Source organism: Bradyrhizobium sp. MI1.3 (genome assembly GCF_055811695.1).
This window is the reverse complement of sequence record NZ_JBVVPQ010000029.1, coordinates 14,530-68,158: the sequence shown is the minus strand read 5'-3', so window position 1 is coordinate 68,158 and position 53,629 is coordinate 14,530. Positions and strand designations below refer to the sequence as shown.

Genomic DNA, 53,629 nt, shown 5'->3' with positions numbered 1-53,629 from the left:
GCACGTCTACCGCGTCGTCGATGCGATCGACGAGGTCGCCAAGGAAACGGGCAAGAGCGTCTCGCAGATCGCGCTGAACTGGCTGCTACAGCGTCCGACCGTCTCGACGCTGATTATCGGCGCGCGCAACGAGACGCAGCTGCGCGAAAATCTCGGCGCGGTCGGCTGGTCGTTGACCAAGGACCAGATCGCCAAGCTCGATACGGCGAGCAAGGTGACGCTGCCCTATCCTTACTGGCACCAGCGCACGGCCTTCACCGACCGCAACCCGCCGCCGGTGTAGCGACCGCGCGCGGCGCAGTCCGGCTTGAGCTGCATCAATCCGGCCCGCGCCGACAGTGGCATCGTGCGCTCCCGCGAGGCCGCCCGATGCGCCGATTTGCCATGAAGGCCCTGTTCACCGCTCTCAATCTCAACCGCGCCGAGCGGAGCGGGATCGATTGGGACCGCATCATCCTGATCGCCTCGACCGCCGTGACGGTTGGGCTCGTCGCGCTCTATGTGTTCGGGAAGTCGACCTCGCGCTGGTGAGCCCGCGAAGGCCGTTCCGACCCATGCCCGCGGTGCCGGGAGACCCGCGCCGGGCGCAGGAACCGCCCGTATCCTGCCGGGTTGCGATGCATCTCGCAATTTCCTAGTCCGGAGACGAACCACGGCTCGAATCAAGCCCGCCGCCATCATGTCGCCAGCCCCCATGGAGCACGCCGACGGCCTGCCGCAGCCGCAGCGTGGCCAGGCGGTCCTGACGATTGCGCTCGGCATCATCATGGCAGTGGTCGACAGCGCCATCGCCAACGTCGCGCTGCCGACGATCGCGGCCGACCTCGATGCAAGCCCGGCGTTCTCGATCTGGATCGTCAACGGCTACCAGCTCGCGATCACGATCTCGCTGCTGCCGCTGGCTTCGCTCGGCGAGATCGTCGGCTATCGCCGCGTCTATCTGGTCGGGCTGGTGCTGTTCACGCTTGCCTCCGCATTCTGCGCGCTGGCGCACACGCTGCCGCTCCTCACGATTGCACGCATCGTGCAGGGGTTCGGCGCGGCCGGCATCATGAGCGTCAACGCGGCGCTGGTGCGCTTCACCTACCCCCGCAGCCAGCTCGGCCGCGGCATCGGGCTCAACGCCCTCGTCGTCGCCTTCTCGGCTGCGGTCGGCCCGACGCTCGCGGCCGGCATCCTGGCGTTCGGCAGCTGGCCCTGGCTCTTCGCCATCAACGTCCCGCTCGGCGTGGTGACACTGGTGCTGGGCTTGCGCAGCCTGCCGCACACCAGGCCTGCGAGCCATTCCTTCGACTGGCAGAGCGCGGGGCTGTCCGCGATCACTTTCGGCGTCGGCATCGCGGCCGTCGATAGCGTCGGTCATGGCGAAGCGGCGATCACCTGCCTCGTGCAGTTCGCCATCGCGCTCGTCGCCGGCGCACTGCTGATCTACCGCGAGACCCACATGGCCTCGCCGCTGCTGCCGATCGACCTGTTGCGCATCCCGGTGTTCGCGCTGTCGATTGCAACCTCGATCGCCTCGTTCTGCGGGCAGATGCTGGCCTTCGTCGCGATCCCCTTCTACCTCCAAAGCCGCTTCGGCTATTCGGCGGTGCATATGGGTCTCCTGATCACGCCGTGGCCGATCGCGGTCGCGTTCGCAGCACCCCTCGCCGGTCGCCTGGTCGAGCATTACCCGGCAGGCCTGCTCGGCGGCATCGGCCTCACGCTGTTCGCCTGCGGCCTCGCTGCGCTCGCCTTGCTGCCGGCGGCGCCCACGCCGCTTGATGTGATCTGGCGGATGGCGCTGGCCGGCGCCGGCTTCGGCCTGTTCCAGACCCCCAACAACCGCACCATGATCGCAGCCGCCCCGCGCGAGCGTGCCGGCGGCGCCAGCGGCATGCTGGGGACGGCGCGGCTGCTTGGGCAGACCACCGGCGCAGCGCTGGTCGCGCTGTTCCTCGGCCGCTATCCGATCGAGGGAACCAGGATCGCGTTGCTGACCGGCGTCGGCTTCGCGCTCTGCGGCGCGGCGCTGAGCATGTTGCGGCTGTCGCCCGCGGGCGCGCGCGGCGCCGAGCATGTTCGTGTGCAGGACGACCAGCGCCTGCGCGGTGACTAGCCGAGCCCACGCGCACGCTACCACCCTTCCTATACACAACCGGTGCGTAGCTTAACTATCTGAACCAATGACGTATTGCCCTCCCGCTGTGGTTGCGCTTCAATGGCGTCGGGGAATAAGGGGCACTTCATGCGATCATTTGGAATTGTGGCGCTCAGCGTCATGCTGGGCGGCTGCGCGTCTGTCACGCGCGGCACGACCGAAAATATCAGCATCTCATCAACACCGTCAGGCGTGGAAGCAATTGTCAGCGGAATGAAAGTTCCAACCACCTGCACCACGCCCTGCTCAGTGGTCGTCAAACGCAGCGCCGACATCTCGATTGCCTTCCAGAAGGAAGGCTATGAACCGCAGGTCGTTCCGCTCAGCCGAGACATACAGACCGGCGGAGCCGCCGGCTTTGCGGGCAATCTCTTGCTCGGCGGCGTCGTCGGCATGGGCGTCGATGCAGCGACCGGGGCGGCAACCGATCACAAGCCGAATCCGGTTATCGTAACCATGCAGCCCTCTGTCCCGCACGCAGCGCCGCGCGCTCCGAAAAAGCCGCGGCCGCCCCGCGCGCCGGAGGCTGGGACGTAAGGTCGGCACGACGGGATCGGCTACCTGAGCCTAGTTCCTGCCCGGCCCCGCCACGAGGCAACATCCAGCGCCAAACAAAAGGCCGGCTTCTCAGCCGGCCTTTTCAATTCATCGCGTGCAGATCAAACCTTGACCAGCGGGCTCTTGGTCGGCCCCTTCGAGCCGCCGGGGCCACCGGGCTTGGACTTGCCCGGCGGGCGCTTGCGGGCACCCGGGAGCTTCTCCTGCTTCGGCGTGACCGGACCCTCGACGAACTCGAAGCCGATCTTGTCCTTGCTCTCGTCGGCCTCGTCCTTGATCAGAACGACGCGGACATGGCCGCCACCCTTGAGCTTGCCGAACAGCACCTCGTCGGCCAGCGGCTTCTTGATGTGCTCCTGGATCACGCGAGCCATGGGACGTGCGCCCATCTGCTCGTCGTAACCATGCTTCACCAGCCAGGTCTTGGCGGGCTCGGACAGCTCGATGGTGACGTCGCGATCGCCGAGTTGCGCTTCGAGCTGAAGCACGAACTTCTCGACTACCGTACCGATCACCTCGACGCTGAGATGGCCGAACGACACGACGGCATCGAGACGGTTGCGGAATTCCGGAGCAAACTGCCGGTTGATCGCCTCGTGGTCGTCGCCTTCCCGCTTCGAACGCGTGAAGCCGAACGCCTGCTTGGCGAGATCGGACGCGCCCGCATTCGTGGTCATGATCAGGATCACGTTGCGGAAGTTGACCTGCTTGCCGTTGTGGTCGGTGAGCCGGCCGTGATCCATGATCTGGAGCAGCACGTTATAGAGATCGGGATGCGCCTTCTCGATCTCGTCGAGCAGCACCACGCAATGCGGATGCTGGTCGACGCCGTCGGTGAGCAGGCCGCCCTGATCGAAGCCGACATAGCCGGGAGGCGCGCCGATCAGGCGCGACACGGTGTGCCGCTCCATGTATTCGGACATGTCGAAGCGCAACAGCTCGACGCCGAGCGACGCCGCGAGTTGCTTTGCGACCTCGGTCTTGCCGACGCCGGTCGGACCCGAGAACAGATAGCAGCCGATCGGCTTCTCCGGCTCGCGCAGGCCGGCTCGCGCCAGCTTGATCGAAGCGGCGAGCGATTCGATCGCCTTGTCCTGACCGAACACGGTGCGCTTCAGGGTCTGCTCGAGATGCTTGAGCACCTCGGCATCGTCCTTCGACACGCTCTTCGGCGGGATCCGCGCCATCGAAGCGATCGTGGTCTCGATCTCCTTGATGCCGATGGTCTTCTTGCGCTTGTTCTCGGCGACCAGCATCTGCGCCGCGCCGGATTCGTCGATCACGTCGATTGCCTTGTCCGGCAGCTTGCGGTCGTGGATGTAGCGCGAAGAGAGCTGCACCGCAGCCTCGATCGCCTCATTGGTGTATTTCAGCCGGTGGTAGTCTTCGAAGTACGGCTTGAGTCCCTTGAGGATTGCGATCGCGTCCTCGACCGTCGGCTCGTTGACGTCGATCTTCTGGAAGCGCCGCACCAGCGCGCGGTCCTTCTCGAAGTGCTGGCGGTATTCCTTGTAAGTGGTCGAGCCCATGCAGCGGATGGTGCCGGAAGCGAGCGCGGGCTTGAGCAGGTTCGAGGCATCCATCGCCCCGCCCGACGTCGCGCCCGCACCGATCACGGTGTGGATCTCATCGATGAACAGGATGGCGTTGGGATGCGCCTCGAGTTCCTTCAGCACCTGCTTCAGGCGTTCCTCGAAGTCGCCGCGATAGCGCGTACCGGCGAGCAGCGTGCCCATGTCGAGCGAGAACACGGTCGCAGCCGCCAGCACCTCCGGCACTTCACTGTCGACGATGCGCTTGGCCAGGCCCTCCGCGATCGCGGTCTTGCCGACGCCGGCCTCGCCCACGAACAGCGGATTGTTCTTCTGCCGGCGGCACAGCACCTGGATCGCGCGGTTGATCTCGGAATTGCGTCCGATCACCGGATCGATCTTGCCGTCGCGCGCCTTCTTGTTGAGGTTGACGCAATAGGTCTCGAGCGCCTCGCCCTTCTTCTTGGCGTCGTCGCTGCCCTTGGTCTCGGTCTCTTCGTCGACGCCGCGCACGGGGCGTGCCTCGGAGACGCCCGGTCGCTTCGCGATGCCGTGGCTGATGTAGTTGACGGCGTCGTAGCGCGTCATGTCCTGCTCTTGCAGGAAATACGCGGCATGACTCTCGCGCTCGGCAAAGATCGCGATCAGCACGTTGGCGCCGGTCACCTCTTCGCGACCGGACGACTGCACGTGGATTACCGCGCGCTGGATCACGCGCTGGAAACCTGCGGTCGGCTTGGCGTCGTCGGCGCCGTCCGTCACCAGGTTCTCGAATTCGGTCTCAAGATAATTGACGAGGCTCGTACGGAGCTTGTCGAGGTCGACGCTACAGGCGCGCATGACGGCGGCTGCATCGGAGTCGTCGATCAGGGAGAGCAAAAGATGCTCGAGCGTCGCGTATTGGTGATGACGCTCGTTTGCGATCGCCAGTGCACGATGCAGGGATTGTTCAAGGCTTTGGGAAAAAGTCGGCATTCGCGTCCTCTATGGCCCCCACCATCATGATCGCCATCGCCCGGTCAGGCAACAACAACCTTTGTCACATATAGTTATACAAGATCGCGGCGAAAGACCGGTTCCGCGACTCAGGCGGCTGCACAGCTGCGGTATTTTTCGATGCAAAACCCGTTCCGGTTTGGCACGATCGGCACCGGTCCGAAATTCCGTAGTTTTGCCGTCTGCAACGAACATCGCTCGCAGACATCACGCGGCAATCACACTGCGACATGCACAAGAACCGGCTTCAAACGCGCCGTGTCTTACTTCTTTTCCATCACGCATTGCAGCGGATGCTGGTGCTTGCGAGCGAAATCCATCACCTGCGTCACCTTGGTCTCGGCGATCTCGTAGGTGAACACGCCACACTCCCCGATCCCGTGATGATGTACGTGCAGCATGATCTTGGTTGCGGCCTCGGCGTCCTTCTGGAAGAATTTCTCCAGCACATGAACGACGAATTCCATCGGCGTGTAGTCGTCGTTCAGGATCAGCACACGGTACAGGTTCGGCCGCTTCGTCTTCGGCTTGACCTTGGTGATGACGGACGTGTTTGGCGCGGAGGGACCGCCCGAACGGTTCTCGTCGTTGCTCATCAGCGGAGCGTGGGCGGCGGCGGCCGCGGACGGATCTGGTCTGGAAGACAGTTGCGGCATGGCTCAGGCGTTCAAATTCCCCACGGAAGCGTATGGCGGTTCGCCGCGCAGCCCCGGCCTTCGGAGCTTCGCACAGGCGCACCGCCTTGTTGGGTCGCCGCTTCCAGCCGGTCCGGTCCAAGCCGGATCGGCTTCACCGAATATGGGCCTGCCCCCGGCTCGCCGCAAGCGTGCGACAGCTCGGCCGATGCGGCCATGGCGGTCCCGATTCCCGGTCCGGGCGATCCTCACCAAGGTTAATCAATCCGGACTGATTTGACAAAAGCTTCCGCCCCGCCCGTTTAGAAGATGTTGACCAGGAACCCGGCCGGTAACGCGGCTGCGGCGGCTTCGCGCGGGTTATCTCCGGTTTTCTACGGATCCATTTACCCTGCCTTCAATGGCGTGGCGCGAAAACGGGCAAAGTCACAGATTTCCGGGAATCGTCATGTCTAGCCTGCCCCTCGTCAGCCGTATTGTTGGTCGACACCTCTCCCGGTTTGCAGCGGCCGAACAAGGCAATATCGCCGTGATCTTCGCTATCGCGCTGCTCCCGGTTCTAGGCTTCGTCGGAGCTGCAATCGATTACAGTCGCGCGGCCCAGGCTCGTTCCGCAATGCAGGCGGCCCTCGATTCGACCTCGCTGATGGTCTCCAAGGATCTGTCGTCCGGCACCATCACGACCTCTTAGATCAGCACCAAGGCGCAGGCTTATTTCAACGCCCTGTTCACCGCCACCAGCTCCCTGCCGTCGGTCAGCATCGCGGCCACTTACACCGCAAGCACCAGCATGGGCTCCACCATCCAGGTCACCGGCACCGGCACCTACACGACCACCTTCATGAAGGTCGCAGGTTTCCCGACACTCGACGTCGGCGCCGATTCCACCAGCGCCTGGGGTCTGGTGCGCATGCGCGTGGCCTTGGTGCTCGACAACACGGGGTCGATGGCGGACGACGGCAAGATGGCGGCGATGCAGACCGCCGCGAAGAGCCTCGTCGACCAGCTCAGCCCGCTCGCCAAGACCGATGGCGACGTCTACATCTCGATCGTTCCGTTTGCCAAGGACGTCAACGTGGGTGCCAGCAACTACAACAAGTACTGGGTCGATTTCACCGATTGGGACGCGGCCCGCGGCACCAGGTCCGCCAACCACAACAGGTGGACGGGATGCGTGGTCGATCGCGACCAGGACTACGACACCAAGAACACGACGCCCACGAGCGGCAACGCGGGAACGCAGTTCCCGGCCGAACAGTACTCCTACTGCGACACCGGCAGTTCATCCTATCTGCAGCCAATCATGCCGCTGAGCTACGACTGGAGTTCACTCAAGAGCCGGATCGACGCCATGAAGCCCACCGGTAACACCAACCAGGGCATTGGCCTCGCCTGGGGCTGGATGACGCTGTCGACCGGCGATCCCATGAACGCGCCGGCCAAAGACGCCAACTACACCTACAAGGACGCGATCGTGCTGCTCTCCGACGGTCTCAACACGCAGAACCGCTGGTACGGCAACGCTTGGCAAATCGACGCGCGGCAGAAGAAACTGTGCGACAACGCCAAGGCGGCGAACATCACGATCTATACGGTGCAAGTGAACACCGGGAGCGATCCGACGTCCAGCGTACTGCAATATTGCGCGAGCGGCACCGACAAGTTCTATCTGGTGACGAAGGCAGATCAGACCGTCTCGGTGTTCAAGGACATCGGCACGTCGCTGTCCAAGCTGCGCGTGGCGCGCTGAGATCGACACGCCACGACAAACAAAAAAAGCCCGGCTGCTTCAGCCGGGCTTTTGATTCCAGGACGTCAGGAAACGTTAGCTGGCGGCCGGAGTGAACTTCGACACGATGGTCTCGACCGGCTTGAACGCCTGCTTGGCGAGGTCGCCGTAAAGGCCTGCGATCTTCTGCGATTCCGCGACGAAGGACTCGTAGGCGGAACGGGCGAATTCGGTCTGCGCTTCGACGGCCTTGTCCAGCGACTTCACGCCGGAAAGCTTCTCGACGAAGGACTTGGTGTCTTCGAACGACTTCTTGGTGTAGTCGCCGTAGGCGCTGGCGATCGCCTGAAGGCCGTGCTGCATCGAGGTCGCAGAGGCGACGTACTGCTCGAAGTGCTCTTTCCCGTAGCCTTGAAAGTCTTCAACCTTGAACATTCGGAATCCTTTTCCCTAGCTCTCGTCGGGAAGCCCCGGCTCCCTGACTCTGCTCACAATTAGTGCAACGCACAAAAAAGTCAAGAATTTTGTGCGTCGCACAAATTAAAATTCGCCGCGATTCCCGGGTTTCCCGCAATGGTTCCTTAAGCTTTTGGAAACCGCAGCGCCCTACCTTGATTCCCTGGACGTGTTCTACTTCACAAGCGGCCAAAAGCCGTTGGAGAACATCACCTTAGCCAGAACAGCGGCTCAGGCCCAACGTCACCCGCGGCCAGCACCTGCGGAGGACAGCCTGAGCAGGTAATGATCCAGGGTCCCATGGGCACAATTTCGCCTCACGAGCCGGTGATCAAGTCAGAAACGGGGACGGGGTTTCATGCTTCGTAAAAACTTGTCTTCCTCGCGCTTGGCGCGGGTTGGCGTTTTTGGGCTTTTTGCGGTTACCAGTGCGGTCATCTTCACCACAGATGCTGCCGAGGCGCGGCGCCACCGGCGTCACTATGCGCAACACCGCGTGCAGCGCGATGTGTCCGAAAGTTCCAGCCCGAAATTCGCATCGATCATCGTCGACGGCAATTCCGGCTCCGTGCTTCAGGCAACGAGCCCCGACGGGATCCGCCATCCGGCCTCGCTGACCAAGATCATGACGCTCTATCTGCTGTTCGAGCGTCTCGAGTCCGGGAAGATGAAGCTCGACACCGAGATGCCGGTCTCACAGCACGCCGCCGATCAGGATCCGACCAAGCTGAACCTGCGTGCCGGCCAGACCATCCGCGTCGAGGACGCGATCAAGGGTCTCGTCACCCGCTCCGCCAACGACGCAGCCGTTGTGATCGCGGAAGCGATTGGCGGCGACGAGGACGACTTCGCCCAGATGATGACGCGCAAGGCGCGTTCGCTCGGCATGTCCAGGACGGTTTACCGCAACGCCAACGGCCTTCCCAACGACGAGCAGGTCACGACCGCGCGCGACCAGGCCACGCTCGGCCGCGCCATCCAGGAGCGCTTTCCGCGCTACTATCGCTATTTCGCGACCTCGACCTTCAACTGGCGCGGACAGTCGATCCGGAACCACAATCATCTGCTCGGGAATGTCGAGGGCGTGGACGGCATCAAGACCGGCTATACTCGCGCCTCCGGCTTCAATCTCGTGACCTCGATGCGCCGCGGCAACCGCCACCTGATCGGCGTGGTGCTGGGCGGCCGCAGCGGCGGCTCGCGCGACGCCATCATGCGCAACCTGCTCGCGGAGAACCTCGATAAGGCCGCGACCACCCACACCGTCGCCGCGGTCACCGAGCGCAACGGTTCCGATGCCGCTGCCGAAGTCGCCGATGCGTCGGATACCCCGACCCGCTCCGCTCCGCAGGTCCAGGCTGCGGCTGCCCCTGCTCCCGAAGCAGCCCCGTCGCGTCTCGCCGCGCGCCTCTCGACGCTTGCGGCTGCGACTGCCGCGGTGCCGCCGGCTCAGCCCAGATCTGAAGCCAACAGGCCTGAAGTTCGGCCGACAGAATCCAGGATCGAGCCTGCGCCGCTCACCAATGGCGTGATCTCGAGCCAGCCGCTCTCGATCATCCCCGGCTCGTCCGAGCCGATGAAGCCGGTCAGGGTCAAGACCGTCCAGGTCAAGGCCGGCGCCGTGAAGGTCGCCTCCGCCGCCCCGGCTCAGATCGCACCGCAGGTCACGAGCACGATCGCGTCCCGTTCCGACGTCGCCGAAACCTCCGGCGCCGTCGTCGCCCGGGCAGACCTCATCAACAAGCCTGAGGTCGCCAGCCAACCGGAAGCTCCGAGGGCCGAGATCGCCCGTACCGAGCTGCCGCGGCAGCCGGCGGGCTTCGGCACCGGCAACGGCGTCCTCGGCGTCTTACCGGCCGCAACCGCCGCCGCACCTGCCCCGGCTGCTGCGAAGCTCGCGTCAGCCGACCCGGCGCTGCAGCCGATCATGAGCGCCACCACGAAGCCGGTCGTCACCCACAGCGGCTGGATCGTCCAGGTCGGCGCGCTCGAGAGCGAGAACGAAGCCCAGCAGCGCATCGACGCGGCGCGCAGCTCGGCTCGTGGCCTGCTCAGCAAGGCCGACCCGTTCACCGAGCCGGTCGTCGCGAAAGACAATCGCAAGCTCTACCGCGCCCGCTTCGCCGGGCTCGACCGCGACCAGGCCGAAGCCGTCTGCCGCACCCTGAAGCGCGCCGATATCTCCTGCATGACCGTCCGCAACTAATCTTTCGCACCGCTCCAATGAAAATGCCCGCGCCTAGCGCGGGCATTTTCATTTTCGGGACGCGGTGGCCGACGAGGCTGTTCCACGACAACCTCTCGTCAAGGATTTACGGTTAAAACTTTACGCAAGGGATCGACCACGCCGACAATGGCGGGCATCGGGCGACGGCAAACAGAGCAAGCAGAGCTCACACGGGACGAGCGTTTGTAGCGTGGTGCCGGAGTTAGCCGTTATGCGTGCGAAGCAGAGTATCCTTGGCCTCGTTTACACGGGCAGCGAGATACGTCGAGCCCCCCTGGTCGGGATGCAGTTTCTTCATCAGGGACTTGTGAGCCCGGCTGATGTCGTCACGCCCCGCCCCCGGCTGCAGGCCAAGGATCTGATAGGCCTCCTCCGTCGTCATTTTGCCGCTCGCCACCGTGCGGCGCTGCCCCCCTGCCGCGTCGCCCTGCGCGTTCTGACGCCAAGCGGGAAACCGGCGGTCCAGATAGCTTTCAAGTAGGGCCACGCTCTCGGCGTCGAACGCCGGGACCATTGCCAGCAGGGCCGCGAGATCGAACTCATCGAGATCGCGCCCGGCGTGAGGCCCGGCGACGATCCGGCCTCCGAGCTGGCCGGAATCGTGATCGAGCCGCATATCCAGGAATTGCGAGCGCACGCGCGAGGCCTGACCGGCCGGGCGCGTCGCGCCCCCGCCGAACAGCCCGCCGATATTGCCGAAGCCGGCGTTTGCCATCGGTGTCCAACCCAGGAGCCCGGCGCCGAATATCCCGAGCGGGATCGCAACCACCAGTTCGCCCTTCAGGCCCGTGAACGCTGCGACAGCCAGCGCGACCACGCCGCCACCGAACCTGATCGCGCGTGCCAGCACGGCCGGATTGGCCGAACGGAACATCTGGAGCAGCAGATAAAGGGTAATAACAGCGATAGCGCCGGCAATCAGGGTCATGGCCGGAATATAGTCGGCCTACCGCCAAAAAGCATCGTGTCCTTGCGCCCCCGCCGACCGCGCGCCAGCGCTACTTCATCTGGCCGATCAGCCTGGCCGCGCCACTTGCGGTCTTCGCCAATTGCAACAGCGCCTCGCGTCCGCCGGCCGCGTAGGCGGCGGCTGCGCGCAACAGCTCGCGCAACTGCGCCGCCGCGCCCGGATCGAACCGGCACCAGGCACCACCTGTCAGACGCGCGATCTCGCGAAAGGCCTGCTCGGCCACTGAGTCATGGCCTTCCTGAAATACGAACACAGGCACCTTGAGCATGCCGAGCTCGCCTGCCTTGGCGCAGAGCTCGTCGACGTTCTCCTCCATGGCGTCGCCGACGAAGACAACGGCGCGCACGCCGGATGCGACCGCCTCGCGCCGCGACTCGCTCAGCACCTTGCCGATCTGGGTGTCGCCGCCACGGCAATCGATCTTGCCCATCAGCGTCGCAAGCCTGGCGCTGTCGGAGATCCATCCCGTGGCGCGGCACTCGTTGAAGCCGCGATAGTAGACGAGCCGGATGTCGAGACTGCCGAGCGCGGCGGTCTCACGGAACATGTCGGCCTGAAGCGCGCAGGCCATGTCCCAGGTCGGCTGCCGGCTCATCGTCGCATCCAGCGCGAAGATCAGCCGCCCTTTCGCACCGGGCGCATGCGGTGACAGCGCGCGCGCGTTGGCGACGAAGGCGGCAATGTCCTCAGATGTCGAGGTCCCCGCCTGCGGCACAGCGCCATCTGGTTGTGCCGAGACGGCATCGCGGCCGCGCGGTTTGATGGGCTCGCCGGACATTCCTTGACCCTTGCGTGAGCGGCTAATGTGGTCAGCGCATGCAGCCAGGTCAATGTGCAAAGCTCCCGCAGGCGGCAGCCGGCGGAGGCTTTGAAAATCGCTATCGACGACGAGGAAGGCGTCAGCTCTTGGCAGGCGCCATCAAAGCGACCGGCCCGGGCTCGAGAATCTTGGGCGGGGACGATTGCGTATCGACCGGCGCCACTTCGCTGTCGGTCGCGCTCAGGAACTTGTCGAGCATGCCCTGGATCGAGTTCTTGGCCGCGTCCGGACCGGTGTCGCGCATGTCGTTGTGCTGGAATTCGGTCTTCACGACCTGGATGCCGGCCTTCTCGCATTCCTCGTCGGTCGGGATCACGCCCGCATCGGCCTTGAACTGCGGATCGGTGGAGCGGAACGACAGGATCTTGAACTTGCCGGCGGTGACGAAGGGCACGCGAAGATTGTCGAGCGTGACGACCTTCTTGACCTCATCCGGATACTGCTTGGCGAAATACATCGTGATGTCGCCGCCCATGGAGTGGCCGACCATCGTCACCTTTTCGTAGTCGGCGTTGGGCTGAACCTTCTTCATCTCCTGCATGGCGAGATGGATGTTGGCGACGCCGCGCAGGATCTGCGGCAGCCGGCCAACATAGATCTCACCGGGCTTGGTCACCATCGGAGGATCGGTCGGCAAATCATGCTGCGGGCTGACGACGAGGTAGCCGCGCGCGGCGAAAATGTTGGCGAGGAAGCCGTACTCGGTGTTCTTGACGGTGTTGCCGTGGTTGATCACGGCGACCGGCATCGTGATCATGCCGGCATTAGCCTGCATTTCCTTGTCACGACGGATCGCGATATCGACGGGCACCGCACGGTTGTCGCGCGAGGCATCGTAGAAGGTGATGGTCTCGTGCCTGATTGCCCACTTGCTCGCCGTGAAATAGGCGACGCCACAGAGGGCACTGACCGAAACCAGAACGGCAATTCCACGCTTCATTTTCGTCCTCAGCCTCAGGCTCTTGCGGCCTGAATCCCTGTTGAAAATCGTGTTCTTCCGGAGCTCTTCGGCCCCTAGTCGCCTATTCCCTAATATATGTCACAGCCGCGTGACAGGAAGGCTAAATATTGTGAACCATCAGCCCTTTCATTGTGCGGCGCACACGTTTCTTGGGCACCCGGTTCTCATACGGCTACGTCAGGGTGCACGTCACCTTCCGACGCAACCTGTCTCGATCGGGTTCAATTTTGCAGTAAACGCGGGGTGAAAACGGTTGAGTGCGGGCTCGGTTCCCGTGGGAACCGGCCGCTGGATCGACTGGAAGTAGCTATATACCGACGCCTAGGCGCCGAGGATGTCGTGGACCTCGAGCGGCTTGTCGACCTGATTGAACCACTCAGCGCGGTTGGCCGCGCGGCGGCGTCCGCGCTCGTCGAGCGGAAGCTTGAGCTGGCGGAGCAGGCTCGTCACCTCCTCCCGTGCGGTGAGATGGCCGAGATTGGGCCGCATGCCCAGCGTCGCCTCGTCGATCTCGTCCAGCGCGGTCAGGCCGCGCGGGAAGAACTCGCGATAGACGACGCATTCGGCGAAGCCGTCGACGTAGCGGAAGCCGAGCCGTAGCGACAAATCCTTCAACCCCTCGGCAACGAGCTGCTTGTTGCGGGAGCCGAGCATCGACAGCCGGTTGCGCACCACGATCCAGTCGGTGGTCGCGCCGTCGAGCTGGCGGCGCTTGCGCCTGACATCCCGCACCATCTCGGCATAGTGGCTTTCGCCTGTCACCGCGTAATTGGCGGGATCGACGGTGCCGAGCACATCGAAATCGAGGAAGCTGTCGTTGATCGGGGTCACCAGCGTGTCGGCCATCGAGTGCGCAAGCCGCATCAAATAGCTGTCGGTGCCGGGCGTATCGATGACGATGAAGTCGAAACTGCTCTCGACCGCCGAGACCGCCTCCATGAACTGAAGGAACTCCGAATTCTCATTCTCGGCGACCTGCATGGTCTCGCCGAGCTTGATGCAGCGATGCAGCGGCAGTTCGAGGTCGAGCTTGGTGCGGCGCGCCCAGGCGGAACGGTTGTTGATGTAGTGAGTAAAGCTCTGCTGACGGCAGTCGAGGTCGATGGTGGCGACGCGCTGGCCGGCTTTTAGAAGCGCGACCGCGATGTGCAGGGCGGTGGTCGACTTGCCGGAGCCGCCCTTCTCGTTGCCGAGCACGACCACATGCGCCGAGCCGGACTGGCCTTGGCTAGCTTGCACAAGCATCGCGATCCTCAACACCCCTAACGAATATCTTCGAGTTGGCCGCGTCTGCGGTCAAGTGAAATGCGTGACAGGCAATACAAATCGCGGCGCGCCGTCCTTCGTCATGAATCGCCGCGCCGCTTCGCGTCTGTGATCCAGCCCACAATGTCGCGACCTCTTGCGCGGCTTTGCGCGGGATGCTGTGCCGCATCCGGATGCGTGGCGTCCATGGTCGCCGCTTGTTAAGGTTAGCCTGCCGGGCGCCGGGACGCGCTCGCCGATTCCCAACCCCGTCGAGTTCTGATGTCACGCAGCCCCTTGATCGCCCGCACGGTCCCCACCTTGCGACGCGCCGTCGACAATCTTCGCAAGCGAAAGGCCACGATCGCGCTGGTCCCGACCATGGGAGCGCTCCATGACGGCCATGTGTCGCTGGTGCGCCTGGCCAAGCGGCGCGCGAGCCGCGTCGTGGTGTCGATCTTCGTCAATCCGACCCAGTTCGCCCCGACCGAGGATTTTGGCGCCTATCCGCGCACCTGGAAGGCCGATCTCGCCAAGCTCGCCGCCGAGGACGTCGATATCGTCTGGCATCCCGGCGCCGACGCCATGTATCCGCAGGGCTTTGCCACCCGCATCGTACCGGAGGGACCGGCGCTGGCCGGCCTCGAGGACCGCTTCCGCCCGCATTTCTTCGGCGGCGTCGCCACCGTCGTCGGCAAGCTGTTCACGCAGTGCTGGCCGGATGTCGCGATCTTCGGCGAGAAGGATTTTCAGCAGTTGCGGGTGGTGGCGCAGATGGCCCGCGACCTCGACCTCGGCGTCAAGGTGATCGGTTCCCGCACCGTGCGCGAGCGCGACGGGCTCGCGATGTCCTCGCGCAACGTCTATTTGTCGCCACGGGAGCGGCAGACCGCAACGACGCTGTACCACGCCATGAAGGAGAGCGCCGGGCGCATCCGCGCCGGCGAAGCGGTCGCAGCCGCAATGGCGCGCGGAGCCGCGATGATCACCGCGGCCGGCTTTGAGCTCGACTATTTCGAGGTCCGCCATGCAGCGACTTTGGCGCCTGTCGCCTCGCGCAAGGACGGGCCGTTGCGCATCCTGGTCGCGGCCAAGCTCGGCACGACCCGGCTGATCGACAATATCGCGGTTTAGAGCAGCCCGAGATCGCGCAGCTCGCGCCGCATCGGCTCCGGCATCGCCGCGATCGAGCCGGCGGCGGACTTGCCGAGATCGGGCGGCACGGAATCGTCGGCAAGATAGCGCCAGCCCTGGAACGGGCGCATCGGCCGCGGCGACACCGGAATCACCTTCGGCTGCATCACGATCCGGCAGCGTCCGATGCCGTCCTTGTCGCGGAACGGCTCGATGCCGATGATCTTTTCGCGCGCGGCGACCTCGCCCTTGATCACCCAATAGAGCGAGCCCCCCGACAGGATCTCGGCGTCGCGCTTGGGCACCATGCGGGTGATGTGGATGTGATGTTGCGGCAGACCCTTCTTCTTGGCGGTCTGCATCCGTTCGGCCGTCCACTCCTTCAATTCCTTGACGGATTCGCAGCCGACGGCGAGCTTGATCAGATGTAGTGGCATGCCCCAGCATTAGCCGGGCAGCCGCGCATTTGGAATGCCGATCTACTCGTTATCCGCAGCCGGGGGAGCTGCGGCCGGCGGCGTGAGCGGAACCGGTGCTGCCGCTGGTGCCCGCGCAGCCTTCGGCGCAGGCGGCTTCTTCGCGGCGGGAGCTGCGGCCTGTGCCGAGGCCGCTGCCGGGGGGCGCGGAGCCGCCGCGTTCGCGGTGGGCGCCGCCTGACGCGTCGGCGGCTCCGGATTCATGATGCTGACCGGCGGCGTCGACGAGGCACTCGGGAACTCCGCACTGGTCGGCTTGCCCGTCGGCATCGACGGCGGCAGTCCGGCAAGGGCGGCAGTGGCGGGCAACGATTGCGCTGCTGCAGGCGCATTCCAGGTCGGGGCGTAGCGCGCGACCAGCGTGTCGTAGAGATGGGAATCCATGTTGGCGGCGACCTGCTGCTGGTCGGTCAGCGAGCGGAAGGCCGCACAGTCGAACTGCGTGCAACCGTCGCGCACGACCAGCACCTGCGCGACCAAGCCATAGCGATCACGTTCCAGCGATTTGCGCAGCACCTTGATGTCGGGCGTCAGGCTCTTCTCGGCGGTCGCGGCATCGCCGAGCGCCATCAGCCGGTCGATCCTGGCCGCGGTCGTGGAGACGGCCGCAGCGGCCACGTCCGGCGCGCCGAACAGCGCCTTCTCGCAGCCGATGGCCACGGCATCGCCGGCGAGATCGTCGAGACAGGACAACGCCGGCAGGCTCGCGGTCATCGCGGCCTGCGCGCGCGCCTCGGTCGGGGTGGTCTGCCCTGCCGGTCCATCGACGCGCACAACAGCAGCCATCGCGATGGTGATGGCGAGCAGCGTAACAACGGTCAGCGCGCCGTTGGCGACCGACCGCTCGGCGCGCTGCAGCGTGACCAGGAGGATCAGTCCGAAGAAGCCGGCAGCCGCCAGCATCATCCACATTGGAAAGGCCGGCGAGCGCCAGATTTGGTCGAGCGACGAGGCCCATGCCCAGTTCATGCGCGACGTCCCCTCACGCGAGCAGAGAGCGAATGGTCAAAGCGAGCACCGAGAGTCGGCAGCTGCCCCCGGCCCACCTTTTGAAGGTGAAGCGGGCCTTTTGACGGCGGCAGAATACAAATTCCCGGGGACGCGCCAATGCGCGGGTAGCGTCGGTCTTCAGGACAGCGCGAGCTGGCTTTCCTTGGCGACGCGTTCAAAAGCCTCGGTCGAGCTCTTGATCCGGTACTGGCAGTCGTCACCATCCGTCGGCAGCAAGCGGATGATCTCATACGAGCCGCTGGCAGCAGGGCGTGCGACATTGCTGGCCGTGAACAACACGCGCGATCCAATAGGGAATTTGTGCTTCAACACCCTCTCCATCACTCAAACAACGCCTGCCACGCCCGTGGTCCCACTGCGTCGGCCGGCCGGAAACCCGGCCGCTATATAGCATGCGGCGGGCTTTTTTGGCCAGCAGTATGCGACATGGCAAACGTGCAAATTTTGCAGTTATTTCAGAGTGATGCCGCCAGCCGGTGATACCGCTGGAACCCGTTCCTCAGGCGCTATGGGGCAAATGGCCGTCGGGGCTTGCGTGATCCACGGCTTTGGGCAGTTCCAGGGCCAGAATCTGGCCCAGCTGGTCCACCGGGATGTTGTAGCGCGCAGCCAATTGGCGGACGGTATCGCTGCCAAGCACGGTGCGGAGCTGGTCGGCTGAGATCGGCAAGTTCTGGCCGTTGCCGAGCCAGGATTTGACCTGGTCACCGAACCCCGCCTGCTGGAGCTTTGCGACGATCGCGCCGAGGCCACCCTGATTGTTGCTGCCGAGCACCTCGCTCAGCACGGTCGGCAACACGGCTGCCCCGAGCTGGCCGAGCGCGCTCCGCAGCGCCGGGTTGTTCTCCAGCGAGTCCAGGATTCCCATGATAACCCCTCTCCTTGCCCGCAGCTCCCCGCGATTGAGCGCCGTCACGCGCCGTGCCGTCAAGCCGCGCTCAATCACATTCGCGGCTACACGTTCTCGAACTTTTCGATGACGAGCGTTTCGGCGAGCCCGTCCCGGGTCCATTCCTGGAACGCCGGCAGCGCCAGCATCGTGTCCATGTAGGCCTTGGTCTCCGGCGTGACCTCGATCGCGTAGGTGCGGAAGCGGTGCACGACCGGGGCATACATCGCATCGGCCGCGCCGAAGCGCCCAAACAGGAACGGTCCATTGGCGCCATAACGGGTGCGGCACTCCCGCCAGATCTCCTGCACACGCGCGATATTGGCCTCGGCGTCCGCCGACAGCGTCACGGGGCGCACCGGGCGGTGCAGGTTCATGCCGCATTCGTTGCGAAGGGCCATGAAGCCGGAATGCATCTCGGCGCACACCGAACGGGCATGGGCGCGGGCGGCGGCGGCGTCCGGCCACAGCTTCACTTCCGGATAGCGCTCGGCGATATATTCGATGATGCTGAGTGAATCCCACACCGTGATGTCGCCGTCGACCAGCACCGGGACCTTTCCGGCGCGGCTGAACGAGATGATCTGCTCCTTGTCCGCGGGATTGTCGGTGTAGAGCGGGATAAGAGTCTCCACGAACGGAATGTCGTTGGCGCGGAGCGCGAGCCAGGGCCGCATCGACCATGACGAGTAATTCTTGTTGCCGATTGCGAGTTTCAGCGCAGCCATGTCATCAGTCCTTCCCGATACGCCTTGAAGCGAGCCGCTTTTAACGCCATCGCCTGCCGCCAATCAATCGTTGCTGCACCTCGCCATGCGTGGCAAGCGTTGCGATCCTCTCCAGGAGACTGACATGAGTAGGCATTGGGTCGACATCACAGCCGTCGGCTTCTTCATCATCGAATGGCTGGTCTACGCCCTGACGCTGGAGCATTCGGCCTACGGCCGCGACAGCCTGTCGGCGCGCATGAACCGCTACCGCGAGGTGTGGGTGCGCCGGCTGCTCGACCGCGACGCGCGCATGGTCGACATGCAGATCATGGCCTCGCTGCAGAACGGCACCGCCTTCTTCGCCTCCACTAGCCTCATCGCGCTCGGCGGCGCGCTGGCGCTGCTGCACGCGACCAACGACGCGATCACGATCTTGAGCAAGCTGCCGATCGATCTCAGCACCTCGCCCGCCATGTGGGAGCTGAAATGCGTCGGCCTTGTCCTGATCTGCGTCTATGCCTTCTTCAAATTCGCCTGGTCGTACCGCCTGTTCAACTATGTCGCGATCCTGTTCGGCGGCATGCCGGCGGCCTCGCAGCGTGACACGCCGGAGGCCGAAGCTCATGTGATCCGTACCTCGCGCCTGTTCGAATCCGCCGGCCGCCATTTCAACCGCGGCCAGCGCGCCTTCTTCTTCGCACTCGGCTATCTCGGCTGGTTCGTCAGCCCCTGGGTGTTGTTCGTCACCACGGCAGCCGTGGTGATCGTGACCTGGCGGCGGCAATTCGCCTCGAGCGCGTGGGAGGCGATGGCGCCGGAGTTGGTGGATGGTGATGAGATGAAGCGCGGTCGTTGACTCGCGCGTGTCCCGCACGCGACGGAATGCGCATTCGTAGGATGGGTAGAGCGAAGCGAAACCCATCACGCTTCTTCTTCGCGGAAGCATGATGGGTTCCGCAAGTGCTCTACCCATCCTACGCTTTCCAGACACAGCTTTGCATCCTCGCGGCGCGTTTCGCCCGAGCTTTGCTTCGTCGCTCCACCCTCAAAGCCAAGAGGGCGCAGGGAAGGCCGGGTGCTGACCTCGCACCCGCGGTCCGCTGCGCGAAAAGCACACGCAGAAAAACCGCACAGCAGCATACAGGTGGTGCCAATCACTCGGCCTTCCCTGCGCGATGGTTGGACGGCTTATGCCGTGCTCTCCCGGGAGCCGAACTTTCCTTCTGGCCTCCCTCGCCTCGCGAATTGGATGATGCTGTCTGCCCGGTTGGGCTCGCACACATCTCCGCGAAAGCTTGACCGTAGCAACGACGGCCAGGACCACACGGTTTTGCCGTACGCGCATTCGCCATTTCGCCGCAGGGTTCGACGGCCTCGTGCACGTGACCATCGAAATACCGACGAGACGAACTTCACAGCGCCGCTCGTCCGCAGGCGGTTGCGGGCTCACAGGGACTACCCGCCCTGCCCGCACCTCTCATGCCGACGCTGCCGCGTCCACCGCAAGCCCGGCTCGCAATCAAGACGACAACGAGATCGCCCCTCAAGGATGAGCCGGGATGCGCGACACATACGCCAAAACCGAATTTCGGTAAAGCGGAATATATTTGCGTGAGCGGATTGACAGAGGAGCGACACAGGCGCGGTCGCGTAGCCCGGATGGAGTGCAGCGTAATCCGGGAAGGTGCGAAACGCAGCGCGAGCGGCCCTGGATTGCGCGGAGCCTGTCATCGGGCGGCGCTTCGCGCCGACCCGTTGGCTCCATCCAGGCTACTTGACTACCTGCTATCCGCCGAAATCCCGCGGGCTGAACGGCAGGTCCATCACCTTCCATTCCCCGTATTTGTCGGCCGGCAGCATCTTGTAGGGCTGGCAGGCCTGAAGCGCGCTCATGGCGGACTTCACGAGCGCCACGCCCTTTGCGGATGGCGGCGCTTCGATCAGGATCGGCTCGCGCGCCAGCGTGCCGTCGGTCGCGAGCACGGTGCGCAGCTTGATGTTGACGGTGTCGGTCGGCGCGACCCCAGCCGGCAGCTTGGCGCAGCTTCGCAAGTGACGACGCAGCTCGGCGATGATTTCGGCCGGCAGCTTGGCCGCGATTGAATCCTTGGCATCGCCGCCATCGTCCTTGGGGGCGTCTTTCGACAGCTCCGTCGGCAATTCCGGCGGCAGGCCCAGCATGACGCCGTACTTGACGGTGACGTCGGGCTCCGGCGCCTGATAGGCCGGGGGCGGCGCGGCCTCTGGCTGCTGCATCGCTTGTGGCAGGAGCTGTGGCGCCGGGGGCTGAGGTGGCTGCGGAGTCGCCTGAGGCGGCGGCGACTGCGATGGCTGAGGCTGTGGCTGTTGAGGCTGCGGTTGCGTCTGCGCATTCGCCTCGCGCTGCTGCTGCGGCGTCTGTGAAGGCTGTGGCTGCGGCTGTTTCTGCTGCGGCGGTTCAGGCGAGGCCTGCTGCTTTGAGGCTTGCTGCTTCGAGGATTGTGCCGCGGCCTGCTGCTTCGCCTCGGGCTTTGGCGCGGTTGCCGCCTTGTCCTTGTCGGTGAAATCCAGTTTCGGTAGTTTCAGGTCAGGGATCGGCTCCGGCGGCTTCGCCTTGAGTTTTTCTTCGGCCTTCTCCTCGGCCTTGGCCTCCTCCTGCTTCACCTGCTCCGGCGTCACGATGCTGACGGAAACCGATTCGGGCGGGTTGGCGTGAAACGGATGGACTTCGCTGATCACGATGATCAGCGCGACCAGCGTCAGATGGGCGATCGCCGACGCTGCAATGTCCGTCCGTATGATCTTCCGCAGTTCCATCGCCTGACTTCAGGTTGCCAAGCTGGTCCTAGCATACGGCAGCCCCCTCTCAATCCCATTTTGGCGCGAAGCCGAAATCGGTCAGGCGGCCCCTGGGACTGGCCAGCGCAGCGATCTGGGCCATCTCGTCATCCGAAAGCTCGAAATCGAAGATCTCGATGTTTTCCGACAGGCGTTCGACGCGCGAGGTGCGCGGGATCGCAGCGACATTCTGTTGCACCAGCCAGCGCAGGCAGACCTGCGCCGGCGTCTTGTGATGCAGACGTCCGATCTCGGCGAGCGTCTGGTCGGTCTTGATCCGCCCCCTGGCGATCGGGCTGTAGGCGACCAGCGCGAGCCCGTGCCGATCGCAGGCCGCCCTCACCTTCGCCTGGTCGAGATAAGGGTGGTATTCGACCTGGTTGCAGGCCAGCGGCTCCGGCGACAACGCCACCGCCTGCTCGATCAGCGCGACAGTGAAATTGGAGACGCCGATGTGGCGGGTCAGGCCCATGCGCTTGGCATGCGACAGCGCGCCCAGCGTCTCCTCCAGCGGCACGTGCGAATTGGGCCAGTGCAACAGCAAGAGATCGACGGAGGGAAGCCGCATGCGCACCAGACTCTCCTTGACCGAGCGTTCGAGATCGTGAGGCGCGAAATGGTTGGTCCAGACCTTCGTCGTCAGGAAGATGTCGTCGCGGCGCACGCCGGAGGCGCGCAAGCCGTCGCCGACCTCGCGCTCATTGTCGTAGACCTGTGCGGTATCGATGTGGCGATAGCCGAGCCGCAGTGCCTGCTCGACCACACGCGCGCACATGCGCCCGCTCAGCTCCCAGGTTCCCAGCCCGATGGCCGGTATTCTTGCGCCATTGGTCTCGACGAACAGCATGAGGAATCCTCTCTGTCGCGGTCGCCCCAAATCATGATCCAGGCGTCACTATGAACCCGGCTGGCAACGCTGCCAACGGGCGGCACCGGCCGCCGGGCCGGATCTTGCGCGCAATACTAACGGGAGGTTCGCGCCAGACCTTGACGCCAAGCCTCGACGACAAGCCTCGACGACAGGCCTTCAGCTCAGGCTTTGGCGAGCGCCTGGAACACGGTCTCGGGCGCATGCGCGATCACGGCGAGCAGCGCGCGGGCGGGTCCCCGCGGGGCGCGCTTGCCCTGCTCCCAGTTGCGGATGGTCTCGACGGGAACGCCGAGTTTAGCCGCGAACTCCATCTGGGTCAGGCAGGCGCGGCGACGCAAATCGCGCACGGCGAGCGAGCTGGCCTCGGCCGGCGCTGCGTTAGGTACGGGCTGGATTGGAAAGGGCTGGACAGGAAACTCTTGCCCGTCCCGCAACTCGACGATCCGTCCGTCCGCCTTCAGCCGCACACGCATGCTCATTCCCCCAAGCGAGAACGATGATGCGGCAGCTCGCTTAAGTTCGGATTAAAGATGATGGCCAGTAGCCCGGATGGAGCGCAGCGCAATCCGGGGCATCTCTCGAGCCGACGCAGCGGCCCTGGATTACGCTTCGCTCCATCCAGGCTACGGATTCAACAGCTCCTACCTGAGCCCGAACCACAGCGTCGCGATGCCGAGGAAGGAGAAGAAGCCGACGACGTCGGTGACCGTTGTCACGAACGTGCCTGACGCCACCGCCGGATCGGCTCGCACACGTTCGAGCGCCATCGGGATCAGGATGCCTCCGAGCGCGCCGGCGAAGAGGTTCACGATGATGGCGAGCCCGATGACCATGCCGAGGCCCGGGATCCTGAACCAGGCCACCGCCGCGATTCCCGTGATCACGGCAAAGGCGAGACCGTTGACGAGGCCGACCAGGCCCTCGCGCACCACCACGCGCCAGGCATTGGAGGAGCCGAGCTCGCGCGTCGCCAGCGCCCGCACCGCGACCGTCATGGTCTGGGTCGCGGCATTGCCGCCCTGGCTCGCAACGATCGGCGCCAGCACGGCGAGCGCTACCATCTTCTCAAGCTGCCCCTCGAACAGGCCAAGCACGGAGGACGCCAAGAAGGCGGTGGCGAGATTGACCAGCAGCCAGTTGAACCGTGCGCGTGCAATGGTGAACACGGTGTCGGACAGCTCTTCGTCGCTGTTGACGCCGCCGAGCGCCTTGAGGTCCTCGTCCGCCTCTTCCTCGATGACGTCGACGACGTCGTCGACGGTGATGACGCCGACGAGGCGGTCCTGGGTGTCGAGCACCGGGGCTGCGACGAGATTGTACTTGCCGAACATGCGCGCCACCTCCTCCTGGTCCTCCAGGACGGAGACGCGGCGGCGATCCTCGTCGGTCAGCTCGGCAAGCGCCACGGGGCGGCGGGCGCGCAGCAGCACGTCGAGCGAGACCGCGCCCTGCCAATGCTGCTCCTTGTCGACGACGTAGATCTCGTAGAAGCGGTCAGGCAAATCCGGCGTCTCGCGCATGTAGTCGATCGCCTGCCCCACGGTAAAATCCTGGGGCACGGCGATGAACTCGGTCTGCATCCGGCGGCCGGCGGAGTTTTCCGGATAAAGCAGGCTGCGCTCGAGCACGACGCGCTCCTTGAGCGGCAGCTTCTCGAGGATCTCCTCCTGATCGGCCTGATCGAGCGTTTCCAGCAGCTCGACCGCGTCGTCGGATTCGAGCTCGAGCACACCTTCCGCGACCGTCTGCGGCGGCAGTTCCTCGAGGATCTCCTCGCGCACGCCCTCGTCGAGCTCGTTCAGCGCGGAGAAGTCGAAATCGCGCCCCGTCAGTTCGACCAGGCGGACGCGATCGTCGGGCTCGAGAGCCCCGATGAGATCGCCGAGATCGGCCTCGTGCAGTTCGGCAACGCAGGCGCGCAGCGCGGCGCTGTCGCCGGCCTCGATCGCATGGGCAATTTCCGCGACGAATTCGTGACGAATCTCGCCGTCTTCATTGCGCATCGGCACGTGGTCGAGTACCGATTCCGCAGCAGACGCGGCACCGTCCAGATGTTCATCCATGGCGCGCCTCGCCGTTCGACAGGTTGAAACGAGTGGTCTGAGCTGACGGTTCAGGCAATACCCACAAGGCAACTCTGAGCGCAATGACAAAGATGCTTCGATTGAGGTGGACCTCGATGTCGGCAGGCGCAGCGCTCGCCGCCCTCACCGGCATCGCCTCGACTGAAGCCGCCGAGTGCCCGCGCAAGGACGCGCTCGGCACCTCCCGCATTCTGAGCGTCGACGCCAAGACCACGCCGCGCGTGGGCCTGAAGAGCTTTCCGCAGACGTTGCCACTCGCCGATCACGAGGTCGTGCTGACCTTCGACGACGGACCGCATCCGCCGACGACGTCGAAGGTATTGGCGGCCCTAGCGCAGGAATGCGTGCGCGCGACCTTCTTCCTGATCGGCCTGCACGCCTCCGAACACCCCGACATGGTCAAGCGCATCGCCCGCGAGGGCCACAGCATCGGTCACCACACCTTCTCGCATCCGTTCATGGCGCGGATCCCGTTCGACAAGGCGAAGAGCGAAATCGATCGCGGCATTGCCGCCGTCGAGCTGGCTCTGCACGGCACCTCGACAACGACGCCCGCGACCCCGTTCTTCCGCTTCCCCTATTTCGAAGCCACGCAAGCCGAGCTCGACCTGCTCCAGTCCCGCGGCATCGTGGTGTTCGGGGCTGACCTGTGGGCCAGCGACTGGAACGAGATGACGCCGGAGCAGGAATTGAAGCTCGTCACCGAGCGCCTAGCCGCCGCCGGCAAGGGTATCATCCTGTTCCACGATCCCAAGGCGCGCACGGCCGCGATCATGCCGGCCTTCCTGCGGTATCTGAGGGAGAACGGGTATCGGGTGGTTCACATCGTGCCGGCGGGCACATCACAGAAGAGCGCCGACGCCCGTTGATGCCGGAATGTCACGCCGGCGCAAAATGGGGTGATTTTGGCCCTATTAACAGTCTGTTCATGCTACGCCATGCAAGTATCAAGGGGACTTGTCGCGGCAGAGTCCTGGGTAGCGGTTCCTTGCGCCTGAACCGTTTGCAGATGTCTCCGACCTATTATGGCGGCAATCGCGTAAGAGGGCAGACCGGGTTCATGATCGGAAGTAGCGTTGTTGCTCGGACGCGATCGTGGATCGTCCTTTGCCTTGGCGGATTCCTAGGCGGATTTTTGGGTGTCCTGACCATCGGCTCGCCGGCCATTGCGGCCGACTGCCCCGGCCGTCCGGACGCACTCGGCACGTCCCGCACCCTCGTGGTCGATCCGCACGAGCATCCCCGCATCGGCACCATGCAGTACCGCGAGACGCTGCCGCTGAAGGATCATGAAGTCGTCCTGACCTTCGACGACGGTCCGTTGCCGAAATATTCCAACCAGGTGCTGCAGATCCTCGCCGACGAGTGCATCAAGGCGACCTTCTTCATCATCGGCGAACAGGCCAAGGCGAACCCGGACGGCGTGCGCAAGCTGGTCGCCGCGGGCCACACCGTCGGCACCCACAGCATGACGCACCCGCTCACAATGGACCGGATGCCGCTCGACAAGGCCGAGGCGCAGATCAATGGCGGCATCGAGTGGACATCGGCCGCAATGACCGATCCGTCCAAGCTCGCGCCGTTTTTCCGCATTCCCGGCCTGATGCGCGCCGACGGCGTCGAGAACCTTCTGATCTCGCGCGGGATCCAGGTCTGGAGCGCCGATTTCCCGGCCGACGACTGGCGCCATGTGTCCTCCGATCGCGTCTATCAGCTCGCGATCCAGCGGCTCGAGGCCAAGGGCAAGGGCATCCTGCTGCTGCACGACATCCAGGCCCGCACGGTGGCGGCCCTGCCGAAGATCATCCGCGACCTCAAGGCGCGCGGCTATCGCATCGTGCACGTGGTGCCCGCGACCGCCGAGCAGCCGGCGACGCCGACCACGCCGGTGGAATGGCTGCTGCATCCGCCGACCGAGACCACACCGATCGCGCGCTGGCCCGCCGTGCCGAATTTCGTGTTCGCGCAGACCAAGACGCTTCCGGCGCCCTCGCTGGCCGACCTCAACGCGGAGACCGCGCATCAACCGCTGCTGCCGCGCAAGACCATGGCGCTCGCCAATGTCGCGGCCACCCTGCCCGTGCCCGCCCGCGATCTCTTTGCAATCCCCGAGGGCTCTGTCGAGGTGCTGCTGTCGACGACGTTGTCGCGGCGCGTCGCGACACGCCTGGCAATGGCGGCCGAGACGCCCCGTGCGGCCAAGGGCAAAGCCGGCAAGGCGCGCGCTGCCCGCACCGCGCGCGCTGCTCACGGCACACCGAAGCATGCCGCAGAGACCGAGGGCACTGCCCCCAAGAGCACTGCGCCCAAGAGCACTGCGCCCAAGAGCGCCGCGCCAAAGAGCACTGCGCCGCGCCCGACCCGTGTGGCGAGCCTGAAGAAGCGCGCGCAGTAGAGCCTACTGTCGCATGATGTTGGCGACGCAGAGCAACACGATCAGCGCCAGGAAGAACAGGTCCATATAGGACTTGACCTCGCCGTCGCGCCGCAGCCGGGCGACGTCAACCACGACCTGCCTGCGCGCGTTCGTTCCGCCCGCGCCGTCATTGATCGGGCCCTGCAGCCGCTTGGTCTCAGCCTCCAGCCGCTCGATCTTCTGGTAGAAGTAGAAGGCCCGCAGCGTCGAAGCTGCGCGCATGCCGGTATAGATCAGCACCAGAATCGCGATGATCGCCCGGTTCTGGTATTTCTCCATTAAATTCAGGCTGAAATAGACCATCGCCATGAATGCGAAGTTGGTCACGAAGCGGTAGACGAAGCTTAGAAAGACCATGCGGGCTCAAGCCTTGAAGGGTGGTGCAACCGGACCGTGTTGCGAATGCGGGGATCAGGGGGCCAGACCGGAATAGCCGGCCCGAATGCCATGCAGGCCGGTCTACGCCAACTTTGTTTCACCAAAGATACTATTGCCCCGGCAATGCCGCCTTTTAGCCACGCCCGGCCATAATGCAAGCCGGAGCACGGCCGCCGGCCCCTTCCGCGCCTGCTGGCTGCAACGGCTCCATGGAGATTTGGCGGAAGTCCCGATAGACTGGCGCCGCCACATATGGGGTCTGCCGATGCCGAAGAAGGGAATCACCGGCCACGACGACTGGGTTCTGACCGAGGCGCTGGCGACCGCGCTGGTCGCGCTGGAGCAGCTCGACACCAAGCACCAGCCGAGCGCGCATATGGACGACATCCGCAAGATGCTCTCGAACGGCAAGGAGCCGGCGGCGGTGAGCCTGCATCTCGCCCAGGCCAAATGCCGGCTGTTTCCCGACCTCGATCCGCTGGAGATCTACCGGGAATACGGCATCGGCGAGGAATATGGCTGAGGGCGCGTTGACGGCCGGACTTAAGGCCCGCCGGCGACCGATCCCGCGATCACCATGACCAGCGCGGCCAAGTCGATCTTGCCGTTGACGATCAGCTCCTCCGAGGCTTTCGCATCGTCCGCGCGTTCGACCTTCAGCAATTGCGGCCGGTTGGCCGCCTGCCGCTGCAGCTCCTCGACGATGGCATCCGTGAGTTTCTCTTCCAGCATGGGCTTCGTCCTCAGGCCGCCATCGCACGGCAGGATTGCGCGCAGGAGCGGCACATGGCGACGCACTCGTCCATGCCGCCGACCCGCTCGCAATCCTCGGCGCATTCGCTGCAAATTTCCGCGCATTCGCCGCATGTGTGCCGGTGATGCGGCGTGTTGATCAGCATGAAATGCGCCGCTGTCCGGCACATTTCGGCGCACGCCATCATCAGGCGGAAATGCTTGGGCTCGACGTGCTTGCCGCCGGTCTGGAGGCAATGGTTCATCGCGGTGCCGAGGCAGGTCTGGTAGCAGCTCATGCAGAGCGCGATGCAGCGCGTCATGTCTTCGGATTGAGCCATCCGGTTTCTCCAATGCTCGCCCCTGCACCGGTCAACCAGGGGGATGTTGTGATCGTTCCTGCCGTCGTGCCGATTGTGACGTCGGGGGAACCTCGCGCAGCTAGCCGTAGCGCCTCGCGCGCACCGCCCGGTAGCGGGCATCGGTCTGCGGCTTGATGAACAGCGCCGCCACGCTTGGATGGCGTTTGCGTATCTCGGTCTCGATCGAAACGACGCATCGCTCGATGTCGTCGGCGCGCTTGTCATCCGCAAATTCGATGCTGAGGGCCGCAACGACCTCGACCGGCGACAGCTGCACCGTCAGAAGGCCGTTGGCCCTGAGCACGCCGGGCGAACGCCTTGCGATGTCCAGGACTGATCGCGCAAGCTCCGGATCGGCGGGCTCGCCGATCAGCAGGCTCTTGCTCTCGCGCGCGAGACCGATCGACACGATCGCCAGCAATATCCCGATCAGGATCGAACCGATCCCATCCCAGACCGGCTGGCTCAGCACTACGGCGGCCGCAGTGGCCGCCGCAGCAATGGCGATGCCGACCAGCGCAGCGCTGTCCTCGAGCAGCACCATGAATGCCGGAGGATCCTTGCTGCGAACGAAGGCCTGATAATATCCGAACCGCTGGCCGTCGGAGCTGAAGCGCCGCAGGGCAACCAGCCAGGAGCCGCCTTCAAACAGGAACGACAGCCCAAGCACCACGAAGCTGACGATCGGACTTTCGATCGGCTCGGGTGCGGCGACATGCAGAATGCCCTGATACAGCGAGACACCGGCGCCCAGCGCGAAGATCAGCAGCGCAACGATGAAGCTCCAGAAATACAGCTCGCGCCCATAGCCGAGCGGATGGGATTCGTCGGGCGAACGGCTCGCGCGCCGATAGCCGTAGAGCAGCAGGATCTCGTTGGTGGTGTCGACGAGCGAATGCACCGCCTCGCTCGTCATGGCCGAACTTCCTGTCCACGCGGCGGCGCCGATCTTCGTGACCGCGACCAGGACATTGCCGAAGAGCGCCGCATAGACCGCGGTCTTCGAGGATGATTCTGTTGCCAATGTCCGATACCCCGCTCCTCATGCCAGCCGCCGCGGCAGGCTGTGGTGGATCGTGCAGGCGGCGACCGCGGCGTGGCCGAACGCGACCGAGATCTGGTGCAGGTCGGTGACGACGTCGCCGATGCCGTAGAGGCCGTCGACCGAGCTGCGCTGATGATCGTCGACTTTCACGTAACCCTCCCCGGTATGTTGGGCCCCCAGATTCATCGCGAGATGCGAGCGCACCTCCGCACCCATCACCGGGTAGACCATCTCGAATTGCGCCGTCCGGCCGTTGGCGAAGACGGCTTCGACGCCGTGGTCTCTCCGCCTCAGGCGCAGGCCGGGCGCGACGACGATCTCGACACCCGATTCATTCAGCTCCGGTGCCGCGGCCTTCCCGTCATCCTCGCCCGTTGCCAGCAGAGTCACGTCGCGTGAGTAGCCGCGCATGAAGAGCGCCTTGCCGGCGGCACGGTGCAGCGGACCGACGATGCCGATGCGACGGCCGATCGCCTCGTAGGCGTCGCAGACGGGGCAGTAGCGCAACAGCCCGTCTGCGACCGCCGCGCGCCATTCGTCGAACGGCGGATGGGCGTCGACGATGCCGCTGGCAAGGATGACGGTAGCAGCCGTATCCGCGCCGCCGTTCCAGATCGCCTGAAAACCCTCGTCGTCTCGCCGCAAGGCGGTGACTTCGGCGGCCACCCGCGTGACCGCGAGCTCGCCCAGTTGCGCGGACATGCGCGCAAGCAGGTCGGTACCGGAGAGGCCGTGGACGAACCCCGGCACATTGTGACTGCGCGGGATCAGCGCCGCCCGGCTCGCGCCTGCGTCCACGACACAGACGCGGCGCCGAAATCGCGCGAGATAGATCGCGGCCATCAGCCCGGCGGGGCCGCCGCCGACGATCAGGCAATCATAGGACTGATCATTCGCCGTCATTTGGGGTTTGGATCCGACAGGCCCGCACCGGGCGCGCGAAGCTGTCCGCTTCGCGCCAGCCGGACCGCATTGCCGAGCGCGCGCGCGACGTTCTTCACCTCCGTCTGGAATGCCCTGTCGTCATCGAGGTCGCGGTGCGAGGTGGCGTATGGCTCCATGTAGCCGACATAGCCATCGAGCTCGGCGAAGCGGCCCGCCGAGATCAGCTGCATGTCGGTCAACCAATCCGACAAAGCGCGGCGCACGCCCTCGGCACCGACCGCATCGCCGTGAACGACAAGACCGAAATGACGGCCGGCGAGATGGCGCGGATAAGACCAGCCTTTCAGCTCCAGCGCCTTGGCTTCGGCAGCCTTCTTGCCGTGGGTCGAGGTCGGATCGGGATTGCCGCCGTCGGCGCAGACCATGCGATCCATCATCGCCTTGAGCCCGGCGGGCACGTGATACCAGTTCACCGGGGTCACGATCAGGATGCCGTGGGCCGCGACCCAGAGCGGATAGATATCGTTCATCCAGTCGTCGGTCTGCCCCAGCGAATAGTTCGGATAACAGCTGCACGGCCAGTGGCAGAGCGGCATCGCGGTTCCGACGCAGGATTTGCAGGGATGGATCGTCTTGCCGAACTCCGAAGCCAGGCGCGATAGATCGAGGACGTCGACGGCAAGCCCAAGCTCGGCAAAGACCGGCTCGGCGAGCTCGACCAGACGCCAGGTCTTGGACATCTCGCCGGGACAGGTGTGCTCGCTACGGGCCGAGCCGTTGATGATGAGGATGCGCGGCGTCTCGTCCGCGTCGTCATGGCGTCGCTGCGCCGCCAGGATCTTCGCGCGCGCATCGAGCCAGTCGACGGCGATGTCGTAATCGGGATCGGAGAATCCTGCGCCCGCCTTTCGCGTCAGCGGGGCCTTGCGTGAATTGCTGTAGGCATCCCAGGCCGCGCCGACGATGGCGTCGAGCTCGCGCTGGAGCGGTGCAAAGGCGGGATCGACGAACCGGCTCCGGTAGCGGCGCTCGAAGGCCTCGCGCGAGAGCTTGACGGGCGGCATCCCCTTGCGAATGTCGGCTTCCGTCATGCTGGCTCCTCGCGAGGTCGGTACAGTCCGACCAACCCGGGGCGCAGCGCGCGGTTCCTTCTCGCTCTCCTCTCGTCGCCCTACTGACGGACAACTTCCGGCGGCACATCGAACTGCGCGATGCGCTGGTCCAGCCGCCACAGTTCGATGCGGTGCACCAGCACGAGCGAGGCGGCCTCGCGCTTGGCCTGCTCATCATTGTCGCAGACCAGGTTGATGCATCCAAACACATGCCCGTCCGGATCGATCTGGAACGCGCGGTAGTGCTTGATGCTCCGCATCGTCACCCTCCCCGTCTCGGGTATACGGGTTCGCTCAGCCAGTCCGTCAGGTTGGAGGTCACCTCGTTCTGCTTGGCGCGCCGAAGCAGCATGTCACGCTCCTTGCCGGGCGGCAGGCTGCGCGCGCGCTCGCGAGCGGCTTCGGCGAATGCCACCAACCGCTCCTGGAGCGATTGGGTCTGTTTCCTGCGGTTGCGTTTCGCGGTCATTGTACTTTCACAAAGCCCTTCAGATGGAAGGAATTGGGAGGAATTGGCCCCGGCGGGAGGTCGGCGCCGGGGCCAGAGTTTCGTGCCGGTCGGGGCGGCCCAGCCCGGCAGCGTTCACAGCTTCGGCCGCAACCGCAGGTTCCGGCATTTCAATAAGTTAACGGTGCGTGATTTTGCCGATGCGAAACGAAACGGCGAAGCATCACCCGGTCGCGGCCATTCGCAGCAAGGCGCAGCGCGAAGGCATTTCGCTCAAGCCCGTCAACCGCTCGCCTTACAACAGGCGATCCAAAGCAGCGAAGCAGCGCTGAGCGAGGCACCCATCCCGGCGCATGCTAGCGTTTGATGTCGTCGGCTCCTATTCCGACGGCACGCGGTGTCTGAGATCCTGCTGTTCCCGGTTGTCGCGGAGGGCCTTGAGCTCCGAGCGCAGCATCGCGCTTTCCATCACCACCCGGCGCACCTCGCGCGTGGCGTCATCAAGCTGATCCGCGACCGCTCTGCGCTGCGCCCGGAGGGCGCGGCTCGCTTCGATCGCGCGCTCAGCGCGGGCAAGCAGGACGTCGTTCATCGAAACGACGATAGAAGATTCGGGATGAAACCGCCTTCACGTAAGTTACGTCAATTACTCAAAACCAGCCATCCGCTCAAAAAACATCCGCGAACGCTAACCTGGATCAAGTATCTCGGAACAGCCGAGAAGACGCTTAGGCCCGTCGATAGAGTTGCAAATAGCTCGGCGAGAACAGTGCCGCATCCTTGAGCGCATCGAGATCGGTGATGGTCAGCGTGCGATCGCGCAGCACGATCAGGCCGGAGGCGCGCAACTCCTGAACCGTGCGGTTGAGATGGACCACCGACAGGCCGGTGGCGTCCGCAAGATCCATTTGCGTCACCGGCATCACGCAGGAATTGCCTTCGACCATGCCGACAGGACGCAGCCGCTCGATGATCTCGCAGAACAGATGGGCCACGCGTTCAAAGGCCACCCGGCGGCCGAGATTGATGGCCCATTCGCGCTGGATCGCGTTGTTGACGAGCGTCTCGCACCAGAATGCTTCCGCCAGCGCGCGGTCGGCAGCCACGAGACCTTCGAACCGCGCGCGCTTGATTTCGGTGTAGACGACCGGCGTCATCGCCGCGATGGAATGATCCATCACCGACAACAGGAACGCGTGCGCGTCGCAACTTTCGCCGGGAAAGAGAAAATTGACAATTTGGCGCCGGCCGTCCTCCAGCGTCTTGTAGCGGCAGAGCCAGCCCGACAGCACGAGGCGCACGCTGTCGACCGGATCGCCCTCCGAGATCAGATCCTCGCCCGCCCCTGCACGCTGGATTCCCTCCAGCATTGCGTATTCGAGCGAGGTGCGGGCCTCCATCGACAACGGCCTCAGCACGTTTAGCCGGCGAATGACCGGGTCCACCTGGCTGCGATCTAGCGTCGACAAGGGCATCAGTTGGCCACCGCCGGTGTATGAAACGCCCGCTTGCTGAGGGGCATGGTGATCGTGCATTCCAGTCCCCTCGGATTGAATGCCAACCTGGTCTGCCCCTTGAACTCGAACGCGAGTGTGCGCTCCAGAAGCTCGGCCCCAAATCCTTTGTGCGGCGGCGGCGCAACCGGCGGCCCACCGCGCTCCCGCCACTCGAACACCAGCTCCGCCGGGTCGGTGCCCTGCTCGAGGCGCCAGGAAATCTCGATGCGACCAGTCGGCCGGCTCAGGGCGCCGTATTTGAGCGCGTTGGTCGCCAATTCGTGAATGGCAAGGGCAAAGGTTTCCGCGGCCTTCGACTGAAAACGCACCGTGGGGCCGCTGACCCGTACCTGCTCACCTTCCCTGGCATTATAGGCCAGCAGCTCCTCGACCGCGAGGTATTCGAGATCAACGCCGCCCTCGGGATCGCGGGTCACCAACGCCTGGGTTCGGGCGAATGCGTTGAGCCGGCCATCGAGATGGGACGCAAACTCCTCGACCGTCGAACTGCTATCGGCCGTGCGACGGGCGATCGAGCGGACCACGCCGAGCGTGTTACGGACCCGATGCTGGAGCTCGGCCAGCAGCAGGCGCTGCCGCTCCTCGGCGCGGGTAATGGCGGTGATGTCGACGAAGGTGATCACGACCCCCGCGATGAAGTTGTCGATGCTGCGATAGGGCAGGATGCGCACGATGTAGCGCGTGCCGCTGTCCGGATCCCTCAGCTCGCGCTCGGCGATGGCAAGCGTCCGCAGCACGCCGCGAATGTCGTCATAGAGCTCCTCGATCGGGATGCGGGCCTTGATGTGCGCGATGGGGCGACCCGTGTCGGTTTCGACGAGATGCAGAACCTGCGTAATCGCTGGCGTGAAGTTCATCACGCGCAAATCGTTGTCGAGGAATACGGTCGCGATCTGCGTGCTCTCCAGGAAATTCTCGAGGTCGCTGGTGGCGCGCGTCAATTCCTGGACGCGGTGAGCCAGCTCGCCGTTCACGGTGGTCAGTTCCTCATTGACCGACTGCAATTCCTCGCGTGAAGTTTCGAGCTCTTCGTTTGCCGACTGAAGCTCTTCATTGAGCGACTGGTATTCCTCGTTCGAGGACTTCAGCTCCTCGTTGGTGCTTTCGAGCTCTTCGATGGTTGCCTGAAGGCGCTCCCGCGTCGCCCGCAGCTCGCCTTCGATACGCTCGACATGCTCGGTCTGCACCAACGCATTGGGCTTGCCTTCGTCGGCACCGATGGCGCGCACCGGGCCGTCCTTGAACAGGACGACGAAATTGCGATCGCCGCTGCCGCCCTCTTGGATCGGCTCCACCGTGATGTCGACGGGAATGTGCTGGCCGTTGGCGCCGAGCTGAACCTGCTCGGCATGGGCGGGCTCGTTGCTCTCCGCCGCGCGGCTGAGCACCGCGCGCAGGTCCAGGCGGAGATCGCGATGGACGAGTTGGAGCAGATCGAGCGTGGCGGCGCCTGCCGTCGGCTCGATGTAGCGTCCGGTGCGCCCGGAAAAGTGCAGGACCTGAAAGTTGCTGTCGGCGATGACATAGGCGGGCGCATAGCGCTCCGCGATCCGCTGCGCGCGACGCTCCAGCCCGATATCAGGGCGGAAGGAGCGCGCCGGCGCTATCTCGAGGTTTGCCCTCCCCGCGGCGGTCGTGATCGGAAATTCCGGCGGCAGCCGGGTTCCGGTCTCGAGCTTCTTGAAGATGCGGGCGCGGCGGTCGACCGGTACGAACAGTTTTGGATGCCGCGTCACGTTCTCGGAATTGCCGAGGAACAGGAACCGATCCGGCAGAAGCGCGAAGTGGAATAGCGGGATCACCCGGTTCTGCAATTCGGCATTCAGATAGATCAGCAGGTTGCGGCAGGAGACGAGATCGAGCTTCGAGAACGGTGCGTCCTTGATGACGTTGTGCTGCGAGAAGATGCACATCTCGCGCAGCTCCTTGACCACGCAATAGGTATCACCCTCGCGCACGAACCAGCGCGCCAGGCGCTCGCCGGTCATCTCCGCTTCGATCTTGGTGCGATAGCGGCCGACGCGCGCAGCCGCCAGCGCCCGTCCGTCGATGTCGGTCGCGAAGATCTGAACCTGCGGTGGCGAGTCCATTTTGGCCATGTACTCGCGCAGGAGGATAGCGATCGAATAGGCCTCCTCCCCGGTGGCACAGCCGAGCACCCAGACGCGAACCTGCTGGCTCGCGTCCTTGCCTTCGAAGAGCCTCGGGACGATCTGGCTCTCCAGCACCTCGAATTCGCGGTTGTCGCGGAAGAATTCGGTGACGCCGATCAAGAGGTCGTTGAAGAGGTGCTGCGCCTCGTCCTGGTCGTTGCGCAGGAAATCGACATAAGCGGAAATGTCGCCGATCTGGACCACCTGCATCCGCCGCTGCACGCGACGCAGGAAGGTGTTCTGCTTGTAGCCGTGGAAATCATTGCCGGTCTTGCTGCGCAGGATGTCGGCGATGCGCGACAGCGAGGTCGCCGCAGCGGCGAGCACCTCGTCGAACCCCTGCTTCTCCTCCAGCCGGCGCAGATGACGGGCATAGACCTGGATGTGCTCGGCGATGTCTTCGGCGGTCAGCACGTAGTCGGCGATCGCGGCCGGCGTATCGGCGTCCTTCAGATGATCCGCCTCGTCGCTCGCGCCTTTTTCGGCGATGGCAAGGCCACCGTGGTCCTTCAGTGTCGCGGTACCCAGCGTGCCATCGCCGCCGATGCCGGACAGGATCACGCCGATCGATTGCTCGGCGCGTTCTTCCGCCAACGACACCAGGAAGCTGTCGATCGTGGCCCGCTCGCCGGGCGCCTGCTCGGCCGGGCGGACGCCGAAGCGACCGCCGTGGATCGTCGTGATCATCGCGGGCGGGCACAGATAAATCGTGCCACCCTCGATGGTCTGGTCGTTGCCGACGTCGGAAATCTTGCCACCGTGGGAATTTCGCACGATCTGGCGCAGCCGCGGCTCGTCGAGGGCCTCATGATGCTGGAACGCGAGCACGACGGCCTGGTCGGCGCTTACGGTCAGCCTGGAAAAGAACCGCTCGACACTATCCAGAGCTGTCGGCGCGGCGCCCACCCCGATGATCAGCGGAGACCTGGTCTGGCGCTCTCTTTCGACCGGCTGGTCGCCGATTTCATGCATGGTCTCGATAGCCTCATTCAGTGACGGGAACCAGAGGACGCCCGCTCGCCGGAAATAGCAGAATTGATATTATCCCAACAGGTGCAAGGCGGAAACGTCACGCTGCGTTCCGTACAGCGAGCATTGGGTGTTCGGCATTGAACTTGGGCGGCCTGCCAACGCCCCCGGATCACTCCGGGCCGACTTGCTGCCGAAGATAGGCAATCCGCTGCTCGATCAGGACACGATGGCGCAGCCATTCCGTCAAGGTCTGCTTCAGCGCCTCGACCAACCGTTCCGCCTGGTCCGCGTCGTGGCCGCCGGCACTGAGTTCGCGGATGCGCGCCTCCTGATCGAGGATGCGCTGCGAACCCTCCTCGATATCCCGATCGGCCTTGATCAGATGGCGGCGCTCGGTATCGAGCTGCTCGGTCCATTCGGCGAGGGAAATGGTCATGGCGACCTCAAGCCTCCCGCTTGCGAGCCGGAGGATCGAGCGACTTTAGCACGACCCTCCGGATCATGTCGGCATATTCGCGATATTCGGCAGCCCGCGCCTGGTACATCTCGGCAACCGCAGGCCGGCCGTTGCGCCGTCCGTCCAAGGCCATGCGCTGCACCAACTCAGCCCGCTCCTCAATGATGCGCAGTGCGACCCGCAGGGCTTCATCCACTTGCCCCTCCTGCTCTTTTGCGAGGATGTCGGCGGCGAAGGCGTGACCGACCTGGCAACGGAAGCGCATCGGGTGCGATTCCTTGATCTCGGACAGCACGCCTCCGCAGGCCGGACAGGTCAGTGCAACCGGATCAGCCACCGAGAGGAGCTTGTCACTGCCGATCCGTTCGCCCGCCGCGATCTCGACCTCGAGCCGGATCTCGGGCGGGATCGGCAGCGCGGCACCCGCAACCTCCCTGGCGAGATCGGACAGAACGTCGCCCATGCCGGCGCCAGGGACGCAAAGATCGATGATGGTCGCCTCCAGGGCGCTTCTTGGCATTTCATCGGCGATGGCGTCCGAGGGGTCCTGAACCACCGAGATTCCGCCGCAACGCTTGATGGCGTTGAGACCGGCCGCACCGTCGGACAACAGGCCGCTGAGGAGCACACCGATCACGCGCGGGCCGTAGTTGATGGCGGCCGAGCGGAACAGGGCGTCGATGGCCGGCCGGACCATGTTCTCGCGCGGACCGCGCCCGAGGAACACGCGATCCTCCGACAGCAGCAGATGATGGTCAGGTGCGGCCAGATAGACCTGGCCGGGCTCGATCTTCATGCCGTTTTCGGCCTGCCGGACCGGCAGCGGGCCAGCGCTGCTGGCGACCGTCGAGAGAATGCCGATGCCCTGCGCCGGGATGTGCAGCACGATGAACACCGCTGCGGGCAGATCGGGCGGAAGGCGCCCGAGGATCTGCTTCAGCGGCGCGGTCGCGCCGGCCGAGCCACCTATGACGATGATGTCGCGGTTGCTCATGGAACCCGCTTTCGGTTGTATCGTTATACCAAGGCGGGTCACCGCCCAATGTTCCTATGGAAGGCAAGGGATGGAAGGTACCATGGCGATTTCGGCTGGATCGTCAGGTCCACGGTCGCCGCTCAGCGGGCGGCGCATCTTCATTGTCGAGGACGAATATTTTCTCGCCGATGACATCGGCAAGGCATGTCAGGCGCTCGGTGCAGAGGTCGCGGGGCCGGTCGGTGATCTCGATGACGCGCTCAGTATCCTGCGTGACGGCGGCATCCTGGATGCCGCTGTGCTCGACGTGAACATCCGCAGTGAAATGATCTTTCCTGTGGCGCGCGAACTGAAGGCAAGGAACATACCTTTCATTTTTACGACCGGATACGACAAGGTCACGATCAGTCCGGAATTCCACGACGTGCCCATCCTGGAGAAACCGATCGATCTGCCTGCGATGGCGCAGCGGCTGGCGGCGCTCATCTCCGATCCGAACGGTTGAGCCGGACGGCGATCAGAACAGATGCGCGAAAGCGAGCCAAGCGGTCACCGCCAGGCACAAAAGCACCGCAGCATAGGGCAATGCGATCCGCAAACAGCAGCCCTCCCCGGTATCAGCCCATCATCATCCAGACGATCGCCGCCATCATCACCAGAAAACCCGTGATTGCCGTTGCGACAAAGGCCTGTTCGACGCGATCCATCGGCATCGCAGCCCCCTTTTTCCAGCCGAACCAGTCTGAGGGCTCGGGGAGCTTTGCGCATTAGGCTATGTGAATCGGCGTGCTCCTTTGTGTCTGTCTGCGGGATCGGCCGCACCGCCCAGCAGAGATTGCGAGAGCATCGTTCTACGACTTCGCCGTGCCCGGCTCCGCCATCTTGCGATGTTGCTTGGCCAACATCTCGTTCGGCGTGACGTTGGCGATTGTGGTCTGGATCTTGTTCTTCATTCCCGTCACGATGTCGGATTCGCCGCGCAACATGGCGTCGAAGCCGGCCTTCGCGACGTCGTAGGCACTATCCTTCTGCTCGGTGCCGACCTTGGTGTCCATCATGTCGGCGCGGCGGAAGAACTCCGTTTCGGTGGCGCCCGGCATCAGACAGGTAACGGTGACGCCGCTGTCGCGCAGCTCCTCGCGGAGCGCGAAAGAGAATGAATCGAGAAACGCCTTGCTGGCGTTGTAGACCGCCTGAAAACTGCCCGGCGTGAATCCGGCAACCGAGCCGGTGATCAGGATACGGCCCGAATTGCGGCGGAGCATCTCGTTGCCGGCGCGATGGATCAGATACAGCGTGCCGGTGATGTTGGTGTCGACGACGTGCTTGATCCTGGCAAAATCCTGATCGAGGAATGCCTTGCCGAGGCCGACGCCGGCATTGGCCAGCAGCGCGTCGATCGGCCGGTCGCCGACCGCGGCGCAGAGCTTGTCGACGCCGTCGGTGGTAGCGAGATCTGCCTCGACCGGCTCGACGCTGGCGCCGAGCCTGCGGAGATCGACGGCCACCCTCTCGATCTCGGGCTCATCCGCCGCGATGACAAGGTTGAAACCTGCCTGGGCACAGCATCTTGCGAGTTCCAGGCCGATGCCGGTGGAGGCGCCGGTGACGACGGCAAGTTGATTGGCGGGCATGAGCGTATCCTTCTCGTATTCTCGCGATGACGTTGATGACGCTCCAATGGCTGCAACCGCCTCTCGTTCCTATCCAGGCCAAACCTCCCGCCGAAGCAAACCTCCCGCCGAAGACTGTGCGGTGCGAAGATTTTCCACGTGCGATAGCAACCATCGTTCGTTGTTCGACTTGGATGCCTCGTAGCTCGCGGGAGGACAGAGATGAAGGCGCTGGTTTGGCACGGCAAGGAAGACATTCGCTGCGACACCGTCACCGATCCTGAGATTCAGGATCCGCGTGATGCCATCATCAAAGTCACGAGCTGCGCCATCTGCGGCTCGGACCTGCACCTCTTTCACAATTACATTCCGGGCATGCTGCCCGGCGACATCATGGGCCACGAGACCATGGGCGAAGTGGTCGAGGTCGGCTCCGGCGTCGACGGCAAGCTGAAGAAGGGCGACCGCGTCGTCGTTCCCTTCACCATCATTTGCGGCGAATGCGACCAGTGCAAGCGCGGCAATTTCTCGGTCTGCGAAACCACCAATCGCAAGAGTCATCTCGCGGAAAAGGCGTTTGGTCATTCGGGCGCCGGCCTGTTCGGCTATACGCATCTGACCGGCGGCTATCCGGGCGGTCAGGCCGAATATCTGCGCGTGCCGTTCGCCGATGCCACCCATATCAAGGTGCCCGCCGGCATTCCCGACGAGCAGCTGCTGTTTCTCAGCGACATCTTCCCGACCGGCTGGCAGGCAGCCGTGCAATGCGACATCGAGCCGACCGACACGGTCGCGATCTGGGGCTGCGGGCCCGTGGGACAGATGGCGATCCGCAGCGCCATCCTGCTCGGCGCCAACCAGGTGATCGCGATCGACTGCCTGCCCGAGCGGCTCAGCATGGCCGAAGCCGGCGGCGCCACCACCATCAACTTCGAAAACGAAAGCGTCCTGGAGCGGCTCGAGGAGCTCACCGACGGCAGAGGCCCTGAGAAGTGTATTGATTGCGTCGGGATGGAGTCGCATGTGATGGCCTCCCTGCCCGACACGCTGCTCGACCGCGCCAAGCAGATGGTGATGGTGGAGAGCGACCGGCCGCATGTTCTTCGCGAGATGATCTATGTGTGCCGGCCCGGCGGCATCATTTCGGTGCCGGGCGTGTACAGCGGATTCTCCGACATGCTTCCGATGGGCGCCTTCATGAACAAGGGCCTGACGATGCGCACCGGCCAGACTCACGTCAACCGCTGGACCGACGACCTGCTCCATCGCATCGAGGAAGGCCAGATCGATCCGTCCTTCGTCATCACCCACACCGTCCCGCTCAGCCAAGGCCCCGAGATGTATCAGGTGTTTCGCGACAAGCGCGACTCCTGCGTCAAGGTCGTGCTGAAGCCCTGAGGAGCAATATCCATGTTCCATTTCTCCAACATCGTTCGCACCAAGGGCGACCCCAAGATCGTCGCCGGCGGCCCGAGCCTGAAGCGGACCGAAGACCAGCTCGCGCGTGCGCTCGGCTGGTTCAGCATTGGCCTCGGCGTCGTCGAATTCTTCGCGCCGCGGCGCGTCACGGAAACGCTGGGCATGGAAGGCCATGAGACGCTGGTCCGCGCCTTCGGCGTGCGGGAGATCCTTGCCGGGATCATGTCGCTCTCCGTCGACAAGAACGCCGGCTTGTGGGCCCGCGTCGGCGGCGACGGCTTCGATGCCGCCGCGCTGCTCTCGGGGCTGACCGCGGACAATCCCAAAAAGGGCAATATCGCGCTGGCGCTGCTGATGGTCGGCGGCATCGCGATGCTCGACTACCGCGCCGCGCAAGACACCAAGCCGCGGCGGCCACCGCGCGATGCGGGGCGCAAGCTGTATCCGAACCGCAGCGGCTATCCCAAGGGCATCGAGGGCGCCCGAACCGCTGCCAAGCGGATCGCAGCGCACGCCACGGCGGGGCGGACCTGAGGACGCACGACGAGGTGATGTAAGGCAATGAGCGAGGCGTCCCGTAACGAAGGTGCGTGGTGGGAATCCGCCGTCATCTACGAAATCGCACTGATCTCGTTCCAGGACTCGGACGGTGACGGCAAGGGCGACCTTGCCGGCCTGACATCGCGCATCGACTATCTGAAATGGCTCGGCGTCGACGCGGTGTGGCTGACGCCGATCTCCAAGAGCCCGTTCCGCGACCTCGGCTACGACATCTCGGACTACTGCTCCATCGACCCTGCGTTCGGCAGCCTCGATGCGTTCGACCGCCTGCTCAAGGCCCTGCACGCGGCGGAGATCCGCCTGATTCTCGATCTCGTGCCCAACCATACCGCGAACGATCACGCGTGGTTCGTCGAGAGCAGCAGCTCACGGAACAGCGCGAAGGCCGATTGGTACATCTGGGCCGACGCGGCCGAGAACGGTGGTCCGCCCAACAATTGGCTGAGCCGCTTCGGCGGCAGCGGCTGGGAATGGTGCGAGGCGCGGCGGCAATATTACTACCATTCCTTCCTGGTCGAGCAGCCCGATCTGAACTGGCGCAACCCGCAGCTGCGCGCCGCGATCGCCGATGTCATGCGCTTCTGGCTCGATCGCGGCGTCGACGGCTTCCGCGTCGACGCCAGCGCGGTCCTGATCAAGGACGCGCTGCTGCGCGACAATCCGCATAACCCGCGAGCGAAAGGCAAGCCGCCGCCGCAGCGCCAGACGCCCGTCTTTACCGACGATCGCCCGGAGACGATGGATTGCATCGAATTCATCCGCGAGGTGATCGACGGGTATCCGGGACGAATGTTGTGCGGCGAAGTCCAGGGCAAGACCGACCGCATCGGCCACTTCTACGGCAACGACCGACCGCGCCTGCATCTACCGCTCAATTTCGCGCTGCTGGACTCGCAATGGGACGCGCTGTCCCTGCAAGCAACGATCGACGCGTATTTCAACGCTATCCCGGATCATGCATGGCCGGTCTGGGTGATCGGTGGCCACGACAAGCAGCGAATCGCGAGCACGATCGGCGACGCGCAAATGCGCGTGCTGGCGATGCTGTTGATGACACTGCGGGGAACGCCGTTCTTCTTCATGGGCGACGAGATCGGCCGCAAGCGCGTTCCCATTCCGCCCGACCGCGTCCACGATCCCTTCGAGAAGCTCGTGCCGGGGTATGGCCTTTGCCGCGATCCCGAACGCGCGCCGATGCGATGGGATGACAGCAGCAACGGCGGCTTTACAACCGGCGATCCATGGCTGCCGCTCGAGCCGCCCGACGGCGCGGCCAACGTGGCCACGCAGCAGCGCGACCCACGTTCGATCCTGGCGCTGTTTCGCGCGCTGATGACGCTGCGGCGCGAGCACGCGTGCCTGCTTCACGGCGGCTACGAGCCACTACGCTCGCAGAACGACGTTCTGGCCTACAGGCGGACGCATGGCGGCAACGACATTCTGGTTGCGCTCAACATCGCCGCCGAGCCGCGGAAATGGCACTGGCAAGGTCGCGGCCGTCTGCTGATATCCACGCATCTCGACCTGCCGTCCGAGCCGTTGCCGGACGCCTCCATCCTGCTCCGCGGCAATGAAGGCGTGATCATTGCACTCGACGCACGATGACGGCCGAGGAACCATCAGCGCGTCAGAGCGTCTCACTCAACGCTTCCGACGTCCCCCCTGCCGGAGGCCGAACAGACGAAACCGCGGCCCTGGCGCTCATCCCCCTTCAAGCGCCGGGGTGGCGGCGTGAGCCTGGAGGCAGACCATGAGCAAGACCAAGGGCCTCGGTCAGCGGATCGCTGGCAAGGCGAAACAGGCCGTCGGCGAGATCGTCGGCGATCAGGATCTCCATGAGGAAGGCAAGGAGCAAGCGGAGCGCGGCCGGGACGAACAGAGCAAGCCGAGCGAACTCAATCCGTTGAAGAAACTCAATCAGCTGACGTGAACGCCGCCGCGCCGTCGACCATTTCCAATTCAATTCGCACCGGTGATAAAGGCGCCTCACGGCGACGCTCGCGCTGGGTCGCCGCTGCCGAACTCGGCCTGATCAGCAGCACCTTCTCGACCATCGTCAGCCAGCTCTTCGCCGCGCGCATCGGACGCGATGCCGCCGTCGACTGGCTGACGGTGGCCGCCATCCCCGCACGCGATTGGGCGATCAGCGCAGAGCCGTCGTGGAGCGCGATCCTTGCAGGGATCGCCTTCCACCAATGGGCGGATTTCTCCTGGGCGCTGGTGTTCTTCGGTGTGCTCGGGCGCTGGACCGCCCAATTGCGGCCGCTGACGATCCTGCTGCTCGCGCTGCCCTGGGCCGTGTTCTCGTCAAGCATGGAATGGTTCGTGCTGGTGCCGCTGTTTCCGTTCTGGCAGCCGCTGTTCACGCTGCAGCAGCCCTACTGGATCGGCCTGCTCGTCCATAGCTCCTCGGCCGTGATGTACCCCCTGTTCGCCCGGCTGCGCTGGACGGGGGGAGCAGCACCCGCGCGCGATGTTCGCTTCACCAATGCCTGGATCACCGGCGCGCTGGCTTTGATCGCACTGCTCGGCGCGGCCGCGTTGTTCGGCAGCCATGGTTACGAGCCGCCGTGGATGGGCCGCGACAGGGACGCCGACCAGACTTACATCCGTCACATGACCGCGCATCACGCCCAGGGCATCGCGCTGGCGCGGATTGCCGCAGAGCGCGCACAGGACCCGCATCTGCGAAAGCTGGCGATGCTGATGGTCGCAAGCCAGACCGGCGAGAACCGGATTTTCGAAACGTGGTGGCTGAGCTGGTTCGACACCGAGATGCCCGATTGCAGCTCGGACGAACGTGCCGCCATGCCGGGCTTCCTGACACAGGCCGAGATGCGGCAGGTCAAGGCCGCGCCGGCGGATCAATTCGACGCGCTGTTCGTCGAGACCATGAGCAAGCATCACGCCGGCGCGGTCAGGATGGCCGACCAGATGTGGCATAGCGGCGGCGATCTGCGCCTGCGTGTGATGGCCCACGCCATCCGCCACGAGCAGCAGGGCGAGATCGCGCTGATGCACGGCGCCAGCGGCATTGCCGCCGTCGCCACCGCCTTCCACAATATGCTCGGCGACAATGTCAATTGAGCGGATCGTCCCCTACTCGCGCCAGAACTCCGCCAATTCCTCGGCGGTCATCAGATCGACCTGGCCGTGAAAGCGGGTGCGGTACATCGTCATGAGCGCATCATGGCCGACGTCGGACGAGCTGCACAGCGCATCCTCGATGATGACGACCCGAAAGCCGAGATCGACGGCGCTCAGGACCGTCGAGAGCACGCAGACGTCAGTCTCTGCGCCCGTGATCACGACTGTGCCGACGTTCTTCTCGACGAGCAGGCTCGCGAGGCCGGGATTGCTGAATGCCGAATAGGCCGGCTTGTCGATGACGACAGCCGGCGGAACGAAGCGGCTCAGGGCCGGCACGAGTTCGAGACCGGATGGCGGCAGATGTTTGCGGGTCGCTTCGCGCCAGCGACGAAAATAGCGCTGCCACTGTCCGGGCCGATCTTCCGGGTCCTCGGGCGTGATGAATCGCGTGAAGATCGTTCTGGCCTGATGGCGCGAAACGATCGAGGCGATCGTCGGCAACACTCTCGCCATCCATGGCGTCTCCCAGAGACCGCCGGGAGCGAAAATGTTCTGCATGTCGATGCACAAGTGAACGGCGTCGCTGATGTCGGTCACTTCCGACGCGCTGTCTCTCATCGTCTTTCACCGTCAGGAACATGGCCGCGCGCCGGGAGCCGGCATTTCCGCAGCGAGCTCACCGACTGCAATGCGATTCCGACGGCCATCGTTCCCCGGTCATCCGCTCCGGAGGAAGTGCTTGCCGACGCAGACCAATCCAGAGAAGCCCGGCGTCGGTGGAATCGGCTTGCGCCGCTTCCCAACCAAGCGTAATTTTCAACTCTACGTAGCTCATTCGAAAGCATCTATCGGGTTCGGCCAAGCGGGAGACAGCAATGGCGGATGTCCCATGGCACCTTTCCGGTGACTATTTCGAGAATTGCAGTTGCAGCATCGTGTGTCCCTGCCTGGTGTCGGCGGCGCCCCCGTTGACCGCGCGACCGACTGAGGGCTTCTGCAACGTACCGCTGATCTTCCACATCGAGACCGGCCGCTATGGCGATATCGCGCTCGATGAGCTGAATGTGCTCGTCATCCTCCACGCACCTGGGGTGATGGCGGACGGAGACTGGTCGGTCGCCGCCTATATCGATCAGCGCGCCAACGATGACCAGACCGAGGCCTTGGCTGCAATCTTCACCGGCGGCGCCGGCGGTCCCATGGCTGCGTTCGCGCCGCTGATCAGCAAGAACCTCGGGGTGCGCAAGGTCCCGATCACGTTCCGGATCGACGGCAAGACGCGGTCCGCGGAAATCCCCGGCATCCTGCACATGTCGGTCAATCCGCTACCGACCATGCATCCGAGCGGCGAGATGTGGACGAACATCGGCCATCCGGTCAGCCCCGACGCAATGGTAATGGCCGTTGGCGCCGCCGGCAATACCTTCAGCGATCATGGCATGCGCTGGGATAATTCCGGCAGAAACGGCCTCTATGCGCCGATCCGCTGGTCGAACCAGGTGTGATGTAACTCCCGATACCGGCCTGCATCGGCGGCCGGCGACATCGATCGCACAACATCGATCGCAAATGACGGACAGCCCCATGGAAGCCGTGCTGCGGCGCGATCGCTGGATCGTCGGCGGCGCGATCGGCGTCATTGTCGCGCTGGCATGGAGCTATGTGCTCTGGCTCGCCAACGACATGGACATGGGCGGCATGGACATGACCGAGTTCCGGATGATCCCGGCCGGGACCGGAATCATGCTGCCGGCCAACGCGCCGTGGCGAACGATCGAGTTCGCCTATGTGTTCCTGATGTGGGCGGTGATGATGATCGGAATGATGGCTCCCTCGGCCGCGCCCATGATCCTGATGTACGCCCGCGTAGGCCGACAGGGCAAAGCGCAAGGCAAGCCATTCGCCGCGACCGGCTGGTTTGCCGCCGGTTATCTTTTCGCCTGGTGCGGCTTTTCGCTGGCAGCCACCTTGCTCCAATGGGCGATCGAGCGGGCCGCCCTGCTGAATTCCCGGATGGCGATCGCGAGCAACGTGCTTGGCGCCATCGTGCTGATCGCGGCGGGCATCTATCAATGGACGCGGCTCAAAGACGTCTGTCTCGCCCAATGCCAGTCGCCGTTTCTATTCCTGATGCGCCACGGCGGCTTTCGCAGCGAGCTGCGAGGATGCGTGCTGCTTGGTTTTCGGCATGGCGGTTATTGTGTCGGCTGCTGCTGGGTTTTGATGGCGCTGTTGTTCGTGGGCGGCGTGATGAACGTACTCTGGATCGCGCTTTTGTCGTTGCTTGTACTTTTGGAGAAAGTCACGCCGGTCGGACGCTGGATCGCGCGCGCTGCCGGCATCGCCTGTGTGGCCGCGGGCACGTGGCTCCTGCTGACCTTGCCGCAGTGATGACGGGTCGCGAACGAGGACCACGCCGACGGAGCGAACCCTCGGCCGGGAGATCAAAAATCGGAGACTTCTGGAGACCCCATTCCAGGCTTCGCAGCGCGAACCGGGCGGGCACTGAAGATCGCGAAAAGATCCTTCGCGTGTCTGTTTGCTTGGTGCGCTCGGAGGGACTCGAACCCCCACGATTTTACTCACTGCCACCTCAAGGCAGCGCGTCTACCAATTCCGCCACGAGCGCTTTTGGGGATGCCGGCTTGAGGCTTGAAGGCCAACCGGATCAACGGCGCCGATCTAACAAATCCGTCAGAGGGGTACAAGCCTCCAAAGGCCCCGAATTCCACAAGCTTTGCAGGAAAGTTCCGGCTCGTTGCGCCGGGATCGGCCTTTTCCGCCTGCTCGGGCCGCTACTGCGTGCCCAGGCCGCTACCGCGTGCCCGGGATACGTGGCAGCATCTGCTTGACCTCGACCGCGATGCGGTTGCGGTCGACCAGCACGACGCCGGAGGCGACCGGCAGATTATTGGCCAAAACCTTGACCTCGTCGGCCTCGGTTGCGTCCAGCTCGATGATGGCGCCGCGGGAAAGACGTAATACCTGATGGATCGGCATGGTGGTCGTCCCGAGGACGACCATCAGATCCACGGTGACTTTGTCGAGAGTAGGCACTTCAGGACCACCGCAACTTGGGACTAGGACTAGGGACTTGGAATTTGCGCCTGCGATCATCACCTGGTTATGGTTAGCCAATGGTTAATTCACCTCGAAACCCCCGCCAAAACCAGCGTCAAGAGCTCGATTTGACGTCGTTTTCCGCCTCCTCCGGCGAGCCCGTGGAGTGGCGGATTTCGGACGCGCCCGTGACCTATCCGGAGGCCGTGGCTGACATGGAGGCGCGCGTCACGGCGATCGCGGCCGGTGAAGCCCCGGAGCTGGTCTGGCTGCTGGAGCACCCCCCGCTCTACACCTCCGGCACCTCGGGCAAGGCCACCGACCTGCTCGATGCCCGATTCCCGACCTTTGCCACCGGGCGCGGCGGTCAGCTCACCTATCACGGGCCCGGCCAGCGCGTGGCCTATGTCATGCTCGACCTGAAGCGCCGCCGGCCGGACGTGCGGGCCTATGTCGCGAGCCTGGAAGAGCTGATTCTGCGGACGCTCGCCGCGTTCAACGTCCGTGGCGAGCGGCGCGAGGACCGGGTCGGCGTCTGGGTGAAGCGGCCCGACAAGGGACCCGAGCACGAGGACAAGATCGCGGCCATCGGCGTCCGGCTGAAGCGCTGGGTCTCGTTCCACGGCATCGCCATCAATGTCGAGCCGGAGCTGTCGCATTTCGCCGGCATCGTGCCCTGCGGCGTCGCCGATCCCCGCTACGGCGTCACCTCGCTGGTCGATCTCGGCCAGCTCGTGACGATGGCCGATGTCGACGTCGCGCTCCGGCAGGCCTTCGAGGAGCTGTTCGGGCCGACCCGGGCGCTTGTGCCGGAAGCGGCGGCCTAACTTCTGGTCTCTCTCATTCTCCGCAAACCCGGAATCAGCTACGCTCGATTCCGGTGTCGCCCACGCCTCCCCCCTCCGCCGGGAAAGTACATTTCATACCGGGCGAATTGATCATCGGACCGACTGTTCGAGCGCCAGGCATAAGGAGGGGTTGCGTTTCAGCTCGCAATGGGAGGTTTAGCGATGAGACTGTCTGCACCCATCTATCATCTGAAGCGAAGAGCGAAGCGCCTGTCCCGCGGGGAAGGCATTCCGCTGCACGATGCGCTCGACCGTATCGCCGCGACGGAAGGATTTTCCGCCTGGAGCATGCTCGCGGCGAAAGCTGCCGCAGCGACGCCGGCCAACAGGCTTTTCCCGCAATTCCAACCGGGTGACCTGGTGCTGGTCGGCGCGCGCCCCGGCCAGGGCAAGACCCTGATGAGCCTCGGGCTTGCCGTGGAGGCGATGCGGTCGGGCCACCGCGCCGCGTTCTTCTCGCTCGAATACACCGAGAAAGACGTTCTGGATCGTTTTCGGGCGATCGGCGCGGATCCAGCGCAATTCGAAAAACTCTTCGAGGTCGATTGCTCCGACGTCATCAGTGCCGATTACGTCGTCAAGCAGATGGCCGCAGCACCGCGCGGCACGGTCGTGGTGATCGACTATCTGCAACTGCTCGATCAGCGGCGGGAAAATCCCGACCTCACCGTTCAGGTGCGCGCGTTGAAATCATTCGCGCGCGACAAGGGATTGATCGTCGTCTTCATCTCGCAGATCGACCGTTCCTATGATCCCTCGCTCAAATCCTGCCCTGACCTGGACGATGTCAGGCTGCCGAACCCACTCGATTTGAAGCTGTTCGACAAGACCTGTTTCCTGAACAAGGACGAAGTTCAGTTTCGCATAGCGAGCTGACGATCCCTGGCAGCCGGTTGAGGCCGCGGGTGCGGTTGTTCACCCGCGGCCTCGCTCCTCATGCCTTCTCCGGCGAGACCTCGAGCTTGCCGGCGATGTAGCGCCGCTCCTGGGTCAGGCCGCCAAAGCCATAGGCGTCGCCCTTGACCTCGTCGACATGCAGATAGGTCTCGTGATGCAGCGGGCCCAGGATCCCGGCCATGCGCTGGAACATCGCGGCGAGATAGGCGGCCTTCTCGTCCTTGGTGTTGGTGCCTTCGCTGACGTGGATGTCGATCCAGTAGCTCGCGAGCTTTTGCTCCGCGAGCGACTTGCCGCCGGCGAACCAGTCGCCCGCCTCCACCGACTTCACGATGATGGCGGTGACCTCAGGATCCTTGTGCAGGATTTTTGCGGTGAGCTCGGATACGGCGCTCGCGATGTCGGCCTTCAGCGAGGGCGACTGGCGGGAGGTGGTGTAGGACACGGTGATCAGCGGCATGGTCGTTCTCCTCGGATGTCGCGCAGGTGTTGCGCGGCGTTGGGGAGAAGCTAGACCCGCCATCGACATTTTGGTATTTTATCTCTGTTGATACCAGTGATAAGATATCATAATGACAGCAACGCTCGACATCGCCACCGTCCAGGCCTTCCTGCTGGTCGCCGACCTCCAGAGTTTTACGCGGACCGCCGAAGCGCTTGGCACGACTCAGGCGGCCGTCAGCCTCAAGCTGCAGCGGCTGGAGACACTGCTGGGAAAACGTCTCGTCGAGCGCTCGCCACGCGCGGTCCGGCTCACGGCAGACGGCGCGACGTTCCTCGATCGCGCCCGCGCGCTGATCGCGGCGCATGATCGCGCGCTATCGGGCGAGGCCTCAGTCGCGCAGTCGCTCTCGCTCGGCATCTCCGACCATGCTGCGGGGCCGGAGCTGGTACCGCTGCTTGAACGCCTGCATGCGATGTCGTCGAACCTCACGCTCGCCGTCACCATCGGCTTCTCGCGCGAGATGCAGGAGGCCTATGATGCTGGCCAACTGGATGCGGTGATCGTGCGCCAGGAAGGCAGCCGACGCGGCGGAGAGAAGCTGGCCGAGGACGAATTCGGCTGGTTCGCATCGAGACGCTTCACCGTGCCAAAGGGGCAGCCTTTGCCGCTCGCGACGCTCGCTCCGCCCTGCGGGGTCCGCGCCATCGCCGTACGCGCGCTCGACAAGGCCGGCCTCGCTTGGCGCGAGCGTTTTGTCGGCGGCGGCGTCACGGCAGTGGTCGCGGCCGCACTTGCCGGACTTGCAATCGCACCGCTGGCGCGGCGGATCGCCCCTCCCGGATTGGTCGATGTCGGCCTCGCCAACAAGCTGCCAAAACTCGGCAGCTCGAAGGTGATGCTCCATTCGAAGGTCAGCGATCCCGCCAAGCTCGCGGCATTGCGCGCGGTGGCGGCGACGTTTCGGAGCGTGGCGGCGGTCTGACCCCGTTTACAAGATCGCCTCTAACGCTGCGAGCGTCTGCTGGTTTGCGTCCTGCATACGGGCTCGCAATGTTGCCTAAAAATGTTTCAACCTCCGGGAACAATCCGCCACGTGCTGCGTTTGCCCCCGTTGAGGCAGGGTCCGGGAATGGTCGAGAAGTCTAGTCAGCAGAGGGACTTGTTCGAAAGCGAACGCAGTTTCCGCCTGTTAGTTGAAGGAGTTGCGGACTACGCGCTCTACATGCTGGATCCCACCGGGAGAATCACCAGCTGGAACATCGGTGGCGAGCGCATCAAGGGCTATTCGCCTGGGGAGATCCTCGGCCAGCACTTTTCCCGTTTCTACACCGAGACCGACCGCGCCAACGGCAAGCCCGCCCGTGCGCTCGGCATCGCGCGGGAAAAGGGCCGCTATGAGGAGGAAGGCTGGCGCGTCCGCAAGGATGGCACCTTCTTCTGGGCGAGCGTCGTGATCGATCCAATCTACGAGGCCGGCGAGCTGGTCGGCTTCGCCAAGATCACGCGCGACATCACCGAGCGCCGCAACACCCAGCTCAAGCTCGAGGCGATGCAGAAGCAGCTCGCCGAATCCCAGAAATTCGATGCGCTCGGTCAGCTCACCGGCGGGGTCGCCCACGACTTCAACAACCTCCTGATGATCATCAGCGGCAGCCTGCACATGCTGAAGCGAGGGGCCAACGACGAAGCCAAGCTGCAGCGCGCGATCTCGGCGATCGAGACCGCCACCAGGCGCGGCGCGGCGCTGACCAACCAGCTCCTCACCTTCGCACGGCGGCAGAGCGTCAATCCGCAGGCGATCGACTTCGCCGACCGCATCGCGGCGATCCGCGAGGTGCTCGATGCCGGCGTCGGCAGCTCCGTGCGCCTGGCCTTCGACGTCCGCGGCGACGTCTGGCCGATCAGGACCGACGTTTCCGAGCTCGAGACCGCGCTGCTCAACCTCGTCATCAATGCCCGCGACGCGATGCCCGACGGAGGCACGGTGACGATCGCAGCGCGCAATCTCGTGCTCGACGAGGACCCCCTCGTGGGCCAATTCATCGCGATCGACGTCAGCGATACCGGCCTCGGCATTCCCTCCGACGTTCTCGACAAGATCTTCGAGCCGTTCTTCACAACCAAGCCGATCGGAAAGGGCACCGGCCTCGGTCTCTCGCAGGTGCACGGCTTCGCCCATCAGGCCGGCGGCACGGTGCGGGTCGCGAGCGCGCTCGGCAAGGGCACGACCTTCACCATTCTCCTGCCGCGCGGAGAAGACGAACCGTCGCGCGAGGCGGCGGGAGAACCGGCGTTCCAAGGCAGCGGCACGGTGCTGCTAGTCGAGGACAATCCGGACGTCGCCGCCGTCAGCATCGGTCTTCTGGAGCAGCTCGGCTATCAGGTGCGCCGGGTCGCGGACGCCGAAGCCGCTTTGAGCGAGATAGAGAAGAACGGCGTCGACTTCGTGTTCTCGGATATCGTCATGCCCGGCAAGATGGACGGACTCAGCCTCGCCCATCACCTCCGCCAGATCCGCCCCGGCCTGCCGATCCTGCTCGCCACCGGCTACAGCGAAGTCGCCGCCGGCGTGCGCGGCGATTTCCCGATCCTGCGCAAGCCCTACGAGATCCACGAATTGAGCGAAGCGATCGCCAAGCTGCCGCGGTAATTCTCCAGCTACACCGTCGGCAACACCGAAAACGCCTCCCCTGCCCGGCGCAAGTTTAGCTCATCGACATCGGCCGTCTCGCTGGTGACACTGTCGACGCGCGAGGACGGCGGGCCGTGGCGGCACAGCGCCACCATGTCGGCGACGTGCTTCGGCGGCCCCGCGAACAGCGCTTCGACGCTGCCGTCACGGCGGTTGCGGACCCAGCCTTCGAGGCCGCACGTCGTCGCCTGATATTCGAGCCAGGCCCGGTAGCCGACGCCCTGCACGCGGCCGCGGATCATGACCTGGAGGATCGCCCGGCTCATTGTTTCAGTCCGAGGACAAGGGCGCTGCGCGCCTTGACCTCGGCCTCGCGCGTGACGCGGCTGGTCAAGTCCGATGACGGGAGCCCTTTGAGATTCTTCGGCGCAGTGCCGTCGCGCAGCGCCTTCTGCGTCTCGTAGACGGCCTGCGTTGCGGCCGCGATCGGCGCGTGGCCCTGAAGCGCGATGCGCACGCGCTGGCCAGCGAGGTATTCGAGCACGTTCAACTCCTCCGGCGCGCCGCCGAGCACGATCGGCAGGCGCGTCGCAGATGCGATGGCCTCGAGCTCGGCGCGCGACTTGATGCCGGTGAAGAACAGCGCGTCGACGCCGGTGGCCTCATAGGCCCTGGCGCGGCGGATCGCATCCTCGATCGAGGTGACCGAGGCCGCACCGGTGCGCCCCATGATGACGAGCGAAGGATCGCCGCGGCCGTCGAGTGCCGCCTTCATCTTGCCGACGCCCTCCTCCAGCGAGATCAGCTGCGTCTTCGCTTCGCCGAAGCCAGCCGGCAGCAGCGTGTCCTCGATGGTGAGGCCGGCGGCGCCCGCCGTTTCCAGCTCCTGCACCGTGCGGCGCACGTTGAGCGCGTTGCCATAGCCGTGATCGGCATCGACCAGCACCGGAAGTGCTGCCGCACGCGACATCCGCCGCATCTGCTCGGCAAGCTCGGTGAGCGTGATCAGCGTGATGTCGGGGTCGCCGAGCACCGCGAGCGAAGCCACCGAGCCGCCGAACATGCCGAGCGGGAAACCGAGATCCTCGGCGATGCGGATCGAGATGGCGTCGTAGACCGAGCCGGGATGGACGCACGTCCCGCCCGACAGGATCGATCGCAGTTTTTCGCGGCGGGAACGAAAGGTCATGGTGCCCTCTCAACTGTTGCGACGCAGCCGCAACATACACCGTCATTGCGAGCGCAGCGAAGCAATCCAGAATCTTTCCGCGGAGGCAGGGAGGGTTTGTTTAGGGGGCGCGGCAATGAGCAGGGAAGTGGGCCCCCCCCCGAGGAGCCCCCCACCCA

The 53,629-nt window shown here is 64.5% G+C and carries 58 protein-coding genes, 1 tRNA gene and 1 pseudogene (1 of these 60 cut by a window edge); 24 read left to right on the top strand and 36 right to left on the bottom strand.

The window, feature by feature from the left end:
* The 4 genes from AC0L3A_RS21840 to AC0L3A_RS21825 form a co-directional block, all read left to right on the top strand.
* Positions 1 to 283, top strand: the 3' portion of a protein-coding gene (locus tag AC0L3A_RS21840) for an aldo/keto reductase (RefSeq protein ID WP_219684914.1). 743 nt of this gene lie to the left of the window's left edge; the window shows 283 of its 1,026 coding nt (coding positions 744–1,026); the start codon falls outside the window, past its left edge; its stop codon occupies positions 281 to 283.
* Between the two features lie 86 nt (positions 284 to 369).
* A complete protein-coding gene (locus AC0L3A_RS21835; protein WP_219684913.1) occupies positions 370 to 531 on the top strand; it encodes a hypothetical protein in 162 nt (53 codons plus the stop codon).
* Between the two features lie 148 nt (positions 532 to 679).
* Positions 680 to 2,101, top strand: coding sequence for an MFS transporter (locus tag AC0L3A_RS21830; RefSeq protein ID WP_051058504.1), 1,422 nt, complete (start codon positions 680 to 682; stop codon positions 2,099 to 2,101).
* 129 nt (positions 2,102 to 2,230) lie between these two features.
* Positions 2,231 to 2,680: a PEGA domain-containing protein gene (locus AC0L3A_RS21825; protein WP_473255171.1), complete on the top strand. Its 450-nt coding sequence runs from the start codon at positions 2,231 to 2,233 to the stop codon at positions 2,678 to 2,680.
* 122 nt (positions 2,681 to 2,802) lie between these two features.
* On the opposite strand, the gene clpA is transcribed toward AC0L3A_RS21825, so the two are convergent.
* Both clpA and clpS read right to left on the bottom strand, forming a co-directional pair.
* The gene (clpA, locus tag AC0L3A_RS21820) at positions 2,803 to 5,208 is read right to left on the bottom strand and encodes an ATP-dependent Clp protease ATP-binding subunit ClpA (protein WP_007603241.1); all 2,406 of its coding nucleotides are present in this window, start codon (positions 5,206 to 5,208) and stop codon (positions 2,803 to 2,805) included.
* A 284-nt stretch (positions 5,209 to 5,492) separates the two neighbouring features.
* Entirely contained in the window at positions 5,493 to 5,825 is a 333-nt protein-coding gene (gene clpS / locus AC0L3A_RS21815) for an ATP-dependent Clp protease adapter ClpS (protein WP_018455182.1), read from the bottom strand.
* Positions 5,826 to 6,312: 487 nt separating this feature from the next.
* Between clpS and AC0L3A_RS21810 the strand changes: the two are divergent.
* Positions 6,313 to 7,614: pseudogene (locus AC0L3A_RS21810) on the top strand (vWA domain-containing protein).
* A gap of 75 nt (positions 7,615 to 7,689) precedes the next feature.
* Here AC0L3A_RS21810 and AC0L3A_RS21805 read toward each other — a convergent pair.
* Positions 7,690 to 8,028 (bottom strand): phasin family protein, encoded by a 339-nt coding sequence (locus AC0L3A_RS21805; protein ID WP_219684910.1) that lies wholly within the window; start codon positions 8,026 to 8,028, stop codon positions 7,690 to 7,692.
* Between the two features lie 379 nt (positions 8,029 to 8,407).
* Here AC0L3A_RS21805 and AC0L3A_RS21800 point away from each other — a divergent pair, with 379 nt between their 5' ends.
* Complete coding sequence (locus AC0L3A_RS21800; RefSeq protein WP_473255170.1) at positions 8,408 to 10,255, top strand: serine hydrolase; 1,848 nt, start codon at positions 8,408 to 8,410, stop codon at positions 10,253 to 10,255.
* Between the two features lie 223 nt (positions 10,256 to 10,478).
* Here AC0L3A_RS21800 and AC0L3A_RS21795 read toward each other — a convergent pair whose 3' ends face one another.
* The 4 genes from AC0L3A_RS21795 to AC0L3A_RS21780 all read right to left on the bottom strand — a co-directional run bounded on the left by AC0L3A_RS21795 (position 10,479) and on the right by AC0L3A_RS21780 (position 14,272).
* A complete protein-coding gene (locus tag AC0L3A_RS21795) occupies positions 10,479 to 11,204 on the bottom strand; it encodes a DnaJ domain-containing protein (protein WP_354158429.1) in 726 nt (241 codons plus the stop codon).
* Positions 11,205 to 11,274: 70 nt separating this feature from the next.
* Positions 11,275 to 12,024 (bottom strand): vWA domain-containing protein, encoded by a 750-nt coding sequence (locus tag AC0L3A_RS21790; protein WP_007603235.1) that lies wholly within the window; start codon positions 12,022 to 12,024, stop codon positions 11,275 to 11,277.
* Positions 12,025 to 12,145: 121 nt separating this feature from the next.
* On the bottom strand, positions 12,146 to 13,006 hold the full coding sequence (locus AC0L3A_RS21785; protein WP_007603233.1) for an alpha/beta fold hydrolase: 861 nt from the start codon (positions 13,004 to 13,006) through the stop codon (positions 12,146 to 12,148).
* Between the two features lie 342 nt (positions 13,007 to 13,348).
* Complete coding sequence (locus AC0L3A_RS21780; protein ID WP_473255169.1) at positions 13,349 to 14,272, bottom strand: division plane positioning ATPase MipZ; 924 nt, start codon at positions 14,270 to 14,272, stop codon at positions 13,349 to 13,351.
* Between the two features lie 282 nt (positions 14,273 to 14,554).
* On the opposite strand from AC0L3A_RS21780, the gene panC reads away from it, so the two are divergent.
* Complete coding sequence (gene panC / locus AC0L3A_RS21775) at positions 14,555 to 15,406, top strand: pantoate--beta-alanine ligase (RefSeq protein ID WP_473255168.1); 852 nt, start codon at positions 14,555 to 14,557, stop codon at positions 15,404 to 15,406.
* Here the strand turns inward: panC and AC0L3A_RS21770 are convergent.
* The 5 genes from AC0L3A_RS21770 to AC0L3A_RS21750 form a co-directional block, all read right to left on the bottom strand.
* Positions 15,403 to 15,843, bottom strand: a complete 441-nt coding sequence (locus tag AC0L3A_RS21770) for a DUF1489 family protein (RefSeq protein ID WP_007603229.1) — start codon at positions 15,841 to 15,843, stop codon at positions 15,403 to 15,405. The genes panC and AC0L3A_RS21770 overlap by 4 nt on opposite strands.
* A gap of 42 nt (positions 15,844 to 15,885) precedes the next feature.
* Positions 15,886 to 16,851 carry a hypothetical protein gene (locus AC0L3A_RS21765; protein ID WP_007603228.1) on the bottom strand — a complete coding sequence of 322 codons (966 nt, stop codon included), beginning with the start codon at positions 16,849 to 16,851 and terminating at the stop codon, positions 15,886 to 15,888.
* 159 nt (positions 16,852 to 17,010) lie between these two features.
* Positions 17,011 to 17,214 carry a hypothetical protein gene (locus AC0L3A_RS21760; RefSeq protein ID WP_007603227.1) on the bottom strand — a complete coding sequence of 68 codons (204 nt, stop codon included), beginning with the start codon at positions 17,212 to 17,214 and terminating at the stop codon, positions 17,011 to 17,013.
* Positions 17,215 to 17,392: 178 nt separating this feature from the next.
* Positions 17,393 to 17,761 carry a YidB family protein gene (locus tag AC0L3A_RS21755; protein ID WP_354158439.1) on the bottom strand — a complete coding sequence of 123 codons (369 nt, stop codon included), beginning with the start codon at positions 17,759 to 17,761 and terminating at the stop codon, positions 17,393 to 17,395.
* Positions 17,762 to 17,847: 86 nt separating this feature from the next.
* Entirely contained in the window at positions 17,848 to 18,510 is a 663-nt protein-coding gene (locus tag AC0L3A_RS21750; RefSeq protein ID WP_473255167.1) for a glutathione S-transferase family protein, read from the bottom strand.
* Between the two features lie 124 nt (positions 18,511 to 18,634).
* Here AC0L3A_RS21750 and AC0L3A_RS21745 point away from each other — a divergent pair, with 124 nt between their 5' ends.
* A complete protein-coding gene (locus tag AC0L3A_RS21745) occupies positions 18,635 to 19,348 on the top strand; it encodes a DUF599 domain-containing protein (RefSeq protein WP_219684903.1) in 714 nt (237 codons plus the stop codon).
* Between the two features lie 929 nt (positions 19,349 to 20,277).
* Here AC0L3A_RS21745 and AC0L3A_RS21740 read toward each other — a convergent pair.
* The 4 genes from AC0L3A_RS21740 to mgtE form a co-directional block, all read right to left on the bottom strand.
* Complete coding sequence (locus AC0L3A_RS21740) at positions 20,278 to 21,288, bottom strand: hypothetical protein (protein WP_007603222.1); 1,011 nt, start codon at positions 21,286 to 21,288, stop codon at positions 20,278 to 20,280.
* A gap of 49 nt (positions 21,289 to 21,337) precedes the next feature.
* Positions 21,338 to 22,156: an aldo/keto reductase gene (locus tag AC0L3A_RS21735; protein WP_354201879.1), complete on the bottom strand. Its 819-nt coding sequence runs from the start codon at positions 22,154 to 22,156 to the stop codon at positions 21,338 to 21,340.
* A gap of 185 nt (positions 22,157 to 22,341) precedes the next feature.
* The gene (locus AC0L3A_RS21730; RefSeq protein ID WP_354201878.1) at positions 22,342 to 22,659 is read right to left on the bottom strand and encodes a helix-turn-helix domain-containing protein; all 318 of its coding nucleotides are present in this window, start codon (positions 22,657 to 22,659) and stop codon (positions 22,342 to 22,344) included.
* Positions 22,660 to 22,821: 162 nt separating this feature from the next.
* Positions 22,822 to 24,243: a magnesium transporter gene (mgtE, locus tag AC0L3A_RS21725; RefSeq protein WP_007603218.1), complete on the bottom strand. Its 1,422-nt coding sequence runs from the start codon at positions 24,241 to 24,243 to the stop codon at positions 22,822 to 22,824.
* A 116-nt stretch (positions 24,244 to 24,359) separates the two neighbouring features.
* On the opposite strand from mgtE, the gene AC0L3A_RS21720 reads away from it, so the two are divergent.
* The gene (locus AC0L3A_RS21720) at positions 24,360 to 25,133 is read left to right on the top strand and encodes a polysaccharide deacetylase family protein (RefSeq protein WP_473255166.1); all 774 of its coding nucleotides are present in this window, start codon (positions 24,360 to 24,362) and stop codon (positions 25,131 to 25,133) included.
* Positions 25,134 to 25,324: 191 nt separating this feature from the next.
* Positions 25,325 to 26,659 (top strand): polysaccharide deacetylase family protein, encoded by a 1,335-nt coding sequence (locus AC0L3A_RS21715; protein WP_473255165.1) that lies wholly within the window; start codon positions 25,325 to 25,327, stop codon positions 26,657 to 26,659.
* A gap of 3 nt (positions 26,660 to 26,662) precedes the next feature.
* On the opposite strand, the gene AC0L3A_RS21710 is transcribed toward AC0L3A_RS21715, so the two are convergent.
* Complete coding sequence (locus AC0L3A_RS21710; RefSeq protein ID WP_007603215.1) at positions 26,663 to 27,037, bottom strand: hypothetical protein; 375 nt, start codon at positions 27,035 to 27,037, stop codon at positions 26,663 to 26,665.
* Between the two features lie 286 nt (positions 27,038 to 27,323).
* Between AC0L3A_RS21710 and AC0L3A_RS21705 the strand changes: the two genes are divergently transcribed.
* Positions 27,324 to 27,581 carry a hypothetical protein gene (locus tag AC0L3A_RS21705; protein WP_007603214.1) on the top strand — a complete coding sequence of 86 codons (258 nt, stop codon included), beginning with the start codon at positions 27,324 to 27,326 and terminating at the stop codon, positions 27,579 to 27,581.
* Between the two features lie 20 nt (positions 27,582 to 27,601).
* Here AC0L3A_RS21705 and AC0L3A_RS21700 read toward each other — a convergent pair whose 3' ends face one another.
* From AC0L3A_RS21700 to AC0L3A_RS21670, 7 genes are all read right to left on the bottom strand, one after another.
* Entirely contained in the window at positions 27,602 to 27,790 is a 189-nt protein-coding gene (locus tag AC0L3A_RS21700; protein WP_007603213.1) for a hypothetical protein, read from the bottom strand.
* Between the two features lie 11 nt (positions 27,791 to 27,801).
* Entirely contained in the window at positions 27,802 to 28,131 is a 330-nt protein-coding gene (locus AC0L3A_RS21695; RefSeq protein WP_007603212.1) for a four-helix bundle copper-binding protein, read from the bottom strand.
* 100 nt (positions 28,132 to 28,231) lie between these two features.
* Entirely contained in the window at positions 28,232 to 29,176 is a 945-nt protein-coding gene (locus AC0L3A_RS21690) for a cation diffusion facilitator family transporter (protein WP_473255164.1), read from the bottom strand.
* A gap of 18 nt (positions 29,177 to 29,194) precedes the next feature.
* Positions 29,195 to 30,100, bottom strand: a complete 906-nt coding sequence (locus tag AC0L3A_RS21685) for an NAD(P)/FAD-dependent oxidoreductase (protein WP_473255163.1) — start codon at positions 30,098 to 30,100, stop codon at positions 29,195 to 29,197.
* Complete coding sequence (locus AC0L3A_RS21680) at positions 30,097 to 31,173, bottom strand: flavodoxin family protein (RefSeq protein WP_007603209.1); 1,077 nt, start codon at positions 31,171 to 31,173, stop codon at positions 30,097 to 30,099. The genes AC0L3A_RS21685 and AC0L3A_RS21680 overlap by 4 nt, the downstream gene beginning before the upstream one ends.
* 80 nt (positions 31,174 to 31,253) lie before the next feature.
* A complete protein-coding gene (locus AC0L3A_RS21675) occupies positions 31,254 to 31,454 on the bottom strand; it encodes a hypothetical protein (RefSeq protein ID WP_007603207.1) in 201 nt (66 codons plus the stop codon).
* A 2-nt stretch (positions 31,455 to 31,456) separates the two neighbouring features.
* The gene (locus AC0L3A_RS21670; RefSeq protein ID WP_007603205.1) at positions 31,457 to 31,663 is read right to left on the bottom strand and encodes a hypothetical protein; all 207 of its coding nucleotides are present in this window, start codon (positions 31,661 to 31,663) and stop codon (positions 31,457 to 31,459) included.
* A 179-nt stretch (positions 31,664 to 31,842) separates the two neighbouring features.
* Here AC0L3A_RS21670 and AC0L3A_RS21665 point away from each other — a divergent pair, with 179 nt between their 5' ends.
* Positions 31,843 to 31,974: a hypothetical protein gene (locus AC0L3A_RS21665; protein WP_473255162.1), complete on the top strand. Its 132-nt coding sequence runs from the start codon at positions 31,843 to 31,845 to the stop codon at positions 31,972 to 31,974.
* A gap of 47 nt (positions 31,975 to 32,021) precedes the next feature.
* Here AC0L3A_RS21665 and AC0L3A_RS21660 read toward each other — a convergent pair whose 3' ends face one another.
* The 5 genes from AC0L3A_RS21660 to AC0L3A_RS21640 form a co-directional block, all read right to left on the bottom strand.
* Positions 32,022 to 32,234 (bottom strand): hypothetical protein, encoded by a 213-nt coding sequence (locus tag AC0L3A_RS21660; protein ID WP_007603203.1) that lies wholly within the window; start codon positions 32,232 to 32,234, stop codon positions 32,022 to 32,024.
* Positions 32,235 to 32,370: 136 nt separating this feature from the next.
* Complete coding sequence (locus tag AC0L3A_RS21655; protein ID WP_007603201.1) at positions 32,371 to 33,117, bottom strand: Crp/Fnr family transcriptional regulator; 747 nt, start codon at positions 33,115 to 33,117, stop codon at positions 32,371 to 32,373.
* Positions 33,117 to 36,284: a CheR family methyltransferase gene (locus AC0L3A_RS21650; RefSeq protein ID WP_473255161.1), complete on the bottom strand. Its 3,168-nt coding sequence runs from the start codon at positions 36,282 to 36,284 to the stop codon at positions 33,117 to 33,119. The genes AC0L3A_RS21655 and AC0L3A_RS21650 overlap by 1 nt, the downstream gene beginning before the upstream one ends.
* A gap of 169 nt (positions 36,285 to 36,453) precedes the next feature.
* The gene (locus AC0L3A_RS21645) at positions 36,454 to 36,720 is read right to left on the bottom strand and encodes a hypothetical protein (protein WP_007603196.1); all 267 of its coding nucleotides are present in this window, start codon (positions 36,718 to 36,720) and stop codon (positions 36,454 to 36,456) included.
* 7 nt (positions 36,721 to 36,727) lie between these two features.
* Positions 36,728 to 37,735: a chemotaxis protein CheB gene (locus AC0L3A_RS21640; protein WP_473255160.1), complete on the bottom strand. Its 1,008-nt coding sequence runs from the start codon at positions 37,733 to 37,735 to the stop codon at positions 36,728 to 36,730.
* A gap of 82 nt (positions 37,736 to 37,817) precedes the next feature.
* On the opposite strand from AC0L3A_RS21640, the gene AC0L3A_RS21635 reads away from it, so the two are divergent.
* On the top strand, positions 37,818 to 38,222 hold the full coding sequence (locus tag AC0L3A_RS21635; protein WP_007603192.1) for a response regulator: 405 nt from the start codon (positions 37,818 to 37,820) through the stop codon (positions 38,220 to 38,222).
* A gap of 346 nt (positions 38,223 to 38,568) precedes the next feature.
* On the opposite strand, the gene AC0L3A_RS21630 is transcribed toward AC0L3A_RS21635, so the two are convergent.
* Positions 38,569 to 39,351 carry an SDR family NAD(P)-dependent oxidoreductase gene (locus AC0L3A_RS21630; RefSeq protein WP_007603189.1) on the bottom strand — a complete coding sequence of 261 codons (783 nt, stop codon included), beginning with the start codon at positions 39,349 to 39,351 and terminating at the stop codon, positions 38,569 to 38,571.
* A 201-nt stretch (positions 39,352 to 39,552) separates the two neighbouring features.
* On the opposite strand from AC0L3A_RS21630, the gene AC0L3A_RS21625 reads away from it, so the two are divergent.
* The 5 genes from AC0L3A_RS21625 (at position 39,553) to AC0L3A_RS21605 (ending at position 44,397) form a co-directional block, all read left to right on the top strand.
* Complete coding sequence (locus AC0L3A_RS21625) at positions 39,553 to 40,728, top strand: zinc-dependent alcohol dehydrogenase (protein WP_219683989.1); 1,176 nt, start codon at positions 39,553 to 39,555, stop codon at positions 40,726 to 40,728.
* A gap of 12 nt (positions 40,729 to 40,740) precedes the next feature.
* Positions 40,741 to 41,283 (top strand): hypothetical protein, encoded by a 543-nt coding sequence (locus tag AC0L3A_RS21620; protein WP_473255159.1) that lies wholly within the window; start codon positions 40,741 to 40,743, stop codon positions 41,281 to 41,283.
* 27 nt (positions 41,284 to 41,310) lie between these two features.
* The gene (locus AC0L3A_RS21615) at positions 41,311 to 42,915 is read left to right on the top strand and encodes an alpha-amylase family glycosyl hydrolase (RefSeq protein ID WP_473255158.1); all 1,605 of its coding nucleotides are present in this window, start codon (positions 41,311 to 41,313) and stop codon (positions 42,913 to 42,915) included.
* A 145-nt stretch (positions 42,916 to 43,060) separates the two neighbouring features.
* Positions 43,061 to 43,240 carry a CsbD family protein gene (locus tag AC0L3A_RS21610; protein WP_007603181.1) on the top strand — a complete coding sequence of 60 codons (180 nt, stop codon included), beginning with the start codon at positions 43,061 to 43,063 and terminating at the stop codon, positions 43,238 to 43,240.
* A complete protein-coding gene (locus AC0L3A_RS21605; protein ID WP_473255157.1) occupies positions 43,237 to 44,397 on the top strand; it encodes a DUF305 domain-containing protein in 1,161 nt (386 codons plus the stop codon). Before AC0L3A_RS21610 ends, AC0L3A_RS21605 begins: the two co-directional genes overlap by 4 nt.
* Positions 44,398 to 44,409: 12 nt before the next feature.
* On the opposite strand, the gene AC0L3A_RS21600 is transcribed toward AC0L3A_RS21605, so the two are convergent.
* Positions 44,410 to 45,018, bottom strand: a complete 609-nt coding sequence (locus tag AC0L3A_RS21600; RefSeq protein WP_007603178.1) for a cysteine hydrolase family protein — start codon at positions 45,016 to 45,018, stop codon at positions 44,410 to 44,412.
* 257 nt (positions 45,019 to 45,275) lie between these two features.
* Between AC0L3A_RS21600 and AC0L3A_RS21595 the strand changes: the two genes are divergently transcribed.
* Entirely contained in the window at positions 45,276 to 45,905 is a 630-nt protein-coding gene (locus tag AC0L3A_RS21595; RefSeq protein WP_007603175.1) for a DUF1326 domain-containing protein, read from the top strand.
* A 64-nt stretch (positions 45,906 to 45,969) separates the two neighbouring features.
* A complete protein-coding gene (locus AC0L3A_RS21590; protein ID WP_035994739.1) occupies positions 45,970 to 46,791 on the top strand; it encodes a DUF2182 domain-containing protein in 822 nt (273 codons plus the stop codon).
* Positions 46,792 to 46,944: 153 nt separating this feature from the next.
* Here the strand turns inward: AC0L3A_RS21590 and AC0L3A_RS21585 are convergent.
* Positions 46,945 to 47,029, bottom strand: a tRNA-Leu gene (locus tag AC0L3A_RS21585).
* 185 nt (positions 47,030 to 47,214) lie between these two features.
* On the bottom strand, positions 47,215 to 47,457 hold the full coding sequence (locus AC0L3A_RS21580; protein ID WP_007603171.1) for a FliM/FliN family flagellar motor switch protein: 243 nt from the start codon (positions 47,455 to 47,457) through the stop codon (positions 47,215 to 47,217).
* Between the two features lie 80 nt (positions 47,458 to 47,537).
* Between AC0L3A_RS21580 and lipB the strand changes: the two genes are divergently transcribed.
* Complete coding sequence (gene lipB, locus AC0L3A_RS21575; protein ID WP_473255156.1) at positions 47,538 to 48,287, top strand: lipoyl(octanoyl) transferase LipB; 750 nt, start codon at positions 47,538 to 47,540, stop codon at positions 48,285 to 48,287.
* 183 nt (positions 48,288 to 48,470) lie between these two features.
* Complete coding sequence (locus tag AC0L3A_RS21570; protein ID WP_007603166.1) at positions 48,471 to 49,184, top strand: DNA helicase; 714 nt, start codon at positions 48,471 to 48,473, stop codon at positions 49,182 to 49,184.
* Positions 49,185 to 49,242: 58 nt separating this feature from the next.
* Here AC0L3A_RS21570 and AC0L3A_RS21565 read toward each other — a convergent pair whose 3' ends face one another.
* On the bottom strand, positions 49,243 to 49,665 hold the full coding sequence (locus tag AC0L3A_RS21565) for a tautomerase family protein (RefSeq protein WP_007603164.1): 423 nt from the start codon (positions 49,663 to 49,665) through the stop codon (positions 49,243 to 49,245).
* Positions 49,666 to 49,777: 112 nt separating this feature from the next.
* On the opposite strand from AC0L3A_RS21565, the gene AC0L3A_RS21560 reads away from it, so the two are divergent.
* Both AC0L3A_RS21560 and AC0L3A_RS21555 read left to right on the top strand, forming a co-directional pair.
* Positions 49,778 to 50,632, top strand: a complete 855-nt coding sequence (locus AC0L3A_RS21560; RefSeq protein WP_007603162.1) for a LysR family transcriptional regulator — start codon at positions 49,778 to 49,780, stop codon at positions 50,630 to 50,632.
* Positions 50,633 to 50,779: 147 nt separating this feature from the next.
* Complete coding sequence (locus tag AC0L3A_RS21555) at positions 50,780 to 52,300, top strand: PAS domain-containing sensor histidine kinase (protein ID WP_219683997.1); 1,521 nt, start codon at positions 50,780 to 50,782, stop codon at positions 52,298 to 52,300.
* Between the two features lie 8 nt (positions 52,301 to 52,308).
* On the opposite strand, the gene AC0L3A_RS21550 is transcribed toward AC0L3A_RS21555, so the two are convergent.
* Both AC0L3A_RS21550 and AC0L3A_RS21545 read right to left on the bottom strand, forming a co-directional pair.
* Positions 52,309 to 52,608 carry an acylphosphatase gene (locus tag AC0L3A_RS21550; RefSeq protein WP_007603158.1) on the bottom strand — a complete coding sequence of 100 codons (300 nt, stop codon included), beginning with the start codon at positions 52,606 to 52,608 and terminating at the stop codon, positions 52,309 to 52,311.
* Positions 52,605 to 53,471: an isocitrate lyase/PEP mutase family protein gene (locus tag AC0L3A_RS21545; RefSeq protein WP_473255153.1), complete on the bottom strand. Its 867-nt coding sequence runs from the start codon at positions 53,469 to 53,471 to the stop codon at positions 52,605 to 52,607. Before AC0L3A_RS21545 ends, AC0L3A_RS21550 begins: the two co-directional genes overlap by 4 nt.
* Between the last annotated feature and the right edge of the window lie 158 nt (positions 53,472 to 53,629).

Excerpts from the sequence above, each read along its gene's own strand:
- AC0L3A_RS21835 (WP_219684913.1), top strand. The coding sequence starts at position 370 with ATGCGCCGATTTGCCATGAAGGCCCTGTTCACCGCTCTCAATCTCAAC.
- AC0L3A_RS21830 (WP_051058504.1), top strand. The coding sequence starts at position 680 with ATGTCGCCAGCCCCCATGGAGCACGCCGACGGCCTGCCGCAGCCGCAG.
- AC0L3A_RS21825 (WP_473255171.1), top strand. The coding sequence starts at position 2,231 with ATGCGATCATTTGGAATTGTGGCGCTCAGCGTCATGCTGGGCGGCTGC.
- clpA (WP_007603241.1), bottom strand. The coding sequence starts at position 5,208 with ATGCCGACTTTTTCCCAAAGCCTTGAACAATCCCTGCATCGTGCACTG.
- clpS (WP_018455182.1), bottom strand. The coding sequence starts at position 5,825 with ATGAGCAACGACGAGAACCGTTCGGGCGGTCCCTCCGCGCCAAACACG.
- AC0L3A_RS21805 (WP_219684910.1), bottom strand. The coding sequence starts at position 8,028 with ATGTTCAAGGTTGAAGACTTTCAAGGCTACGGGAAAGAGCACTTCGAG.
- AC0L3A_RS21800 (WP_473255170.1), top strand. The coding sequence starts at position 8,408 with ATGCTTCGTAAAAACTTGTCTTCCTCGCGCTTGGCGCGGGTTGGCGTT.
- AC0L3A_RS21795 (WP_354158429.1), bottom strand. The coding sequence starts at position 11,204 with ATGACCCTGATTGCCGGCGCTATCGCTGTTATTACCCTTTATCTGCTG.
- AC0L3A_RS21790 (WP_007603235.1), bottom strand. The coding sequence starts at position 12,024 with ATGTCCGGCGAGCCCATCAAACCGCGCGGCCGCGATGCCGTCTCGGCA.
- AC0L3A_RS21785 (WP_007603233.1), bottom strand. The coding sequence starts at position 13,006 with ATGAAGCGTGGAATTGCCGTTCTGGTTTCGGTCAGTGCCCTCTGTGGC.
- AC0L3A_RS21780 (WP_473255169.1), bottom strand. The coding sequence starts at position 14,272 with ATGCTTGTGCAAGCTAGCCAAGGCCAGTCCGGCTCGGCGCATGTGGTC.
- panC (WP_473255168.1), top strand. The coding sequence starts at position 14,555 with ATGTCACGCAGCCCCTTGATCGCCCGCACGGTCCCCACCTTGCGACGC.
- AC0L3A_RS21770 (WP_007603229.1), bottom strand. The coding sequence starts at position 15,843 with ATGCCACTACATCTGATCAAGCTCGCCGTCGGCTGCGAATCCGTCAAG.
- AC0L3A_RS21765 (WP_007603228.1), bottom strand. The coding sequence starts at position 16,851 with ATGAACTGGGCATGGGCCTCGTCGCTCGACCAAATCTGGCGCTCGCCG.
- AC0L3A_RS21760 (WP_007603227.1), bottom strand. The coding sequence starts at position 17,214 with ATGGAGAGGGTGTTGAAGCACAAATTCCCTATTGGATCGCGCGTGTTG.
- AC0L3A_RS21755 (WP_354158439.1), bottom strand. The coding sequence starts at position 17,761 with ATGGGAATCCTGGACTCGCTGGAGAACAACCCGGCGCTGCGGAGCGCG.
- AC0L3A_RS21750 (WP_473255167.1), bottom strand. The coding sequence starts at position 18,510 with ATGGCTGCGCTGAAACTCGCAATCGGCAACAAGAATTACTCGTCATGG.
- AC0L3A_RS21745 (WP_219684903.1), top strand. The coding sequence starts at position 18,635 with ATGAGTAGGCATTGGGTCGACATCACAGCCGTCGGCTTCTTCATCATC.
- AC0L3A_RS21740 (WP_007603222.1), bottom strand. The coding sequence starts at position 21,288 with ATGGAACTGCGGAAGATCATACGGACGGACATTGCAGCGTCGGCGATC.
- AC0L3A_RS21735 (WP_354201879.1), bottom strand. The coding sequence starts at position 22,156 with ATGCTGTTCGTCGAGACCAATGGCGCAAGAATACCGGCCATCGGGCTG.
- AC0L3A_RS21730 (WP_354201878.1), bottom strand. The coding sequence starts at position 22,659 with ATGAGCATGCGTGTGCGGCTGAAGGCGGACGGACGGATCGTCGAGTTG.
- mgtE (WP_007603218.1), bottom strand. The coding sequence starts at position 24,243 with ATGGATGAACATCTGGACGGTGCCGCGTCTGCTGCGGAATCGGTACTC.
- AC0L3A_RS21720 (WP_473255166.1), top strand. The coding sequence starts at position 24,360 with ATGTCGGCAGGCGCAGCGCTCGCCGCCCTCACCGGCATCGCCTCGACT.
- AC0L3A_RS21715 (WP_473255165.1), top strand. The coding sequence starts at position 25,325 with ATGATCGGAAGTAGCGTTGTTGCTCGGACGCGATCGTGGATCGTCCTT.
- AC0L3A_RS21710 (WP_007603215.1), bottom strand. The coding sequence starts at position 27,037 with ATGGTCTTTCTAAGCTTCGTCTACCGCTTCGTGACCAACTTCGCATTC.
- AC0L3A_RS21705 (WP_007603214.1), top strand. The coding sequence starts at position 27,324 with ATGCCGAAGAAGGGAATCACCGGCCACGACGACTGGGTTCTGACCGAG.
- AC0L3A_RS21700 (WP_007603213.1), bottom strand. The coding sequence starts at position 27,790 with ATGCTGGAAGAGAAACTCACGGATGCCATCGTCGAGGAGCTGCAGCGG.
- AC0L3A_RS21695 (WP_007603212.1), bottom strand. The coding sequence starts at position 28,131 with ATGGCTCAATCCGAAGACATGACGCGCTGCATCGCGCTCTGCATGAGC.
- AC0L3A_RS21685 (WP_473255163.1), bottom strand. The coding sequence starts at position 30,100 with ATGACGGCGAATGATCAGTCCTATGATTGCCTGATCGTCGGCGGCGGC.
- AC0L3A_RS21680 (WP_007603209.1), bottom strand. The coding sequence starts at position 31,173 with ATGACGGAAGCCGACATTCGCAAGGGGATGCCGCCCGTCAAGCTCTCG.
- AC0L3A_RS21675 (WP_007603207.1), bottom strand. The coding sequence starts at position 31,454 with ATGCGGAGCATCAAGCACTACCGCGCGTTCCAGATCGATCCGGACGGG.
- AC0L3A_RS21670 (WP_007603205.1), bottom strand. The coding sequence starts at position 31,663 with ATGACCGCGAAACGCAACCGCAGGAAACAGACCCAATCGCTCCAGGAG.
- AC0L3A_RS21665 (WP_473255162.1), top strand. The coding sequence starts at position 31,843 with ATGCGAAACGAAACGGCGAAGCATCACCCGGTCGCGGCCATTCGCAGC.
- AC0L3A_RS21660 (WP_007603203.1), bottom strand. The coding sequence starts at position 32,234 with ATGAACGACGTCCTGCTTGCCCGCGCTGAGCGCGCGATCGAAGCGAGC.
- AC0L3A_RS21655 (WP_007603201.1), bottom strand. The coding sequence starts at position 33,117 with ATGCCCTTGTCGACGCTAGATCGCAGCCAGGTGGACCCGGTCATTCGC.
- AC0L3A_RS21650 (WP_473255161.1), bottom strand. The coding sequence starts at position 36,284 with ATGCATGAAATCGGCGACCAGCCGGTCGAAAGAGAGCGCCAGACCAGG.
- AC0L3A_RS21645 (WP_007603196.1), bottom strand. The coding sequence starts at position 36,720 with ATGACCATTTCCCTCGCCGAATGGACCGAGCAGCTCGATACCGAGCGC.
- AC0L3A_RS21640 (WP_473255160.1), bottom strand. The coding sequence starts at position 37,735 with ATGAGCAACCGCGACATCATCGTCATAGGTGGCTCGGCCGGCGCGACC.
- AC0L3A_RS21635 (WP_007603192.1), top strand. The coding sequence starts at position 37,818 with ATGGCGATTTCGGCTGGATCGTCAGGTCCACGGTCGCCGCTCAGCGGG.
- AC0L3A_RS21630 (WP_007603189.1), bottom strand. The coding sequence starts at position 39,351 with ATGCCCGCCAATCAACTTGCCGTCGTCACCGGCGCCTCCACCGGCATC.
- AC0L3A_RS21625 (WP_219683989.1), top strand. The coding sequence starts at position 39,553 with ATGAAGGCGCTGGTTTGGCACGGCAAGGAAGACATTCGCTGCGACACC.
- AC0L3A_RS21620 (WP_473255159.1), top strand. The coding sequence starts at position 40,741 with ATGTTCCATTTCTCCAACATCGTTCGCACCAAGGGCGACCCCAAGATC.
- AC0L3A_RS21615 (WP_473255158.1), top strand. The coding sequence starts at position 41,311 with ATGAGCGAGGCGTCCCGTAACGAAGGTGCGTGGTGGGAATCCGCCGTC.
- AC0L3A_RS21610 (WP_007603181.1), top strand. The coding sequence starts at position 43,061 with ATGAGCAAGACCAAGGGCCTCGGTCAGCGGATCGCTGGCAAGGCGAAA.
- AC0L3A_RS21600 (WP_007603178.1), bottom strand. The coding sequence starts at position 45,018 with ATGAGAGACAGCGCGTCGGAAGTGACCGACATCAGCGACGCCGTTCAC.
- AC0L3A_RS21595 (WP_007603175.1), top strand. The coding sequence starts at position 45,276 with ATGGCGGATGTCCCATGGCACCTTTCCGGTGACTATTTCGAGAATTGC.
- AC0L3A_RS21590 (WP_035994739.1), top strand. The coding sequence starts at position 45,970 with ATGACGGACAGCCCCATGGAAGCCGTGCTGCGGCGCGATCGCTGGATC.
- lipB (WP_473255156.1), top strand. The coding sequence starts at position 47,538 with ATGGTTAATTCACCTCGAAACCCCCGCCAAAACCAGCGTCAAGAGCTC.
- AC0L3A_RS21570 (WP_007603166.1), top strand. The coding sequence starts at position 48,471 with ATGAGACTGTCTGCACCCATCTATCATCTGAAGCGAAGAGCGAAGCGC.
- AC0L3A_RS21565 (WP_007603164.1), bottom strand. The coding sequence starts at position 49,665 with ATGCCGCTGATCACCGTGTCCTACACCACCTCCCGCCAGTCGCCCTCG.
- AC0L3A_RS21560 (WP_007603162.1), top strand. The coding sequence starts at position 49,778 with ATGACAGCAACGCTCGACATCGCCACCGTCCAGGCCTTCCTGCTGGTC.
- AC0L3A_RS21555 (WP_219683997.1), top strand. The coding sequence starts at position 50,780 with ATGGTCGAGAAGTCTAGTCAGCAGAGGGACTTGTTCGAAAGCGAACGC.
- AC0L3A_RS21550 (WP_007603158.1), bottom strand. The coding sequence starts at position 52,608 with ATGAGCCGGGCGATCCTCCAGGTCATGATCCGCGGCCGCGTGCAGGGC.
- AC0L3A_RS21545 (WP_473255153.1), bottom strand. The coding sequence starts at position 53,471 with ATGACCTTTCGTTCCCGCCGCGAAAAACTGCGATCGATCCTGTCGGGC.